General features: G+C 74.0%; 48 protein-coding genes and 2 pseudogenes (1 of these 50 only partly in view). 24 read left to right on the top strand and 26 right to left on the bottom strand.

Annotation, left to right across the window (positions count from 1 at the left end):
* Positions 1-1,193 carry the 3' portion of an amidase gene (locus tag ACZ6ZT_RS00755; RefSeq protein ID WP_469714215.1) on the top strand. It extends 277 nt beyond the left edge of the window, so 1,193 of the gene's 1,470 nt are visible here — the last part of the coding sequence; its start codon lies off the left edge, out of view; the stop codon is at positions 1,191-1,193.
* Positions 1,194-1,279: 86 nt separating this feature from the next.
* Positions 1,280-2,593 (top strand): pyroglutamyl peptidase, encoded by a 1,314-nt coding sequence (locus ACZ6ZT_RS00750; RefSeq protein ID WP_469714213.1) that lies wholly within the window; start codon positions 1,280-1,282, stop codon positions 2,591-2,593.
* Here the strand turns inward: ACZ6ZT_RS00750 and ACZ6ZT_RS00745 are convergent.
* On the bottom strand, positions 2,577-4,058 hold the full coding sequence (locus ACZ6ZT_RS00745; RefSeq protein ID WP_469714212.1) for a glycoside hydrolase family 18 protein: 1,482 nt from the start codon (positions 4,056-4,058) through the stop codon (positions 2,577-2,579). The two genes, ACZ6ZT_RS00750 and ACZ6ZT_RS00745, sit on opposite strands and share 17 nt — an antisense overlap.
* Before the next feature lie 206 nt (positions 4,059-4,264).
* Between ACZ6ZT_RS00745 and ACZ6ZT_RS00740 the strand changes: the two genes are divergently transcribed.
* Positions 4,265-4,729 carry a type II toxin-antitoxin system PemK/MazF family toxin gene (locus ACZ6ZT_RS00740; protein WP_469714209.1) on the top strand — a complete coding sequence of 155 codons (465 nt, stop codon included), beginning with the start codon at positions 4,265-4,267 and terminating at the stop codon, positions 4,727-4,729.
* A 140-nt stretch (positions 4,730-4,869) separates the two neighbouring features.
* Here the strand turns inward: ACZ6ZT_RS00740 and ACZ6ZT_RS00735 are convergent, their stop codons facing one another.
* Positions 4,870-5,682, bottom strand: coding sequence for a TIGR02452 family protein (locus tag ACZ6ZT_RS00735; RefSeq protein WP_469714207.1), 813 nt, complete (start codon positions 5,680-5,682; stop codon positions 4,870-4,872).
* Between the two features lie 108 nt (positions 5,683-5,790).
* Between ACZ6ZT_RS00735 and egtA the strand changes: the two genes are divergently transcribed.
* Genes egtA through egtD form a run of 4 tightly spaced genes read left to right on the top strand, consistent with a single transcriptional unit; the run spans position 5,791 to position 10,182 of the window.
* On the top strand, positions 5,791-7,110 hold the full coding sequence (egtA, locus tag ACZ6ZT_RS00730; RefSeq protein WP_469714205.1) for an ergothioneine biosynthesis glutamate--cysteine ligase EgtA: 1,320 nt from the start codon (positions 5,791-5,793) through the stop codon (positions 7,108-7,110).
* On the top strand, positions 7,107-8,441 hold the full coding sequence (gene egtB, locus ACZ6ZT_RS00725) for an ergothioneine biosynthesis protein EgtB (protein WP_469714203.1): 1,335 nt from the start codon (positions 7,107-7,109) through the stop codon (positions 8,439-8,441). Before egtA ends, egtB begins: the two co-directional genes overlap by 4 nt.
* Positions 8,441-9,199, top strand: a complete 759-nt coding sequence (gene egtC / locus ACZ6ZT_RS00720) for an ergothioneine biosynthesis protein EgtC (protein ID WP_469714200.1) — start codon at positions 8,441-8,443, stop codon at positions 9,197-9,199. Before egtB ends, egtC begins: the two co-directional genes overlap by 1 nt.
* Entirely contained in the window at positions 9,196-10,182 is a 987-nt protein-coding gene (gene egtD, locus ACZ6ZT_RS00715; RefSeq protein ID WP_469714198.1) for an L-histidine N(alpha)-methyltransferase, read from the top strand. Before egtC ends, egtD begins: the two co-directional genes overlap by 4 nt.
* A gap of 329 nt (positions 10,183-10,511) precedes the next feature.
* Here egtD and ACZ6ZT_RS00710 read toward each other — a convergent pair.
* The 3 genes and pseudogenes from ACZ6ZT_RS00710 to ACZ6ZT_RS00700 all read right to left on the bottom strand — a co-directional run.
* Positions 10,512-11,042: pseudogene (locus ACZ6ZT_RS00710) on the bottom strand (lysophospholipid acyltransferase family protein); the annotation flags it as partial.
* Positions 11,039-11,818, bottom strand: coding sequence for a GNAT family N-acetyltransferase (locus ACZ6ZT_RS00705; protein ID WP_469714196.1), 780 nt, complete (start codon positions 11,816-11,818; stop codon positions 11,039-11,041). The gene ACZ6ZT_RS00705 and the pseudogene ACZ6ZT_RS00710, both read right to left, overlap by 4 nt.
* Before the next feature lie 214 nt (positions 11,819-12,032).
* Positions 12,033-13,298, bottom strand: coding sequence for an extracellular solute-binding protein (locus ACZ6ZT_RS00700; RefSeq protein WP_469714991.1), 1,266 nt, complete (start codon positions 13,296-13,298; stop codon positions 12,033-12,035).
* Positions 13,299-13,470: 172 nt separating this feature from the next.
* On the opposite strand from ACZ6ZT_RS00700, the gene ACZ6ZT_RS00695 reads away from it, so the two are divergent.
* Entirely contained in the window at positions 13,471-13,686 is a 216-nt protein-coding gene (locus ACZ6ZT_RS00695; protein ID WP_469714989.1) for a dodecin, read from the top strand.
* 35 nt (positions 13,687-13,721) lie between these two features.
* On the opposite strand, the gene ACZ6ZT_RS00690 is transcribed toward ACZ6ZT_RS00695, so the two are convergent.
* A complete protein-coding gene (locus ACZ6ZT_RS00690; RefSeq protein WP_469714194.1) occupies positions 13,722-14,216 on the bottom strand; it encodes a phosphatase domain-containing protein in 495 nt (164 codons plus the stop codon).
* Between the two features lie 80 nt (positions 14,217-14,296).
* On the opposite strand from ACZ6ZT_RS00690, the gene ACZ6ZT_RS00685 reads away from it, so the two are divergent.
* Positions 14,297-15,286 carry an MsnO8 family LLM class oxidoreductase gene (locus tag ACZ6ZT_RS00685; protein ID WP_469714191.1) on the top strand — a complete coding sequence of 330 codons (990 nt, stop codon included), beginning with the start codon at positions 14,297-14,299 and terminating at the stop codon, positions 15,284-15,286.
* 18 nt (positions 15,287-15,304) lie between these two features.
* Positions 15,305-17,713: an excinuclease ABC subunit UvrA gene (locus ACZ6ZT_RS00680; protein ID WP_469714189.1), complete on the top strand. Its 2,409-nt coding sequence runs from the start codon at positions 15,305-15,307 to the stop codon at positions 17,711-17,713.
* 63 nt (positions 17,714-17,776) lie between these two features.
* Here the strand turns inward: ACZ6ZT_RS00680 and ACZ6ZT_RS00675 are convergent, their stop codons facing one another.
* From ACZ6ZT_RS00675 to ACZ6ZT_RS00655, 5 genes are all read right to left on the bottom strand, one after another.
* The gene (locus ACZ6ZT_RS00675; protein WP_469714187.1) at positions 17,777-18,928 is read right to left on the bottom strand and encodes a serine hydrolase domain-containing protein; all 1,152 of its coding nucleotides are present in this window, start codon (positions 18,926-18,928) and stop codon (positions 17,777-17,779) included.
* A 123-nt stretch (positions 18,929-19,051) separates the two neighbouring features.
* The gene (locus ACZ6ZT_RS00670) at positions 19,052-19,702 is read right to left on the bottom strand and encodes a hypothetical protein (RefSeq protein ID WP_469714185.1); all 651 of its coding nucleotides are present in this window, start codon (positions 19,700-19,702) and stop codon (positions 19,052-19,054) included.
* A gap of 190 nt (positions 19,703-19,892) precedes the next feature.
* Positions 19,893-20,633: a succinate dehydrogenase/fumarate reductase iron-sulfur subunit gene (locus ACZ6ZT_RS00665; RefSeq protein ID WP_469714184.1), complete on the bottom strand. Its 741-nt coding sequence runs from the start codon at positions 20,631-20,633 to the stop codon at positions 19,893-19,895.
* Complete coding sequence (locus ACZ6ZT_RS00660) at positions 20,630-22,579, bottom strand: fumarate reductase/succinate dehydrogenase flavoprotein subunit (RefSeq protein WP_469714182.1); 1,950 nt, start codon at positions 22,577-22,579, stop codon at positions 20,630-20,632. The genes ACZ6ZT_RS00665 and ACZ6ZT_RS00660 overlap by 4 nt, the downstream gene beginning before the upstream one ends.
* Positions 22,580-22,581: 2 nt before the next feature.
* Entirely contained in the window at positions 22,582-23,286 is a 705-nt protein-coding gene (locus ACZ6ZT_RS00655) for a succinate dehydrogenase (RefSeq protein WP_469714180.1), read from the bottom strand.
* A gap of 95 nt (positions 23,287-23,381) precedes the next feature.
* Between ACZ6ZT_RS00655 and ACZ6ZT_RS00650 the strand changes: the two genes are divergently transcribed.
* Positions 23,382-24,260 (top strand): LysR family transcriptional regulator, encoded by an 879-nt coding sequence (locus ACZ6ZT_RS00650; RefSeq protein WP_469714179.1) that lies wholly within the window; start codon positions 23,382-23,384, stop codon positions 24,258-24,260.
* 82 nt (positions 24,261-24,342) lie between these two features.
* On the opposite strand, the gene ACZ6ZT_RS00645 is transcribed toward ACZ6ZT_RS00650, so the two are convergent.
* Positions 24,343-25,014, bottom strand: coding sequence for a TetR/AcrR family transcriptional regulator (locus ACZ6ZT_RS00645; RefSeq protein WP_469714177.1), 672 nt, complete (start codon positions 25,012-25,014; stop codon positions 24,343-24,345).
* A 105-nt stretch (positions 25,015-25,119) separates the two neighbouring features.
* Between ACZ6ZT_RS00645 and ACZ6ZT_RS00640 the strand changes: the two genes are divergently transcribed.
* Entirely contained in the window at positions 25,120-26,187 is a 1,068-nt protein-coding gene (locus ACZ6ZT_RS00640) for an FAD-dependent monooxygenase (protein WP_469714173.1), read from the top strand.
* 89 nt (positions 26,188-26,276) lie between these two features.
* On the opposite strand, the gene ACZ6ZT_RS00635 is transcribed toward ACZ6ZT_RS00640, so the two are convergent.
* A complete protein-coding gene (locus ACZ6ZT_RS00635) occupies positions 26,277-28,433 on the bottom strand; it encodes a putative bifunctional diguanylate cyclase/phosphodiesterase (RefSeq protein WP_469714987.1) in 2,157 nt (718 codons plus the stop codon).
* Positions 28,434-28,567: 134 nt separating this feature from the next.
* Entirely contained in the window at positions 28,568-29,398 is an 831-nt protein-coding gene (locus ACZ6ZT_RS00630; RefSeq protein WP_469714170.1) for an SAM-dependent methyltransferase, read from the bottom strand.
* A gap of 326 nt (positions 29,399-29,724) precedes the next feature.
* On the opposite strand from ACZ6ZT_RS00630, the gene ACZ6ZT_RS00625 reads away from it, so the two are divergent.
* From ACZ6ZT_RS00625 to ACZ6ZT_RS00615, 3 genes are all read left to right on the top strand, one after another.
* Positions 29,725-30,384: a hypothetical protein gene (locus tag ACZ6ZT_RS00625; protein WP_469714167.1), complete on the top strand. Its 660-nt coding sequence runs from the start codon at positions 29,725-29,727 to the stop codon at positions 30,382-30,384.
* Between the two features lie 74 nt (positions 30,385-30,458).
* Complete coding sequence (locus ACZ6ZT_RS00620; protein ID WP_469714165.1) at positions 30,459-31,229, top strand: bestrophin-like domain; 771 nt, start codon at positions 30,459-30,461, stop codon at positions 31,227-31,229.
* Between the two features lie 193 nt (positions 31,230-31,422).
* Positions 31,423-32,154, top strand: coding sequence for a hypothetical protein (locus ACZ6ZT_RS00615; RefSeq protein ID WP_469714163.1), 732 nt, complete (start codon positions 31,423-31,425; stop codon positions 32,152-32,154).
* Positions 32,155-32,200: 46 nt separating this feature from the next.
* Here the strand turns inward: ACZ6ZT_RS00615 and ACZ6ZT_RS00610 are convergent, their stop codons facing one another.
* Positions 32,201-32,701 (bottom strand): hypothetical protein, encoded by a 501-nt coding sequence (locus ACZ6ZT_RS00610; RefSeq protein ID WP_469714161.1) that lies wholly within the window; start codon positions 32,699-32,701, stop codon positions 32,201-32,203.
* Positions 32,702-33,053: 352 nt separating this feature from the next.
* Here ACZ6ZT_RS00610 and ACZ6ZT_RS00605 point away from each other — a divergent pair, with 352 nt between their 5' ends.
* Positions 33,054-33,719: a class F sortase gene (locus ACZ6ZT_RS00605; protein ID WP_469714159.1), complete on the top strand. Its 666-nt coding sequence runs from the start codon at positions 33,054-33,056 to the stop codon at positions 33,717-33,719.
* A gap of 49 nt (positions 33,720-33,768) precedes the next feature.
* Here the strand turns inward: ACZ6ZT_RS00605 and ACZ6ZT_RS00600 are convergent, their stop codons facing one another.
* Together ACZ6ZT_RS00600 and lysX are read right to left on the bottom strand one after the other, a co-directional pair.
* The gene (locus ACZ6ZT_RS00600) at positions 33,769-34,671 is read right to left on the bottom strand and encodes a polysaccharide deacetylase family protein (protein ID WP_469714157.1); all 903 of its coding nucleotides are present in this window, start codon (positions 34,669-34,671) and stop codon (positions 33,769-33,771) included.
* 91 nt (positions 34,672-34,762) lie between these two features.
* A complete protein-coding gene (lysX, locus tag ACZ6ZT_RS00595; RefSeq protein WP_469714155.1) occupies positions 34,763-38,065 on the bottom strand; it encodes a bifunctional lysylphosphatidylglycerol synthetase/lysine--tRNA ligase LysX in 3,303 nt (1,100 codons plus the stop codon).
* 60 nt (positions 38,066-38,125) lie between these two features.
* On the opposite strand from lysX, the gene ACZ6ZT_RS00590 reads away from it, so the two are divergent.
* Positions 38,126-38,587 carry a universal stress protein gene (locus tag ACZ6ZT_RS00590; protein WP_469714153.1) on the top strand — a complete coding sequence of 154 codons (462 nt, stop codon included), beginning with the start codon at positions 38,126-38,128 and terminating at the stop codon, positions 38,585-38,587.
* 67 nt (positions 38,588-38,654) lie between these two features.
* Here the strand turns inward: ACZ6ZT_RS00590 and ACZ6ZT_RS00585 are convergent, their stop codons facing one another.
* Positions 38,655-39,857, bottom strand: coding sequence for a CapA family protein (locus tag ACZ6ZT_RS00585; RefSeq protein WP_469714985.1), 1,203 nt, complete (start codon positions 39,855-39,857; stop codon positions 38,655-38,657).
* Positions 39,858-40,168: 311 nt separating this feature from the next.
* On the opposite strand from ACZ6ZT_RS00585, the gene ACZ6ZT_RS00580 reads away from it, so the two are divergent.
* Together ACZ6ZT_RS00580 and ACZ6ZT_RS00575 are read left to right on the top strand one after the other, a co-directional pair.
* The gene (locus ACZ6ZT_RS00580) at positions 40,169-40,702 is read left to right on the top strand and encodes a sigma-70 family RNA polymerase sigma factor (RefSeq protein ID WP_469714151.1); all 534 of its coding nucleotides are present in this window, start codon (positions 40,169-40,171) and stop codon (positions 40,700-40,702) included.
* 221 nt (positions 40,703-40,923) lie between these two features.
* Positions 40,924-41,424 carry a hypothetical protein gene (locus tag ACZ6ZT_RS00575; protein ID WP_469714148.1) on the top strand — a complete coding sequence of 167 codons (501 nt, stop codon included), beginning with the start codon at positions 40,924-40,926 and terminating at the stop codon, positions 41,422-41,424.
* 14 nt (positions 41,425-41,438) lie between these two features.
* Here the strand turns inward: ACZ6ZT_RS00575 and ACZ6ZT_RS00570 are convergent, their stop codons facing one another.
* The 4 genes from ACZ6ZT_RS00570 to ACZ6ZT_RS00555 all read right to left on the bottom strand — a co-directional run bounded on the left by ACZ6ZT_RS00570 (position 41,439) and on the right by ACZ6ZT_RS00555 (position 46,548).
* Positions 41,439-41,837 carry a hypothetical protein gene (locus ACZ6ZT_RS00570; RefSeq protein ID WP_469714146.1) on the bottom strand — a complete coding sequence of 133 codons (399 nt, stop codon included), beginning with the start codon at positions 41,835-41,837 and terminating at the stop codon, positions 41,439-41,441.
* 27 nt (positions 41,838-41,864) lie between these two features.
* On the bottom strand, positions 41,865-42,725 hold the full coding sequence (locus ACZ6ZT_RS00565) for an Fpg/Nei family DNA glycosylase (protein ID WP_469714144.1): 861 nt from the start codon (positions 42,723-42,725) through the stop codon (positions 41,865-41,867).
* A gap of 68 nt (positions 42,726-42,793) precedes the next feature.
* Complete coding sequence (locus ACZ6ZT_RS00560; protein ID WP_469714984.1) at positions 42,794-44,767, bottom strand: SpoIIE family protein phosphatase; 1,974 nt, start codon at positions 44,765-44,767, stop codon at positions 42,794-42,796.
* Between the two features lie 110 nt (positions 44,768-44,877).
* A complete protein-coding gene (locus ACZ6ZT_RS00555; RefSeq protein WP_469714142.1) occupies positions 44,878-46,548 on the bottom strand; it encodes a DUF6777 domain-containing protein in 1,671 nt (556 codons plus the stop codon).
* A 155-nt stretch (positions 46,549-46,703) separates the two neighbouring features.
* Between ACZ6ZT_RS00555 and ACZ6ZT_RS00550 the strand changes: the two genes are divergently transcribed.
* Genes ACZ6ZT_RS00550 through ACZ6ZT_RS00540 form a run of 3 tightly spaced genes read left to right on the top strand, consistent with a single transcriptional unit; the run spans position 46,704 to position 49,644 of the window.
* Positions 46,704-47,609, top strand: coding sequence for a YndJ family protein (locus tag ACZ6ZT_RS00550; RefSeq protein WP_469714140.1), 906 nt, complete (start codon positions 46,704-46,706; stop codon positions 47,607-47,609).
* Between the two features lie 38 nt (positions 47,610-47,647).
* Complete coding sequence (locus ACZ6ZT_RS00545; protein WP_469714138.1) at positions 47,648-48,193, top strand: DUF1990 family protein; 546 nt, start codon at positions 47,648-47,650, stop codon at positions 48,191-48,193.
* Positions 48,194-48,204: 11 nt separating this feature from the next.
* Entirely contained in the window at positions 48,205-49,644 is a 1,440-nt protein-coding gene (locus tag ACZ6ZT_RS00540; RefSeq protein ID WP_469714136.1) for a lipase maturation factor family protein, read from the top strand.
* Here the strand turns inward: ACZ6ZT_RS00540 and ACZ6ZT_RS00535 are convergent.
* Both ACZ6ZT_RS00535 and ACZ6ZT_RS00530 read right to left on the bottom strand, forming a co-directional pair.
* On the bottom strand, positions 49,630-50,613 hold the full coding sequence (locus tag ACZ6ZT_RS00535) for an NAD-dependent epimerase/dehydratase family protein (protein ID WP_469714134.1): 984 nt from the start codon (positions 50,611-50,613) through the stop codon (positions 49,630-49,632). The genes ACZ6ZT_RS00540 and ACZ6ZT_RS00535 overlap by 15 nt on opposite strands.
* A 172-nt stretch (positions 50,614-50,785) precedes the next feature.
* Positions 50,786-50,956 (bottom strand): hypothetical protein, encoded by a 171-nt coding sequence (locus tag ACZ6ZT_RS00530; protein WP_469715038.1) that lies wholly within the window; start codon positions 50,954-50,956, stop codon positions 50,786-50,788.
* A gap of 331 nt (positions 50,957-51,287) precedes the next feature.
* On the opposite strand from ACZ6ZT_RS00530, the gene ACZ6ZT_RS00525 reads away from it, so the two are divergent.
* On the top strand, positions 51,288-51,680 hold the full coding sequence (locus ACZ6ZT_RS00525) for a hypothetical protein (protein ID WP_469714982.1): 393 nt from the start codon (positions 51,288-51,290) through the stop codon (positions 51,678-51,680).
* Positions 51,681-51,767: 87 nt separating this feature from the next.
* Here ACZ6ZT_RS00525 and ACZ6ZT_RS00520 read toward each other — a convergent pair whose 3' ends face one another.
* Positions 51,768-53,231 (bottom strand): SDR family NAD(P)-dependent oxidoreductase, encoded by a 1,464-nt coding sequence (locus ACZ6ZT_RS00520; RefSeq protein ID WP_469714132.1) that lies wholly within the window; start codon positions 53,229-53,231, stop codon positions 51,768-51,770.
* 232 nt (positions 53,232-53,463) lie between these two features.
* Between ACZ6ZT_RS00520 and ACZ6ZT_RS00515 the strand changes: the two are divergent.
* Positions 53,464-54,201, top strand: a pseudogene (locus tag ACZ6ZT_RS00515) (DMT family transporter); the annotation flags it as partial.
* Positions 54,202-54,300: 99 nt separating this feature from the next.
* On the opposite strand, the gene ACZ6ZT_RS00510 reads toward ACZ6ZT_RS00515, so the two are convergent.
* The gene (locus ACZ6ZT_RS00510; RefSeq protein ID WP_469714130.1) at positions 54,301-55,644 is read right to left on the bottom strand and encodes a transglycosylase family protein; all 1,344 of its coding nucleotides are present in this window, start codon (positions 55,642-55,644) and stop codon (positions 54,301-54,303) included.
* Positions 55,645-55,796: the final 152 nt, after the last annotated feature.

The following is a 55,796-nucleotide window of genomic DNA, read 5'->3' as shown; positions in this document are numbered from 1 at the left end:
TACCGGTCGCCGTCAAGGACGACATGGACGTCGCCGGGGAGCCCACGGCCTTCGGCTGCGCGGGAACGTTCCCGCCGAAGGCCGCCGACAGCGAGGCGGTACGCCGACTGCGCGCGGCCGGGGCCGTCATCGTCGGCAAGACGCAGACGCCCGAGCTGGGCCAGTGGCCCTTCACCGAGGGGCCCGCCTTCGGCACGACCCGCAACCCCTGGAACCCGGCCCACACGCCCGGCGGTTCCTCCGGCGGGTCGGCCGCCGCCGTGGCGGCCGGTCTGGTCCCGGCGGCCCTCGGCTCCGACGGGGCGGGTTCGGTGCGCATCCCCGCCGCCTGGACCCACCTGGTGGGGATCAAGCCGCAGCGCGGGCGGATCTCGACCTGGCCGGAGCCGGAGGCCTTCCACGGGCTCACGGTCAACGGCGTGCTGGCCCGTACGGTGGCGGACGCCGCGCTGCTCCTGGACGCGGCGGCCGGTCCGGCGCCGGGCGACCGGTACCGGCCGGCCCTCCTCTTCGCCGTCGCCGCGGCCGGCCGCTCGCCGGGCCGGCTGCGGATCGCGCTGTCCTTCGGCACGGCGTTCACCGCCTCGGCCACGCCCCCGGACCCGGTGGTCCGTTCGGCGGTGGAGCGGCTGGCCGGGCGGCTGGAGGCGCTGGGCCACGAGGTGGTGCCGGAGGACCCGCGCTACGGCCCGATCGGGCCGCTCTTCGTACCGCGCGCGACGGCCGGGGTGCGGGAGCTGGCGGCGCGGGTCCCGGACGCGGCCCTGCTGGATCCCCGGACGCACGGGGCGGCCCGGACGGGACGGCTGCTGGGCGGGGTGGCGCTGCGGCTCTCGCGGCGGGCGGAGGGGCTGCTGCGGCGCCGGGTCGGGGAGCTGTTCGGCCGCTTCGACGTGGTGCTGACGCCGACGACGGCCACCCCGCCGCTGCGCATCGGCGCGCTGGCCGGGCTGTCGGCGCTGGCCACGGACCGGGCGATGATCGCGGCGTGCCCGTACGCCTGGACCTGGAACGTGCTGGGCTGGCCGGGCGTCGGCGTCCCGGCGGGGTTCACCCCGGACGGGCTGCCGCTGGGCGCCCAGTTGCTCGGTCCGGAGAACGGCGAACCGAGGCTGCTGGCCCTGGCGGCGCAACTGGAGGCGGCGGAGGGCTGGGCGGACCACTGGCCGCCGGGAGCGTTCACCGGGGGGTGAGGTCCGACGGGCAGGGGGCGTAGGGGGCGCGGTCGGCCGGATCTGCTCCTCCGTGACCGCCGACACCGTGTGTAATGTCACATGGCATGTCGCTTCGCACATCACCTCCCCCGTCCCGTCCCGCGTCGTTCTTACGCCGCGCCGCCCTCGCCGCCGCCCTCCTCGGCGTCACCGCCGTCCTCCCGCCCGCCACCGCCCACGCTGACACCGCCCCGGACTGCCGGGGCGCCGTCGCCGCAGAGCCGGTGCCCGCGCCGGATCCGGAGCAGAGCCGCCTCGCGGATCCCCGTACGGCCGAGTTCCCCGAACGGGCCGGACTCGACGGCTTCGTACGCCGCTTCCCGGCCGCCCTGTGCACCGCGCGCGACCCCGCCGAGGCGGGGCGGCTCCTCGACGCGTGGGGCGAGGCGCTGTGGCGGGCCGCCGTGGACCGGGCGCAGGGCCGGCGTCCCGTCGGGGACCTGGCCGCCGGTGACGACCGGCCGCTGTACTGGGCCCGGCTGGCGATGACGGTGCGGCTCGCCCGCTGGCAGCCGGCGTTCCCGGTGGACCGGGCGGCCCTGAAGTCCCGGTTCGAGGACGCCTCGCGCGGCCTGACCTCCAACGAGTTCCGCGCCGCCCCGGGCGTCCGGCGGATCTTCGTCAGCGGGTTCGACCCCTTCGGGCTGGACGCCGAACTGCGCCGGGCCAACCCGTCCGGCTCGGCCGCCCTCCAGCTCAACGGCCGCCGTACGACGCTGGCCGACGGGACCGTGGCCGAGTTCCGGGCGGTCGTCCTGCCCGTGCGCTACGCCGACTTCGACGCCGGGATCGTCGAGCGCGCCTACGGGCCCCGGCTGGCGGCGGGCCCGCGCTCCGCCGACATGATCACCAGCATCAGCCAGGGCTACCCCGGGCTGTTCACCCTGGAGGCCTGGGCGGGCCGGGCCCGTTCGGCGGACCCGTACCCGGACAACGCGAACGCCCTCTCGGGCGGTACGTACGACCACCCCGTCACGGCGCCGGGGATGGGCCCGGGCGCCGAGTTCCTGCGGACGAGCCTGCCGACCGACGCCATGACCGCCGTCCAGGCGCCCTATCCCGTACGCCTGAACACCGCCGTCACCGAGATCCCGGCCGGGCAGTCGACGCCGGTCGACCGGGAGGACGGCCCGACCCCGGGCTCGCGCGCCGTCGAGGGCGGAGGCGGCGGCTACCTCTCCAACGAGGTGGCCTACCGGTCCAACCGGCTGCGGCTGGAGCTCCGTCCGGGCCTGCCGGGCGGACACCTCCACACGCCGGTCCTGACCGGCCTGCCCACCGACCCCGCCCGGCTGACGGGGGCCGACTTCGACCGCAACGAGGCCGATATCACGGGCGAGGTGCTGGCCGTCCTGCGCTCCTCTACCGCAGGGCGCTGAAGGCCTTCGTGAAGGCCAGCGGCTGCTGGAGGACCGAACTACAGGTGGGGTCCGCGTAATTGACCGCGCCGGCCGCGCACTGCTTGTCGCGGGCTCCGGACCACATGGCGAGGCGGCCGACGCCCTTGGCCTGCGCGAACTCCACCAGCCGGGTGGCGTCCGCGACCGTGAAGACCTCGGTCGCCACGTCGTTGACGCCGATCATCGGGGTCACGGCCACGGCCTTCCAGGCGGCCTGCTCGGAGAGTCCGAGCACGCCCTTGAGCTGCGCCTGCGTCGCGGTCGCCGCCTGGACGGCGTACTCCCCCATGTTCCCGGAGTACGCCGGGCCGTAGTCCATCGCCATGATGTTGACGGAGTCGATCCGTACGCCGTTCTTGCGGGCGTCGGCCAGCAGGGCCACGCCCGGCTGGGTCAGCCCCTCGGGCATCACGGGCAGGGTGAAGGCCACGTCCAGGCCGGGACGGGACTTCTGCAACCGGGCTATGGCCTGGGCGCGGCGGCTGTTGGCGGCGGTGTCCGGCAGGGCGGCGCCCTCGATGTCGAAGTCGACCTTGGTGAGCCGGTACTGGTCGATGACCTTCCCGTACGCCGCCGCGAGGTCGTCGGCGCTCGCGCAGTTCAGGGCCAGTTCGCGGCCGGAGGCGCCGCCGAAGGAGACGCGTACGTCGCCGCCCCGGGCGCGCAGCGCGCCGATCTGCGCGGCCACCTTGTCGCCCGCCAGGTCGGTGACGCCGCCCCACAGCGGGGAGCAGCCGCCGCCCGAGGTGACGAAGGCGAGGTGGAACTCCCGTACGCCGGTACGGGTCGCGGTGTCGAGGAGGTCGTAGGCGGGGTAGAGCGAGGTGTCGACGTACGGGGCGAAACGCGTCCCGGTGCCCGGGGCGGGCGCGGGCGCCGGGGCGGTGGCCGTGGCGGTCGCGGTCGGCGTCGGGGCCGTGCTCCGGGTGGGGGCGGCCGTGGGCGCCGTCGGCGTGGGGGCCGGGCTGCCGGCCGGCCGGCCGCCGGGCTGCGGGGTGACACCCTGGTCGACGGAGCACTTCACGCCGTTGATCAGGCACGCGGTGGGAGTGGCAGCGCCGGCGGCGCCGCTCGCGACGAACCCGACGGTGACGGACGCCCCGGGTGCCAGCGTGCGGTTCCAGGCGGCGGGCCGGACGGTGACGTGCCGCCCGTCGACGGTGTGGGTGCCGTTCCAGAGGGAGTCGATCTTGACCCCGGCGGGCAGGTCGAAGCGGAGCGTCCAGTCCGGCTGGGCCTCGGCGGTGTTGTTGGTGAGGACGTACTGGCCCGTGTAGCCGCCGGTCCAGGAGCTGGCGGTGGTGTACACGGCACCGACCGAGGTGGCCTGGGCGATCCCGGTGAACGCGAACGCCGCGCCGCCGATCACCGCCGCCGCCACGATCGCTCCCGTGGCCTTCGCCCTGCCGCTGGTCCTGCGGCGGTGACCGACTGTGCTGCCCATCGCGTGCCTGCCTCTGCTGTTCTTCGGGGAGTTGGGGTGCGGCAGACGCTAGCCGCAGCCCATCGGACATTCGTCCGTTCCCGGGTCACCTCGGCGAACCTTAGGTTCCGCTTAAGGAAGCGATCGGAAGGCGTTAAGCCTCGGCGCGGAGAACCCCCGGCCCGCCGGGGCGACTAGGCCGCGCGCGGCCTAGTAATCTGCGTGCGATGACGGCACTTTCGCAGTACGGGAACGGTCACGTCGAGCAGCCCGGACGGGACGGTTCCACCGCCACCGCCGAGGCCGATCCGCGCGCCATCGGCCCCGTGCGCACCGAGTACGCGCCCGATCCGGACGGGGATCCCGACCCCGGGGAGATCGTCTGGACCTGGGTCCCCTTCGAGGAGAACGACGGGCGGGGCAAGGACCGCCCGGTGCTGGTGGTGGCGCGGGAGGCGGGCGGGCACACGCTGCTCGCCGTGCAGCTCTCCAGCAAGCGCCACGACGCCGACCGGGAGTGGGTGGCGATCGGTTCCGGGCCCTGGGACGGCGCCGGGCGGGAGTCCTGGGTGGACCTGGACCGGGTGCTGCGGGTGCACGAGTCGGGCATGCGCCGCGAGGCGTGCGCGCTGGACCGGGTCCGGTTCCGGCTGGTGACCGACCGCCTGCGCGCACGCTACGGCTGGCAGTAGCCGCATACGACGCGCTCCGGGGCCGCCGCCTGTCACACCGTACGGTGGGCGGTAGTGGGTACGACGCGATCCCGGCCCGCCGCCCGCTACGGCCGGCGGTAGCCGCGTACGGCCGCGCTCCCGGCCCGGCCGGCCCCCGGTCAGGCCGGGAAGGCCCGGGCGAAGGCCTCGCGGGGGGCCGGGTCGCGGTCCAGGACGCCGAACGCGACCTCCTCGAACGTGCCCGCGAAACGGCCGGTCAGCAGCCCGCGGAAGGCCTCCGCCACCTGCGCCGGGTCGTTGCGGAACACCCCGCACCCCCACGCCCCGAGCACGAGCCGCCCGTAACCGTGCAGGGCGGCCACCTCCAGCACCCGTTCGGCCCGCCGGGCGAGGGCGCCGGGGATCTCGTGGGCGCGGCCGGGCTCCTGGCGGCGGATCGTGCCTGCGTTCGGAGCCGGGGAGGTGAGGAAACCGGCCCGGAACGGGGTCTCCAGCAGCTCGCCCCGGTCGTCGCGGAAGACCGGTACCCCGGGCGAGTGAATCACCCGGTCGGTGTAGAAGGTGCTCTTCCCCGCGCGGTGCGTCTCGTAGTACTCCGGGGCCTCCAGGAGGGTCTCGTACAGGGCCGAGGCCCGGCACAGCGCCTCCTCCTGCGCCTTGGCCCCCCGCACGTACCCGCCCCCGGGATTGCGGGCCGAGGCGTAGTTCAGGACGGCGACCGGGCCGCGGGCGGCGAGGCGGCGCGCGGCGACCGTGCTGCTCTCCCCGGTGACCTCGAAAACGGTCCGGTGCGTTCCACCGACGGCCGCTCCGTCTGGAATGACCGGGTTGGGCCCATATAGTCTGGTTCCGGCCTTGGCTTCCGCCAGGTCGGCGGCGAGGGAGATCCGCCGTCCCGTCCGCGTCCGGTACCCACCGGTCGCCAGGATCGCCGCGTTCTCCCGCGCGACCTCACGCAATCTGCTGCTCACCGCGCCATCTTGGGGCGCGCGCAGCATCGGCGGCAAAGGAATTGTTGCTCCGGGCACGGGTAGGCACGGGTGACATCACGGCCGACGACAGGAGACGAGGTTCCGGTCATGACCGAGGACGTACCCGCTCCACCCGCGCGGGATTCCGCCCATCCGCCGCTGACCGAGGGCGGCGCCGAGGACCTGGTCCACGGCATCTGCTTCAAGACCGGCCCGCCCCGGCTGCTCGGCGCCGAACTGGAGTGGCTGGTGCTCGACGCCGAGCGGCCGTGGCTGCCGCTCGCGCCCGAGCGGCTGACCGCGGCGCACGAGGCGGCCCGGGCACTGCCTCTGCGCTCCTGCGTCACGGTGGAGCCGGGCGGCCAGCTGGAGCTCAGTTCCGCCCCTGCCGCCTCCCTCACCGACTGCGTCGACTGGCTCCAGGCCGACCTGGACGCGGTCCGCGGCGCCCTGGGCGAGCGCGGCCTGGTGCTGCGCGGCCTCGGCCGGGATCCGCGCCGGCCGCTGCGCCGGCTGCTGGCGAGTCCCCGCTACGACGCCATGGAGCGCTACTTCGACCGGACCGGCCCCGCCGGGCGCGCCATGATGCGTTCCTCCGCCTCCGTGCAGGTCTGCGTGGACGCCGGGCAGGAGGAGCCCGGCCCGCTCGGGTACGGCCGCCGCTGGCGGATGGCGCACCTGCTGGGCGCCGTCCTGGTGGCCGCCTTCGCCAACTCCCCCGGGGACGAGGGCTCGCACCGGGGCTGGCGGTGCGCGCGGCAGGGCATCTGGAACGACCTTGACCCGCACCGCTCCCTCGCGCCGCCGCTGGACGGCGACCCCCGGGCCGCCTGGACCCGGCACGCGCTGGACACCGAGGTGATGTGCGTACGGGCGCCCGGCAACGGGTGCTGGGAGGTGCCGCGCGGGCTGACCTTCCGCGACTGGGTGCGCACCGGCGGTGCCCGCCACGGTCTGCGCCCGCCCACCGCCGACGACCTGGACTACCACCTCACCACGCTCTTCCCGCCCGTCCGGCCGCGCGGCCACCTGGAGCTGCGGATGATCGACGCGCAGCCCGGCGAGGACGGCTGGCTGGTCCCGACGGCCGTCACGCACGCCCTCTTCGACGACCCGGAGGCCGCCGAGACCGCCTACCGGGCGGTCAAGGCCCTGGGTGACGCGTACGGGACCGCGCGCGCCCCGCGCAACGCCCTGTGGCGGACCGCGGCCCGGGCCGGACTGGCCGATCCGGAGCTGCGCACGGCCGCCACCGCCTGTTTCCGGGCGGCGGCCGAGGCGTTGCCCCGGCTCGGCGCGAGCACGCGCGTGCAGGAGAGCGTGGACGGCTTCACCGATCGCTACGTACGGCGCGGCCGCTGTCCGGCCGACGACGCCGGGGAACACGAACCGCTCCGGCGCCCCGCCGGGAAGGGACAGCGCCCGTGACCACCGAGACCCACCCCGAGACCCCCGCCGAGACCGGCACCGAGCGGCTGCGCGAGCGGGCCGCCGCCGCCCTGACCGCCGCCCGGGCGCGCACGGCCGCGCTGACCGACGCCGTGGACGACCGGGACCTGACCGCGCAGCACTCCCCGCTGATGTCGCCGCTGGTCTGGGACCTGGCGCACATCGGCAACATGGAGGAGCTCTGGCTGCTGCGGAACGTGGCCGGCCGGCCGTCGATGCGTCCCGAGATCGACCCGCTGTACGACGCCTTCGAGCACCCCCGCGCCGAACGGCCGAAGCTGCCCCTGCTGGGCCCGGCCGAGGCGCGCGGTTACACGGCCGAGGTCCGCGGACGCGTCTTCGACCTGCTGGAGCGCACCCCGCTGGAGGGCACGGCCCTGCTCGACGGGGGCTACGTCTTCGGCATGATCGCCCAGCACGAACAGCAGCACGACGAAACGATGCTGATCACCCACCAGCTCCGGGCGGGCGCCCCGGTGCTGACCGCGCCGGACCCCGATCCGCCGCAGGGCCCACCCCCGGCCGCGGCCGAAGTCCTGGTGCCCGGCGGCCCGTTCACCATGGGCACCTCCGTCGAGCCCTGGTCGCTGGACAACGAGCGGCCGGCGCACTCGCGCGAGGTCCCGGCCTTCCTGATCGACACGGCTCCGGTGACCAACGGCGCGTACCAGGCCTTCATGGCCGACGGCGGCTACCGCGAGCGCCGCTGGTGGGCCGCCGAGGGCTGGGACCAGATCCGCGGGCACGACATCACGGCCCCGCTGTTCTGGCACCACGAGGCCGGCCAGTGGCTGCGCCGCCGTTTCGGGGTGACCGAGCCGGTGCCCGCCGACGAGCCGGTGCTCCACGTCAGCTGGTACGAGGCGGACGCGTACGCCCGCTGGGCCGGCCGGCGGCTGCCCACGGAGGCGGAGTGGGAGAAGGCCGCCCGCCACGACCCGGCGACCGGCCGCTCCCGCCGCTACCCCTGGGGCGACGCCGACCCCACGCCCGCGCACGCCAACCTGGGCCAGCGCCACCTGCGCCCCGCCCCCGCGGGCGCCTACCCGGCCGGAGCCTCCCCGCTCGGGGTGCGCCAGTTGATCGGCGACGTGTGGGAGTGGACGGCCTCGGACTTCCTGCCCTACCCGGGGTTCCGCGCCTTCCCGTACCGCGAGTACTCGGAGGTGTTCTTCGGGCCGGAGCACAAGGTGCTGCGCGGCGGCTCGTTCGCGGTGGACCAGGTGGCCTGCCGGGGCACCTTCCGCAACTGGGACCTGCCGGTGCGGCGGCAGATCTTCTCCGGCTTCCGCACCGCGAGGGACGCCTGATGTGCCGTCACCTCGCCTACGTGGGGCCGCCGATACCCCTGGGGCGGCTGCTCGCCGACCCCGAGCACGGCCTCGTGCGGCAGTCCTGGGCACCGCGCCGCCAGCGGCACGGCACCGTCAACGCGGACGGCTTCGGCGTCGGCTGGTACGCCGAGGGCGATCCGGTCCCGGCGCGCTACCGGCGGGCCCGCCCGCTCTGGGGCGACCCGGGCTTCACGGACCTCGCCCGCGTGGTGCGCAGCGGGGCGTTCCTGGCCGCCGTGCGCGACGCCACCCTCGCCGGGCCCGACGGGGAGGCGGCCGCGGCGCCGTTCGCCTCCGGGCCCTGGCTGTTCAGCCACAACGGCGCCCTGCGGGACTGGCCGGACGCGGTGGCGGAACTCGCCGCCGGCCTGCCGCCCCGGGAACTGCTCCAGGCCGTCGCGAGCACGGATTCGGCGTTCGTCTGGGCGCTGGTGCAGCATCGGCTGCGGCAGGGCGACGACCTGGGCACCGCCCTGGCGGAGCCGGTGCGCGAGCTGGCCGGGGCCGCTCCCGGATCCCGGCTGAACCTGCTGCTCACCGACGGCACGGCCATCGCCGCGACCGCCTGGGGGGACTCGCTTTGGTACCTCGCCGATCCGTCCGCGCAGCGGGTGGTGGTGGCCTCGGAGCCCTACGACGACGATCCACGCTGGTGCGAAGTGCCCGACCGGACCCTGCTGACCGCCACGCCCGCCCGGGTCGCCCTGACCCCCCTCAAGGAGACCGCTCCGTGAACGACTTCCAGTTGACCCGGACCCTCGACGAGCACGCCGCCGAGGCGGCGCTGCGCACCGACGTGCTGAGCGGGCTGACCCGCTTCCCGAAGGAGCTGCCGCCGAAGTGGTTCTACGACGCCCGGGGCAGTGAACTCTTCGAGGAGATCACCCGGTTGCCCGAGTACTACCCGACGCGCGCCGAGCGGGAGATCCTGCTGGAACGGGCCCAGGAGATCGCGGCGGTGACCGGGGCGCGCACCCTCGTGGAGCTCGGCTCGGGCTCCTCGGAGAAGACCCGGCACCTGATCGAGGCGCTGCCCGCGCTGGAGACGTACGTACCGGTGGACGTGAGCGAGAGCGCGCTGAGCGGTGCGGCCCAGTCCCTGCTGGCCGATCATCCGGGGCTGCGGGTGCACGCGCTGCTCGCGGACTTCACGCGGCCGCTGCGGCTGCCGGAGTCGGCCGGGCCGCGCCTGGTGGTGTTCCTGGGCGGCACGGTCGGGAACCTGCTGCCGCCCGAGCGGGCCGCCTTCCTGGCGTCCGTACGGGCCATGCTGTCGCCGGGGGACGCCCTGCTGATGGGGACGGACCTGGTCAAGGACGAGGCCGTGCTGGTGGCGGCGTACGACGACGCCCAGGGCGTGACGGCGGAGTTCAACCGGAACGTGCTCGCGGTGATCGACCGGGAGCTGGGGGCGGACTTCCACACCGCCGACTTCGCGCACGTGGCGGTGTGGAACCGGGAGCACGAGTGGATCGAGATGCGGCTGCGGGCCCGGCGGGCGGTGACGGTGAAGGTCCGGGCGCTGGACCTGGCCGTCCCGTTCGAGGAGGGCGAGGAGATCCTGACGGAGGTCTCGGCGAAGTTCCGTCAGGAGGGGGTCCGCAGGGAACTGGCCGAGGCGGGGCTGGAGTTGTCCCACTGGTGGACGGACGCGGCGGGACGCTTCGCGCTGTCCCTGTCGGTGGCGGACGGCGTGACGGGGCCCGGCGCCGGCTGACGCGCCGGGGCCGAGGGGCGCTGCTGCGCGGGCAGGCCCGCCAGCGGGTGCCACTCGCGCCCGCCGGGTGCCGCTCCTAGGACGGCCCGCTGGGCGGCCGCCGCGAGTTCCCGCCGGTCCGGGTGCCGGCCCGGCGGGATCCTCGGCAGCAGCCACACCTCGGCGCGCACCCCGCGCGCCCGGGCGATCCGCCACAGGGAGGCGGTCAGCGGGTCGTCCCCGACGAAGGCGGGCGCCCCGGCGGCCTCCCCGTCCGCCAGCCGGTAGCGCAGCCGCACCGGCTGTACGGGGACCCGCGCGTCCAGCGCCGACTGGAAGGCGGCCCGCCGGAAGGGCCCCTGGGCGCGCCCGCACCAGGTGGAACCCTCGGGGAAGACGGTGATCCGGTCCCCGGCGAGCAGCGCCCGGGTGAGAGTGGCGACGGTGGCGGGCAGGGCCCGGATCCGGTCGCGTTCGATGAACAGGGTGCCCGCGCGGGCGGCGAGCCCGCCGAGCACCGGCCAGCCGCCGATCTCGCTCTTGGCCAGCATCCGGCAGGGCAGCACGGCCGTGACGAGGGGGATGTCCAGCCACGAGATGTGGTTGGCGACGATCAGCCGGGCCCCGTCCCCGCCGTGGGTTCCGTACACGGTGATCCGTATCCCCAGGGCCCGCAGGAGCGCCGCCGACCAGGCCCGGACGACGGCGTGGCGGGGCCGGGCGGGCAGCAGCCGGACCGGGGCGGCGCCGGGGACGGCGAGCAGGAACAGGGCGAGGGCGGTGGCGAGCCGGAGTACGGCACGCGGGACGCCCGCGGCCCGGCCGGGATGCCCGGCGCACTGCTGCGGGGTGCAGGGCGCGGTGGGCAGCCAGACGCTCATGCGCCCGGGGCGAGCGAGAGGAAGTGGTTCAGGTAGCGCGGGTTGGTCCGGCGCAGGGAGAGCAGCACGTACAGGTCCGCGCAGCCGAACCCGGCGTCCAGGGCGGGCTCCCCGCACACCCAGGCGCCGAGGCGCAGGTAGCCGCGCAGCAGGGGCGGCAGCTCCATGCGGCCGGGGACGGTGACGCCCTCGGGGCTCCACGGGAGGTGCGGGGTGACGCGGTACTCCTGCGGGGCGAGGTTGCGGGCCAGGACGGTCTCACGGGTGGCGGCGGCCAGCACCCCGCCGTCGGCCAGCGGGATCGAGCAGCAGCCGGCGAGCCAGTTGTGGCCGGAGCGCTCCATGTAGCGGGCGAGGCCGGCCCAGATCAGGGCGATGACGGCGCCGTTGCGGTGGTCGGGGTGCACGCAGGAGCGGCCGACCTCGACCAGGTCCGGGCGGATCGGGTCGAGGGCGGAGAGGTCGAACTCGCCCTCGGAGTAGAGGCGCCCGGCGACGGCGGCGCGCTCGGGGGGCAGCAGCCGGTAGGTGCCGACGACCTGCTCGGTCTCCTCGTCGAGGACGAGGAGGTGGTCGCAGTAGGCGTCGAAGGAGTCGATGTCGAGGCCCGGCTCGGGGCCGTCGAGGCGGGCGCCGAGCTCACCGGCGAAGACCTGGTGGCGCAGGCGCTGGGCAGCCCGCACCTCGTTCTCGTCCCGGGCGAGGCGGACGGTGTACCGGGGGGTGGCGGGGGCGGGGGGTGCGAGGGGGGACGGGGACAGGGGTGCGATGGTCATGGCTGCTCCTGATCCGGGCACGTGGGGCCGGGCCGCAGGTGGCGGGCCCGGCTCCTTTACTTCTTCCGTGACCGGCTGGATTCGACATGACCGCGCAGCGGCACTTGGATGTGCGGACGCTGAACTCAGCGGACCGGTGTCCCCCTCCCGGGCGAACCGGTGCCTTCTCGGCGCCTCGGCGCCCCGGCGGGCCGGTGCCCCGCCGGGCCGGGCCTCAGCGGTCCGAGCTGAGGACCTTGCTCACCGTGTCCGAGGCCGTCTTCGCGGCCTGCGCGGGGTCCTGCCCGTTCAGCACCGCCGTCATGTACGGCTTGATGGGATTCTTCGCCTCGACCTCGGCCCAGCGCGCGGACTTGGGGGTGGCCCGGCCCTGGGCGGCGCCGGCGGCCATGGCGGCGGCCCCGTCGTTGCCGTCGACCAGGTGCGCGAGGGTGGTCTTGTTGGGGACGTAGCTCATGGTGCGGGCGAGTTCCGTCTGCCACTTCTCGCTGACCAGGGCGGTGATCAGGTCGACGGCACGGTCACGCTGCCCGGTCTTCTCCGGGATGATCAGGTCGGAACCGCCGGTGAAGACGGCACCGGGCTTCTCGGAGGTCTTGCCGGGGATGGGGAAGAAGCCGAGCTTGCCCTTGAGCGCGGGGTTGGCCGCCTCGATCTGCGCGGCCTGGCCGGGCGGGGCGATGATCTGGGCGACCTGGCCGCGGGCGAAGACCTCGGACTGCGGGGGCGTCTCCTCGTCGGCGCCCCGGGGGCCGTCGCCGAGGCCCTGGAGCTGCTTGTAGAAGTCCATCCCGGCCAGCGCCTTCGGGTCGTCGAGGGCGCCGACCCACTGGCCGCTCGTCTCGACGGCCAGCTCGCCGCCCTCGTCCCAGATGAACCCGGCGAGGACGTACCAGTTCTGGCCGGGCAGGTAGATGCCCTGCTGGTCGCCCTTGTCGAGCTTCTGGGTGTCGGCGATCCATTCCTGACGGGTCTTGGGCGGAGTCTTGATCCCGGCGGTCGCGAAGAGGTCCTTGTTGTAGATGACCACCCGGTTGGCGGCGTACCAGGGGACCCCGTACTGGGCCCCGTTGACGCTGCCCGGGTCGGAAAGGCCCCGGAGCCAGTCCTTGCTGCCCCACGAGCGCAGGCCTTCGAGGGTGAGCTCGGAGAGGCCGCCGGCCTCGACGTACTGGGCGACCTGGGTGTTGCCGACCTCGATGACGTCGGCGCCCTCCTTGGCCGTGCCGTCCAGGACGGCGTTGACCTTGTCGCCGATGCCCTTCCACTCCTGCATCCGTACGTCGAGGTCGACGCCGGGGTGCTGCTTCTCGAAATCGGCCGTGAACTTCGAGATGAAGTCGTCCGAGGCGCTGCCCTTCATCAGCCAGAGGGTCACCTTCCCGGAGCCCGCGCCGGAACCGGCCGACTGGCCGCCACAGCCGGTCAGGGCGGCGGTCGCCGCGAGGGCCGTGCACAGGGCGAGGAAGCGCATCTTCACGGGGGTCACCGGGTCACCTTCTGGGGATGGATCTCAGATGGCTTGAAATTGGCATAGACCAATGAGCGGGTCAACCCCCTTCTCCCCGGGATTGTTCACGCAAAGTTCGCGGACCAGGCCGTACTGGGGCACCGTGGAACAAGGCAACAGCGACGACTGGCGGGAGACCCCCATGTCCAACCACACCTACCGGGTGACCGAGATCGTCGGCACCTCTCCCGAGGGCATCGATCAGGCCATCCGGAACGGGATCACCCGTGCGGGCCAGACCCTCCACCACCTGGACTGGTTCGAGGTCACGCAGGTACGCGGACACATCGAGAACGGCCAGGTCGCGCACTACCAGGTAGGACTGAAGGTGGGCTTCCGCCTCGACGGCGAGGAGTGACGGCCGGGGAGGACGGACCGGGCGCGCCGGCTCCCTCAGGTGCGCCCCTCGCCCTCCTGGGCGGACTTGAGCTCCGGCGCCTCGGCCGCCCAGTTGGCCAGAACCACGCGGAAACCGGCGGCGCGGGCGGCCTGGCAGACGAGTTCGTCGTCGTCGACGAGCATCCGGACCTCGCGGCCCCGCGCGAGGCGCTTCAGCACGTCCAGCTTGGTCAGCCGGGCCGGCCGCCGGTCCTGGTTCCCCCGCATCCACACCCGACCCTCGGGCAGACCGTGCCGGGCCAGCCAGTCGGCGGTGTCCGCCCGGCAGCGCTCCGGGCGGCCGGTCAGGTACACGACCTCGCAGTCGGCCGCGCTCTCCACCGCCAGCGCGATGCCCCGGGCCAGCGGCGGATCGGCCGGGGCCGCGCCGAAGAAGCCGTCCCAGTCCCGGGGGCGGCGCTCCAGGAAGTGCTGCCGGTGGGCGGTGTCGGCGAGGGTGTTGTCGATGTCGAAGACGGCCAGGGGTCTGCGGGGTGCGCTCTCTGTCATGACCGCAGCGTAAACGCCACTCAGCCCCGCCCGGCGGGGGGCGGGAATCATCCCGCGCGGCGGGCGTTGACAGCAGTGTGATGCAGAAGATCTCGATCCTCGACCGGTCCCGCACGCGTGAGGGGCAGCCCGCCGCGCGGGCGCTGCGCGACACCGTGGAGCTGGCCCGGGTGGCGGAGGAGCTCGGCTACCACCGCTTCTGGGTCTCGGAGCACCACAGCGTCCCCGGCGTCGCGGGCTCCGCGCCGACCGTCCTGGCCGCCGCCGTGGCCGCCGCCACCCGCCGCATCCGGGTCGGCACGGGCGGGGTGATGCTGCCCAACCACCAGCCGCTGGTGGTGGCGGAGCAGTTCGGCGTCCTGGAGTCGCTGTTCCCCGGCCGGATCGACATGGGCCTCGGCCGCTCGGTCGGCTTCACCGGCGGCATCCGCCGCGCCCTGGGCCGGGACACCGAGGACGCCGACCGCTTCGAGGAGCAGCTGACCGAGCTGCTTGGCTGGCTCGACGGCACCCAGCGCGCCCACCCGCAGGTGCACGCCCGCCCGGCGGAGGGGCTGCGGATCCCGCCGTTCGTCCTGGCCACCGGGGAGGGCGCGGGGATCGCCGCCCGCGCCGGGCTGCCGCTGGTGGTGGGCGACCTGCGGGCGCGCGACCGGGTCGTGGAGGTCATCGGCCGCTACCGCGAGCAGTTCCGCCCCTCCTCCTGGTGCGCGCGGCCCCACGTGCTGGTCTCCGGCACCGTCGCGGTCGCCGCCACCGAGGAGGCCGCCCGGCGGATCCTCGTCCCGGAGGCCTGGGCGCTGGCCCACTCCCGCACCCGGGGCAGCTTCCCGCCCCTGCGCCCGGCCGAGGAGGTCGAGGCGCTGGAGATGACCCCCAAGGAGCGCGAACTGTACGAGGGCGCCCTGACCGGGCACGTCGCCGGCACCCCGGAGCGGGTCGCGGCGGAACTCGCCCGGATCGCGCAGGACACCGGCGCCGACGAGCTGCTCGTCACCACCTCCACGTACGACCGTACGGCGCTGCTGGAGAGCTTCGCCGCGCTGGCCCGGCTCGCCAGACTGGGGTAGGGGCCTAAACTGGGGCGAATGCGCCACTCCCCCGACGCCCACTCCCCCGCCGCCGCCGGACGCGATGCCGTCGATCCCTACGTACGGGTGCGCGGCGCCCGGGAGCACAACCTGCGCGGGGTCGACGTGGACATCCCGCGCGACACGCTGACCGTCTTCACCGGCGTTTCCGGTTCCGGGAAGAGCTCCCTGGCCTTCGGCACCCTGTACGCGGAGGCCCAGCGCCGCTACTTCGAGTCGGTGGCCCCCTACGCCCGGCGGCTCATCCACCAGATCGGCGCCCCGAAGGTGGACTCGGTGACCGGGCTGCCGCCCGCCGTCTCCCTGGAGCAGCGCCGCTCCTCGCCGGGCTCGCGCTCCTCGGTGGGTACGGTCACCCTGCTCTCCAACTCCCTGCGGATGCTGTTCTCCCGGGCCGGTACGTACCCGCCCGGCGCGCCGCGCCTGGACTCGGACTCCTTCTCCCCCAACACCGCCGCCGGGGCCTGCCCCTCCTGCTCCGGGCTCGGCCGGATCCACCGCACCAGCGAGGAACTGCTCGTCCCCGATCCGTCCCTGTCGATCCGTCAGGGTGCCATCACCGCCTGGCCGGGGGCCTGGCAGGGCAAGAACCTGCGGGACGTGCTGGAGGCGCTCGGCCACGACGTGGACCGGCCCTGGCGGGAACTGCCGGCGGCGGAGCGGGAGTGGATCCTGTTCACCGAGGAGCAGCCGGTGGTCACCGTGCACCCGGTGCGCGATGCCGACCGGATCCAACGGCCGTACCAGGGCACCTACATGAGCGCGCACCGCTATGTGATGCGGACCTTCTCGGACACCAAGAGCGCCACCCTGCGGGCGCGCGCCGAGAGGTTCCTCACCGATGCGCCGTGCCCGGTGTGCGGGGGGCGCCGGCTGCGGCCGGAGGCCCTGGCCGTGACCTTTGCGGGCCGTACGATCGCGGAGCTCGCGGGGGTGGCGCTGACCGAGCTGGACGACGTACTCTCCGGCGCCCTGCCGCAGGGGGAGGCCGCCCGGGTGCTCGCGGAGGACCTGCGGGCGCGGATCGGGCCGGTCGTGGAGCTCGGGCTCGGTTACCTCAGCCTGGACCGGACCGCCCCGACGCTGTCGGCGGGCGAGCTCCAGCGGCTGCGGCTGGCCACGCAGCTGCGGTCGGGGCTGTTCGGGGTGGTGTACGTACTGGACGAGCCGTCGGCGGGGCTGCACCCGGCCGACACCGAGGCGCTGCTCGGCGTACTGGACCGGCTCAAGGCGGCCGGAAACACCGTCTTCGTGGTGGAGCACGACCTGGACGTGGTGCGGTACGCGGACTGGCTGGTGGACGTCGGCCCGCTGGCCGGGGAACACGGCGGCCGGGTGCTGTACAGCGGGCCGCCCGGGGAGCTGGCGGGCGTGGCGGAGTCGGCGACGGCCCGCCACCTGTTCGCGGGGACACCCGCGCAGGCCCCGCGGCCGGTGCGGACGGCCACCGGATCGGTCCGGCTGACGGACGTCGACCGGAACAACCTGCGGGGGGTGACGGCGGAGTTCCCCCTCGGGGTGTTCACGGCGGTGACCGGCGTGTCCGGTTCGGGGAAGTCCACGCTGGTGGAGGTGCTGGCGCGGGAGGCCGAAGGGCGGCTGGCGGAGCCGGACTTCCCGGTGCGGCGGCTGGTGGAGGTCGACCAGAAGCCGATCGGGCGCACGCCCCGCTCCAACCTGGCCACCTACACGGGGCTGTTCGACGTCGTGCGCAGGCTGTTCACCGCCCTCCCGGAGTCGAAGGCGCGCGGCTGGAAGGCCGGCCGGTTCTCCTTCAACGTGCCGGGCGGCCGCTGCGAGACCTGCCAGGGCGAGGGTTTCGTCTCGGTCGAGCTGCTCTTCCTGCCCAGTACGTACGCCCCTTGCCCCGCCTGCGGGGGTGCCCGGTACAACCCCGAGACGCTGGAGGTGCGTTACTGCGGGCTGGACATCGCGGAGGTGCTCGCTCTGACGGTGGAGGCGGCCGCGGAGTTCTTCTCGGGGGTTCCGGCGGCCGAGCGCAGCCTGCGGGCCCTGGCGGACATCGGGCTGGGGTACCTGCGGCTGGGACAGCCCGCCACGGAGCTCTCGGGCGGCGAGGCGCAGCGCATCAAGCTGGCGACGGAACTGCAGCGGCTGCGCCGGGACCACACCCTGTACCTGCTGGACGAACCGACGACGGGTCTGCACCCGGCCGATGTGCGGGTGCTGCTGGGACAGCTGCACGGGCTGGTGGACGCGGGGCATTCGGTGGTGGTCGTGGAGCACGACATGGAGGTGGTCGCGGGCGCGGACTGGGTCATCGACCTGGGTCCGGGCGGCGGTACGGAGGGCGGCCGCGTGACGGCCTGCGGCCCGCCCTCCGAGGTCGCCTCCTCGGCGGCCGCCCTGACGGCCCCGTACCTGGCGAGGGCGCTGGGCCGTTAGGGCGCTGGGCCGTTAGGGCGCTGGGCCGTCAGGGGGTCACGCGGCGGGCGGCGGCGGTCGGGGTCAGCCGCCGCACAGGGCCGTGTCCACGACGTCCTCCAGGTGCTCGGTGGCCTTGCCGTCCGGCGGGACGCTGGTCACCGCGATGTTGACGGCGCGATGGTCCTTGTCGGTGACTCCGCCGCGGGTCTCGAAACCGGGGATGTCACCGCCGTGGCCCCAGTAGACGCCGCCGCACGACAGCGGCCTGCTCATGATCCCCAGGCCGTAGCCGGCGCCGGTGTTCCCGATGGGGACGGTGGTGCGCATCTGGGTGAGCTGGGGCTCCTTGAGGAGCCGGCCCTCCAGGAGGGCGGTGTAGAACCGGTTCATGTCGGCGTTGGTGGAGATCATCTGACCCGCCGCCCAGCCCACGGAGGGGTCGATCGCCGTGACGTCGCGCAGCGGCGCGCCCGGGGCGTCGCGCTGGTAGCCGTGCGGGTGGGGTTCGCGGATGGTCATGTCGCCGGCGGCGGGGAAGTAGGTGTGGCGCAGGCCGATCGGCTTGATGACGCGCCGGTCGATCTCCTCGCCCAGCGGCCGGCCGGTGATCTTCTGCGCGATCAGCCCGGCAACCACGTAGTTCGTGTTGCTGTAGGACCACTTCTCGCCGGGGGCGAAGAGGGCTTCGCGCCCGAGGGCACGGTCGAGGAGGTCACGGGGTTCGAGGTAGCGGCCGTGCAGGACGTCCTCGTCGATGAGGTCCTCGTAGTCGGGGAGTCCGCTGGTGTGCTGGAGCAGCTGCCGGACATTGATCTTGTTCCCGTCGATGCCCTTGCCGCGGACCAGGCCCGGCAGGTACGTGTCGACCGTCGCGTCGAGGTCGACCTTCCCCTCGGCGACCAGCTGGAGCACGACCACCGCGGTGAACGTCTTGGTGCTGCTGCCTATGCGCACCTGGCCGTCGCCGGGCACCTTCGCGCCGGTGGCTATGTCCCCGACGCCCGCGGTGTAGGTGCGGGCGTGGCCCTTGGCATCCGTGACGGTCGCGAGGGCGGCGGGCTGGCCGTCGGAGCGTACGAGGGCGGTCAGTCCGCGCTGGACGGCGTCGGGCCCGGCGCCCGGCCCGGCGGCGAACGCCGCGGTGGGTGCCAGGACGCTCAGTACGACGGCGCCCACGGCCACCGCCGCCGTCGTGGAACGGAACCGGAACCTCTGCTTGGTCTGCTCGCGCACGGGCCAACTCCTTGGGGAATCATCGGGAAAGCCACGGTGTGTGGTGGGCCCAACGATTCCCGACGGGGGCGCGGCGGACGATCCCGCTACCGCCCGGCCCGTGGGTGGGGATAGCCCCCGGTCTCAGGCATCCCCGGGCAGAAGGTGCTGCGCCAGTTCCCGGAAGCTCCATTGCCCCTGGGTACGGGTGAAGGTCCAGACGAGGTCGTAGCGATCGGGCCAGTACGGGGGCAGGCCCAGGATCCGGTCCGCGCCGAGGGCGCGCAGCAGACGGGGGACGCCGCTGTCCTCCCAGCAGACGAGGACGGGCATCCGGGACCCCAGCACGGCCCGCGCCAGGTCCGCCTCGCCGCCGAGGGCGAACTCACCGCGTACGGGCATCCGCAGGGCGTGGGCCATCGGCTCCAGGGTCTGCTTGCACCGGACGGGGGCACCGGCCGGCCCGCCGGTCGCGAACAGCGCGGCGGGCCGGGGCAGGCGGGCGTGCTCGGACGGCGCGAACAGCTGGTGCAGCTCCTCGGCGCGGCGCACGCCCCGGCCGGCGAGGGAGCCGGGGTGCGGGACGCCGTCGTCGTCCTCGGCGGTGTCCCCGGGATACGGCTTCTCGGCGTGTCGGATCACCATGACGAGGGCGTCCTTCACGGACGGCTGCGGGCCCGGGGCCGGCCCGCGGCGCGCCTCCCCGGCGGTGCACCCGGCCGCCGCCAGGGGTGCGAGGGCGGCGGCCAGCACGCTGCGTCGGCGCGGTCCGGACCCGGCGGGGGCTTGTGGCATGGGGCCACTGAACCGCACGGGCCGCGCCCGCCCGGGGCGCGGCGCGGCGTACGCGCCGGTACGGGCGCCCGGTCGGCCGATCGGATCAGCCGATCGGCGGACGGCACCGGCCGTGGACGGCGCCGGCCGTGAACGGCTCTGGCCCCGGCTCTGACCCCGGCCCCGGCCGGCTCCCGGCGCGCCCGGCCGGTCAGCGCTTGCGGAGGGCGCGTAGCCACTCCTTGTTCATCGCGGCGATCGACGGCAGCGGGATGCCCTTGGGGCAGGCCGTGGCGCACTCGCCGGTCAGGGTGCAGCCGCCGAAGCCCTCGTCGTCCATCCGGGCCACCATGTCCAGCACCCGGGTCTCGCGCTCGGGCGAGCCCTGCGGAAGCACGCCGAGGTGGTTGACCTTGGCGGAGGTGAACAGCATCGCGGAGCCGTTGGGGCAGGCCGCCACGCAGGCGCCGCAGCCGATGCACTCGGCGTGCTCGAAGGCGGAGTCGGCGGCGGGCTTGGGCACGGCGGTGGCGTGGGCCTCGGGCGCGGATCCGGTCGGCGCGGTGATGTAGCCGCCGGCCTGGATGATCCGGTCGAAGGCGCTGCGGTCCACGACCAGGTCCTTGACCACGGGGAAGGCCGAGGCCCGCCAGGGTTCGACGTCGATGGTGTCGCCGTCGGCGAAGGAGCGCATGTGGAGCTGGCAGGTGGTGGTGCGTTCGGGGCCGTGCGCGTCGCCGTTGATGACGAGGCTGCACGCGCCGCAGATGCCCTCGCGGCAGTCGTGGTCGAAGGCGACCGGATCCTCGCCGCGCAGGATGAGGTCCTCGTTGAGGGTGTCGAGCATCTCCAGGAAGGACATGTCCTTCGAGATGCCGTCGACCTCGTAGGAGGCCATGGCGCCGGGGGCGTCGGCGTTCTGCTGGCGCCAGACGCGCAGGGTGAGCTTCATGCGTAGCTCCGCTGGGTGGGGTGGACGTACTCGAAGACGAGGTCTTCCTTGTGCAGGACGGGTGCGGCTCCGGTGCCGCGGTACTCCCAGGCGGCCGCGTAGCCGAACTCCTCGTCGCGGCGGGCGGCTTCGCCGTCCGGGGTCTGGGACTCCTCGCGGAAGTGGCCGCCGCAGGACTCGGCGCGGTGGAGGGCGTCGAGGCACATCAGCTCGGCGAGTTCGAGGTAGTCGACGACGCGGTTGGCCTTCTCCAGGGACTGGTTGAACTCCTGGCCGCCGCCGGGGACCTTGATCCGTCGCCAGAACTCCGCGCGGATCTCCGGGATGCGGGCGAGCGCCTTGCGCAGGCCCTCCTCGGTGCGGGCCATTCCGCAGTACTCCCACATCAGTTCACCGATCTCCCGGTGGAAGGAGTCGGGGGTGCGGTCGCCGTCGACGGCGAGCAGCGTGGCGAGGCAGTCGCGGGTCTCGCGCACGGCGGCCGCGGCCTCGGGGTGGCTGTCGTCGACCTGCTCGTGGTGCGGGTGGCGGGCCAGGTAGTCGTTGATGGTGGAGGGGAGGACGAAGTAGCCGTCGCCGAGGCCCTGCATGAGGGCGGAGGCGCCGAGGCGGTTGGCGCCGTGGTCGGAGAAGTTGGCCTCGCCGATCGCGAAGAGGCCGGGGACGGTGGTCTGGAGGTCGTAGTCGACCCACAAGCCGCCCATCGTGTAGTGCACGGCGGGGTAGATCCGCATGGGGACCTCGTACGGGTCCTCGGCGGTGATCCGCTCGTACATCTCGAAGAGGTTTCCGTACTTCTCGGCGACCTTGTCCCGGCCCATGCGGCGGATGGCGTCGGCGAAGTCGAGGTAGACGCCCTGGCCGCCGGGGCCCACGCCGCGGCCCTCGTCGCAGACGTTCTTCGCGGCGCGGGAGGCGATGTCGCGGGGCACGAGGTTGCCGAAGGAGGGGTAGATGCGCTCCAGGTAGTAGTCGCGCTCGTGCTCGGGGATCTCCGCGGCGGGGCGGGTGTCGCCCTTGGCCTGGGGGACCCAGATCCGGCCGTCGTTGCGCAGCGACTCGCTCATCAGGGTGAGCTTGGACTGGTGCTCGCCGGTGCGCGGGATGCAGGTGGGGTGGATCTGGGTGAAGCAGGGGTTGGCGAAGTGGGCACCGCGCCGGTGCGCCCGCCAGATGGCGGTCGCGTTGGAGTTCATGGCGTTGGTGGAGAGGTAGAAGACGTTGCCGTAGCCGCCGCTCGCGAGGACGACGGCGTCGGCGTAGTACGTGGAGATCCGGCCGGTGACCAGGTCGCGGGCGACGATGCCGCGGGCCACGCCGTCGACGGTGATCAGGTCGAGCATCTCGGTGCGGGCGTGCATCTCGACGTTGCCGGCGGCGATCTGGCGGGACAGCGCCTGGTAGGCGCCGAGCAGCAGCTGCTGTCCGGTCTGGCCGCGGGCGTAGAAGGTGCGCGAGACCTGGACGCCGCCGAAGGAGCGGGTGTCGAGGAGGCCGCCGTACTCGCGGGCGAAGGGGACGCCCTGGGCGACGCACTGGTCGATGATCTCGACGGAGATCTGGGCGAGGCGGTGGACGTTGGACTCGCGGGCGCGGAAGTCGCCGCCCTTGACGGTGTCGTAGAACAGGCGGTGGACGGAGTCCCCGTCGTTGCGGTAGTTCTTCGCGGCGTTGATGCCGCCCTGCGCGGCGATGGAGTGCGCGCGGCGGGGCGAATCGGAGAAGCAGAACTGGACGACCTGATAGCCCTGCTCGGCGAGGGTGGCGCCGGCCGCGCCGCCCGCCAGGCCGGTGCCGACGACGATGACGCGGTGCTTGCGGCGGTTGGCGGGGTTGACGAGCCGGGCCTCGAAGCGGCGGCGGTCCCAGCGTTCGGCGATCGGGCCGCCGGGGGCCTTGGTGTCGGCGATCGGTTCGCCGGTGGTGTAGTGGGTGTACTCGGTCATGGTCAGCTCACCACTCCGGTCATGACGGCGACGGGGACGGACACGAAGCCCGCGAAGAGGACGAGGGCCAGGGCGTTGGCCAGGAACTTCAGCGTCCGCTCGCGCCGGGCGCGGCCCGCGCCGAGGGTCTGGGCGGCGCTCCAGAAGCCGTGGCGGACGTGCAGGCCGAGGGCGGCCATCGCCACGAGGTAGATCGTGTTGCCGTACCAGGTGGAGAAGGTGGCCAGGACGTTCTCGTACGGGTGACCGGCCCAGGCGCGCTCGTTGACGGTGAGGGTGGTCAGGTCGAGGAGGTGCCACACGATGAAGAGGGCGAGGATGACGCCGCCCCAGCGCATGGTGCGGGTGGCGTAGCTCGCCCGGCGGCGCCGGTGGGCGTACTTCACCGGGCGGGCCTTGATGTCGCGGCGGCTGAGCTGGTAGGCGCAGACGGCGTGGGCGACGACGGCGGCGACCAGCGCCACGCGGACGGTCCACAGGGCCCACTCGCGGTGCAGGAAGGGGGAGCCGAGGGTGCGCAGCCAGTGGGCGTAGCCGTTGAACTCCTCCGGCCCGAAGAAGATCTTGAGGTTGCCGAGCATGTGCACGACGAGGTAGCCGAGCATGATCAGGCCGGAGACGGCCATCACGGACTTCTTGCCGAGAGTGGAGTCCCAGACGGTGCGCGGGGTGGACGGCCGTCGGGCCGTCCGCGTTGCCAGAGCCATGCCCTAGACCGTAGGGACCAAAGTCCCGAAAGGTCCAAGACATGGAAGAGCTGATCTCGATAGCCGCTCCCTATCGTGGGCGCTAACCTGGGCGGATGCAGTTCCAGCAGCTCCTCTATTTCGTGGCCGTCGCCGAGACCCGGCACTTCACCCGCGCCGCCGAGCGCGAGCACGTGGCACAGCCCTCGCTGTCCCAGCAGATCAAGGCCCTGGAACGGGAACTGGGGGCCGAGCTCTTCAGCCGCGCCCGGGGGAACATCACGCTCACCGACGCGGGCGAGGCGCTGCTGCCGCTGGCCCGCCGGATCCTGGCCGACGCGGATACCGCGCGGCTGGAGGTGCAGGAGCTGGCGCAGTTGCGGCGCGGGCGGGTGCGGCTGGGGGCGACGCCGAGTGTGTGCACGGGGCTGCTGCCCGCCGTCCTGCGGGCCTTCCACACGGCGCATCCGGGGATCGAGCTGCTGATCGAGGAGAGCGGTTCGCTCGACCTCGTACGGGAACTCGCGCGCGGGGTCCTGGACCTGGCGCTGATCGCGCTGCCGCTGCCGCCCTCCGCGCCCGCCCTGACGACGGTGGAGCTGCTGACGGAGGACCTGGTGGTGGTCTCGTCGGCCGCCCTCCCGCCCCCGGCGGGCGGCCGGGAGCTGTCTCTCGCCGATCTGCGCGACGAGCCCATGGTGATGTTCCGGCACGGCTACGACCTGCGGGACCTGACGGTGACGGCCTGCCGGGCGGCGGGCTTCGAGCCGGTGTTCACGGTGGAGGGCGGCGAGATGGACGCGGTCCTGGGCTTCGTGCGGGCGGGGCTGGGCATCGCGGTGGTCCCGGCCATGGTCGTCGACCAGGCCGACCCGGGGCTGCGCGCCACCCGCCTCGCGGGCTCCCCGCTGCGCCGCACGATCGCCCTGGCCCACCGCACGGACGTGGCGCCCCCGCGCGCCGCCCGCGAACTCAAGCGCATGCTGGTCGGCTGAGCCCCCACGGCGGGCCGGACGGGGCGGGGTACTCGCCGGCGCGGGCGCCGGCGAGGGTGCCGGGGCCCCGACCCGGGCCTTCCTACACCGCCGCATGGGGCTCGGCCGCCGGTTCCGGGCGGGGCGGCAGGGCTCTGTCGAGGCCGTCCGCCAGGAGGGCGAAGGCGGCATCGGCGTCGGTGAGGGCCGCCGGGTAGGCCTCGTCGGCGCTCTGACCGGCGGCCATGCGGCGCCAGTTCTCCCGGCCCAGCTCCTGGCGGACCGACACCAGCTGGAGCGCCGCCAGGCGGGCGGTGAGCGGGAGGACCGACTCCGCCTCCAGGACGGCGGCGAGCAGCTCCACCTCGCGCGCCGTGTAGTGCGCCATCCGCGACTCCAGGCTGGGGGTGGTGTACAGCAGGCCCTGGAAGGCGAGCACGTCTGGATGGTCGCAGAGGCCGGTGATGGGATCGCGCTCCGCGAGGGCCGCCAGGAAGTGCTCGCGCACCGCCCGCACCGGCGTTCTGCCGGGCTCCCGGGCGCGCACGATGCGGGCCGCCTCGTCCTGGTGGTCGGCGAACCGGTCGAGCAGCAGGTCCTCCTTGCTCGGGAAGTACCGGAACAGGGTGGGCTTGGACACCTCCGCCGCCGCGGCCACATCGGCCACGGACACGGCGTCGAAGCCCCGTTCCAGGAAGAGTTCCAGCGCCGTGGCCGCCAGCTGGCGGCGCGTACGCAGTTTCTTGCTCTCGCGCAGACCCGTCGTCTTGTCCATGCTCACAAGGTACCCCATTTTCATTACCGAGTCAATTTCATTACCGGGTTGCTTTTTCTCACGCGAGGCGCTTGCCTTGAGTCAACGACGACGAGAGGACATCCGATGACCGACGTGGTGATCGTGGGCTCCGGCCCCACCGGCTTGACCCTGGCGTGCGACCTCGCCCTCCGGGGCGTCCGCGTCCGCCTCCTCGACGAACGGCCGGGCCCGCACCGCGAGTCGCGCGGCAAGGGCCTCACCCCGGACAGCCTGGATGTCTTCGGCCGGCTGGGCACCGCGGAGCGGCTCTTCGCCCTGGGCACCACGGACCTGGTCCTGCGCAAGTACTTCGACGGCGTCCACGTCGCCGATACACCGGCGGGCAGCGGGCTTCTCATCCCCCAGTGGCAGGTCGAGGAGGTACTGCGCGAGCGGCTCGCCGGCTTCGGCGTACGGACCGAGTACGGGGCCCGGGTCGTCGGCATCACGCAGGACACCGAGGGGATCACCGCCCGGCTGTCCGACGGCCGTTCGGTCCACGCTGGCTACCTCGCCGGGTGCGACGGCGGCCGCGGCGCCACCCGGGGGCTGCTCGGGATCCCCTTCGAAGGGGACTCCGAGGACGCGACGACGATGGTGCTCGGGGACGTGCGGGCCCCCGGCCTGAGCCGCGCGTACTGGCACCAGTGGTTCACCTCCGACGGCGGCGGCATCCTGCTCTGCCCGATGCCGGGGACGGACTCCTTCCAGCTCCAGGCCTCGCCCGAACTCGACGAGGACGGCCGGACCCTGCCCCCGACGCTGGAGGGCTTCCAGCGGCTCTTCGACCGGCACGCCCGGATGCCGGGAATACGGCTGACGGAGCCCACCTGGATATCGCAGTGGCGGGTCAACGTCCGGATGGCTCCCCGGATGCGCGCGGGCCGGGCCTTCCTCGCCGGGGACGCGGCGCATGTGCACCCGATAGCCGGCGGGCTGGGCATGAAGACCGGCATCCAGGACGCGGTGGCCCTCGGGCGGACCCTCGCGACAGCCCTGGCCGGTCCTGGCGGAGAGGAGGGGCTCGACGCCTACGAAGCCGAACGGCTGCCCGCGGCGTCGGACGTCCTGCGCGACACCACGGCCCGGCACCACCGCGTGCTGGCCGCCGTCCGCGAACCCGGCCGGGGCACCGAAGCCGGACTCGACTGACCGCGGGGCCGGGCTGGGTCAGCTGGGAGCCGGACAATCGGGCCGGGTCGGGTCGGGCCGGGCCGTGCGGCCGGGTCGGGACGGCCGGGTCAGGGGGTCGTGATCGCGTCCGAGAGGGAGAGGGTGTGGATGCGGTCGGGGGCGCCGGGGCGGGCGTAGTACCAGCCCTGGGCGGTGTCGCAGCCCAGGGCGCGCAGCTGGGCCGCCTGAACGCCGGTCTCCACCCCCTCGACCGTCACGGCGAGTTCGAGGCTGTGGGCCAGGGCGACGATGCCCTCCACGATCTTGACGTCGACGGGGTTGGCCGGCTGCTGCTGCATCCCCTGGGTGAAGGAGCGGTCCAGCTTGAGGACGCTGACGGGCAGGCGGCGCAGGTTGGCCAGGTTCGAGTAGCCGGTGCCGAAGTCGTCGAGCGCGATGTCGACGCCGAGGGCCGCGAGCCGGCGAAGGGGTTCCAGGAGTTCGTCGTCGGCCCCGATCAGCGCCGACTCGGTGACCTCCAGGCACAGCGCGCCCGGGGCCAGGCCCGAGCTCTCCAGGACCCGTACGGTGTCGGCGACCAGGCCCGGGTGGTGGAGCTGCGTCGGCGAGAGGTTGACGTTGACGCGCAGGGCCGAGCCGCCGTGCTCGCGCTGCCAGGCGCGGGCCTGGCGGACGGACTCCTCCAGGACCCAGCGGCCGAGCGGCACGATGAGCCCGGTGCGTTCCGCGAGCGGGATGAAGCGGTCCGGGCCGAGCACCCCGTGCTGCGGGTGCGACCAGCGCACCAGTGCCTCGGCGCCGTGCACGCTGCCGTCGTGCATGTGCACCAGCGGCTGGTACTCGATGAAGAACTCGCCGCGTTCCAGGGCCGCGGGCAGGGCGTTGGTCAGCCCGTGCCGGGTGATGGCGCGGGCGTCGGCCTCCGCGTCGGCGAACTCGAAGCGGTTGCCGCCGGCCGCCTTGGCCCGGTACATGGTGATGTCGGCGCTGCGCAGCACCTCCGCCGGGGTGCGTTCGCCCGACCGGCCCTCGACGATGCCGATGCTGCCGCGGACCGTCAGCTCCCGGCCCTCCAGCCGGATGGGGGTGGACAGGGCGGAGAGGATGCGGACCGCGAGGTCGGTCACCTTCTCCTCGCTGTCGGCGGCGGGGCCGGTGGTGAGGGCGACGAACTCGTCGCCGCCGAGGCGGGCGATCACCTCGCCCGGTCCGGTCGCGCAGCTCTGCAGGCGGTCGGCCACCTCGACCAGCAGCCGGTCCCCCGCCGAGTGGCCGAGGCTGTCGTTGACCGCCTTGAAGCCGTCGAGGTCCAGGTAGCACAGGCCGAAGCGGGAGCCGGGGGCCCCGGCCAGGGCCTTCTCCAGCCGCTCGAAGAACAGCGTCCGGTTGGGCAGGCCGGTCAGCGCGTCGTGGGTGGCCTCGTAGCGCAGGCGCAGGTTGAGCAGCCGGCGTTCGGTGGTGTCCTCCATGAGGGCCAGCTGGTACTGGGGGACGCCGTCGGCGTCCCGCAACAGGGAGACCGTCAGGTTCGTCCAGAGGACGGTGCCGTCGTGCCGGTAGTAGGGCTTCTCCACCCGGTAGTGCTCGCGCTCCCCACGCACGAGCTCCCCGTACATCCGCCAGACGTGCGGGGTGTCGTCGGGGTGGCCCCACTCGCTGACGTTGCGGCCCCGGACGTGTCCCTCCAGGCCGCCGAACATCTTCAGCAGGGCGTCGTTGACCTCCAGGACGTTGCCCGCCAGGTCGGCGATGCCGATCCCGACGGCGGCGCCCTCGAAGACGGCCCGGAAGCGTTCCTCGCTGGCGTGCAGGGCCTGCTGGGCGTCGATGCGGGCCGTCAGGGCGGAGCGGGCGATGGCCTCCTGCTCCTTCAGGGTCCGCTCGCGCAGGGCGCGCGCGAATCCGGCCGCGATGCCGTGCTGGAGCCGGGCACAGCGGGAGCGGTACTCCTCGGTGCTCTCGCTCCCGGCCCCGTCCGGACCGCAGTAGAGCACCAGGTACGACTCGACCACCCCGAGGGTGCCGGCGAGGGCCTCGGGGTCGGTGCAGTGCACGGCGACGAGTTCGGCGCCGACCCGCTGGGCGACGCCCGCGTCGAAGGGCCGGGCGTGCAGGGCCTCGGTCAGGGTCCGGGTGAGCGGGACGAGGTGCTGTTCGAACTCGGGGCGGGTCAGGGAGGTGGCCGTGACGGGGAAGATCGCCCGCCCCCAGATGGTCGCGAAGCGCGCGATCCGGTCCTCCAGACCGCTCCGCGGCTCGCGCAGCGGCGCCCGGCCCTGGTGCGGGCCGGGCGGTGCGGGATGCGCGGGCGGGCGCGGAGCCGGGGTCGCCGGGTCCTGCGGTGCCGTCGTGCGGTCGGCCGCCGGGGTGGCGGGCGGCGGGGTCGGAGCGGGCAGTCTCACGGCTTGCGTCCCACGCCGCCGTAGCCCGAGAAGGCGTACGGGTCTTCCGGCTCCTCCCCCTCGGCGAGGGGCCCGGTGCGGTCCGGCCGCCAGTCCGGCATGGACACCAGACCCGGCTCCAGCAGCTCGAACCCGTCGAAGAAGCCGGAGATCCGCTCGTGGCTGCGCATGACGAGCGGGTTGCGGATGTCCCGGTAGACGTCGACCATCCCGCCCGCGACCTCCTCGGTGAGCGGAATGCCCTCGTACGAGGCGTGGGTGAGGATCAGCATGCTGCCGGGCGCCAGCGCGTCGCGCAGCCGCGCCACGGCCTCGTACGGCTCGTCCGCGTCCTCCAGGAAGTGCAGCACGGCGACGAGCAGCAGGGCGACGGGCCGCTCCGGGTCCAGCAGCCGGACGACCTCGTCGGCGGTCAGGATGTCCTGGGGCTTGCGCAGGTCGGCGGCGACCACGCCGGTGCGGTCGTGGCCGGCGAGGACGGCCTGGCTGTGGGCAACGGCCACCGGGTCGTGGTCGACGTAGACCACGCGGGCCTCGGGACTCGCGGCGTGGGCGACCTCGTGCACGTTGCCGAAGGTGGGGATGCCGGAGCCGATGTCGAGGAACTGCGTGATGCCCTCGGCCACGGCGTGCCGGACGGCGCGGCGCATGAATGCCCGGTTGGCCTGCATGACCTTGGGAAGCCCCGGCATGAATTCCATGGCCCGGCGGGCGGCCTGGCGGTCGACCTCGAAATTGTGGGAGCCGCCCAGGTAGTAATCGTAGATACGGGACACGCTCGGCACCGATATGTCGATGCCTGGCGGGGCCCAGGCGGGGCGTTCCATCGGGGTCTCCAAGCCGTAGTCGTGCCGGTCCGTCCGGGGGGTGGGACGTGCCTCGGACTCCTGTCCGAGCCGAATGTACTGATCATTGCCCAACGGAGCGAGTAAAAGCGGAAATTGGCGGTCCGTTCTTGGTCACACACCAAAGGCACGTGCAGGTCCGGTCGACCTCGGCGAAGAAACCGACAAATACCTTTTGAGAATGGAACGGTGGGCGGCCGGACGCCTTCCGAAGCTGGCTCAAACCTCTACGGTCCGAACTACGCACGTTCAGGCGAATCGGCTCCGTGACCCCCGCGCGCGGGCGCGCGCGGCCCCATGCTCCCCCAGTGAACAGAGCCTGTGCCCGGCGCCTGCTGGCGGTCCCGGTCCTGCTGTGGGCGGCGCTGTCCGCCACGCCGGCCGTGGCCGATAGCTGCGCCTACGTGTCGATCGACGCCGGCGACGGCGGCGGCGCCCTTGAGGTGTCCGTGGCCGTCGGCGGCGGCGCGGGCGGAACCGGCGGGGGTGGCGGACATCACGGCGGACATCACGGCGGCCACGGCGGCCACGGGGGCGGCCACGGCGGCCACCACTGCCCGCCGCCGCCTCCCCCGCCCTGCCCGCCGGAGCCCACCCCGACGCCCACGCCCCCGCCGACCCCCACTCCCACGCCCACCCCGCCGAAGCCGGCCCCGACACCCACCCCCAAGCCCCCGCCGCCCCCACCACCCCCGCCGAAGCCGGCGCCGCCCAGGCCGCCCGCACCGGCCCCCGTACCGCCCCCGCCGCCCCGGGTGCCCACGCCACCGCCACCGCCACCGGAGCCCGCCCCGGCCCCCACACCCCCGGCGCCGCCCCCGTCCGCCCCGCCGAAGCACGTGGCCCGCCCCGCGTACCACTCCCCCACCGTCCGCAAGCCCGTCGAGCACCACATCTCGCCGGTCACCTTCACCCTCATGACCGCGGCCCCCGCCGTGCTCGCGATCGTCGCGCTGCGCCCGCGCTAGGCCTTCCCCCTCCGGACTACGCCCGGCCCCCGCGCCGGCGCCGCGGTCCGCCGATCCACCGAATGGGAGTCATCGTGTCGGAATGGCTCGTCCTGTCCCTCGCGATGGCCGCGGCCTGTGCCGTGGTCCTGGCCATCGTCTTCTTCAAGCACCGCAGGATCGGCGAGGACGACGATCCGAACGAGACCCCGGACGTCATCGAGTACATGACGATGATGATCGGGGTGATCTACGCGATCGTGCTCGGCCTGGCGATCGCGGGCGTCTGGGAGGGCCGCGGCGCCGCCCAGGAGTACGTGCGCCAGGAAGCCCAGGCGCTGCACGAGATCAGCGTCCGCTCCGAGGTCTACCCGCCCGACGTGCGCCAGCGGATCCGCGCCGACGTCGACGCGTACGTGACGTACGTGGTCGACACGGAATGGCGGGAAATGGCGGACAGCGGCAACCTCAACGACCACAGCGCGCAACTGCTGGAGCGGATCCGCCGCGACGTGACCGACTACGAACCGCGGACCGACCACGAGGGGCAGGCGTACCAGCCCCTGGTGGACCAGGTCGGAGCGGTGGACGACGCCCGCAACGCCCGCGGCCAGAGCGCCGGGGCCACCATGCCCGGCGTGGTGTGGTTCGGACTGATCACCGGGGCGCTGGTGACGGTCGGGCTGATCTTCGCCCTCCAGATCCGCCGCTCGTTCCGGGAGCTGCTGCTGGCGGGCCTGTTCAGCGCGCTGATCGCCTTCCTGCTGTTCCTCATCTGGGATTTCGACGCCCCCTTCGGCCGGGGCATCGCGGCCACCGCCGAGCCCTTCTTCGCCCAGTTCCCGCACCTGGGGCTGAAGGACTGACCCGGCGACGGGAGTTCCGGCCAAACCGGGGGCGGGCCGTCCGTCCCCGGTTCGGCCTACCGCTGTGCCCCATTCGCCCGTTCCTGATCGCGGGTCCCCGGCGCCGCGCCTAGCGTGGCGGACATCGAGGTGCACGACCCCTCACGTGCGCAAACGCTGCGCGACTGCTCCTCGGGGATCCGGAGAACCGACCATGGGTGCGATACGCAGCTCCGCCACAGCCCTGCTGAGCGCCGGTGCCACGTGCGCCGGACTCGCGCTCGGCCTGTCCGGCGCGTCCGCCGCCCGGGCGGCCGAGGGGGCGCCCGTCACCTCGTTCGGCTTCACCATCACCCCCTCGACGGTCGCACCCGGCGGTCAGGCGGTGCTCTCCGTCAGCGGCTGCGGTGCCGCGTACGCCACCGCCTCCTCCGGGATCTTCGACACCGTGCGCATCGCGCGCGGGGGGACCGCCCGGATCACGGTGGACCGGGACGCCCGGCGCGGAGCCCAGTACTCCGTCTCCTTCACCTGCAACGGCGAGACCGGTTCCACGAACCTCACCATCGCCGGCGGCGCCACGTCGAAGCCCACCACCAGCTCCACCGCGGGCCCCAGGACCCCGGTTCGTCCGTCGGCGCCCACATCCGTCCCGGCCCCCGCCACCACCCGCCCGACGCCCGCACCCGTCCGCTCGGTACCGGCCGGTATCGCGCCCGTCCGCCCCAGCCCCGTACGCCCCACACCCGTACGCACCGCCACGGCGCGCGGCGCGACGACCCCGGCGGCCCCCGCGGCCTCCCTCGGCGTACGCGGCGGCCTCGGCGGCAGCGTGACCGGCGCCGATCGGCTGGAACTCCGCGCGGGAACGGCCCTGTTCCTCGCCGCGTCGGCCGGTACGGCGTACGCGCTGCGCCGACGCGCGACGGCGGCCCGCCGCCACTGAGCCGCCGGCCCGGGGGCGGCGGGGTGGCGGCGGGACCCGTCAGCCGTCAGACCCGCGAGCCGACCGGGCGGCGGCGCCGGACCACGTGCGCGCCGGCGCCCAGCGCCGCGGCGCCGACGAGGCTCGCGCCGATGGCCGTCTCGGCGGTGGACGGGCCGAAGGAGCCGCCGATGCCGCCCTGTGCGCCGTTGCCCGCCAGGATCGTGAAGCGGTGCGTGGCGACGAGGTTGTTGTCGTGGCACTTGACGGAGAGGGTGTGGTGGCCCGGCGAGGCGTGGTTGAAGATCCGGACGGTCGCGAAGCCGATGGAGCCGGCCGACAGGTTGGTCTGTGGAAAGTTGCCGTGCGACCAGACCGTGCCGCCGCGGTTGCAGCCGGCGGCGCTGACCTGCATCGAGGCGCCCTGGTGCACCGAGTACGGGTTGACCGTGACGTTGCTGGGCCCGTTCCCGCCGCCCTGCGGGGGGTTCGCGGAGGCGAACGTGGCACTGAGCCCGATCGCGGCGCAGGCGGCCGCGGTCACGGTGAGAGCGCGGAAAACACGCATGGTGGAACCTCCAGCGGGAAGCGCCCCGGAGCGGTGGCCCGGGCAGATCGACGAGAACGCCTCCCATCACGAACCCTCGGTCCGGTCCGCAACCAGCGCATTTCCGCCTTTGGGCCGCCCGGTTGAGCGACACGCCGACACATGGTCCGATCATCTGACGGATCCGCAGGTCACGAGCCGTCAGGCGTTTATGTGACGATTACCTGGATGGGCGCACCCCTTACGGACGCACCACCCGTTCGCCCCTCCCCGATCGCCGTCCCGTCGACGCGGCCTTAGCGTGCGGGAAGAAGGGCGTACCGGGGTGGGACTGGAACGCGGGTCGGGACCCCCGCGTCGGGAAGGGAGAGCCATGCTCTTGGACGAGAGCGAGCTGCCGAAGAGGAGACGCTCCCCCTGGGGGGCGCTCGCCTTGGTCATGCTCAGCGGCCTCGCCATGATGAGGAACGGGGCGAACGTCGAGGACGGACCGCCGCAGCCGACGGCGGCGGCGGCGGTCGCCGTGCGCGCCGACCAGCTGCCGGCGCATCCGCCCACGCCGCCGCCGGGCATGGAGGTGCTGGATCACTCGTCGGTGCAGCGCATCCGGATTCCGGCCATCAGCGTGGACGCGCCGGTGATGACCGTCGGGCTGGACGCGCAGGGCTGGATCGACGCGCCGCCGCCCCAGGACCGCAACCTGGCCGGCTGGTACCTCAACGGCATCTCGCCGGGCCAGCAGGGGTCGGCGGTGATCGTGGGCCACGTGGACAACGCGCAGGGCCCGGCCGTCTTCTACGGGCTGGGCTCGCTCCGGCAGGGCAGCCGCATCGAGGTGGAGCGCTACGACGGCCGGACGGCCGTCTTCGAGGTGTACGGCGTCGAGGTGTTCGCCAAGGACGCCTTCCCCGGTGCCCGGGTGTACGGGGACACCGGGCACCCGGAACTGAGGGTGATCACCTGCGGGGGCGGTTACTCGAAGGCGAAGGGCTACGACGGGAACGTCGTCGTGTTCGCCCGCATGGTGGAGGCCCGCTGAGGACGCTGCTCCTCGGCGGGCCCCGGCCCACCCTGCCGCCCCGCCGCCGTCAGCGGGGCGGCAGGGTGGGCAGCGTCATCCGGTAGCCGCGCGCCAGCAGCTGGGGCAGGTACGTCGCGACCGCCTGGACGCTCTGCGACCGGTTGCCGCCGGCGTCGTGGTTCAGCACGATCGCCCCGGGAGCGGCCCCCTCCAGGGCCCGGGAGACGATGGTGGTGGTGCCGGGTTCCGTCCAGTCCAGGGTGTCCACGGTCCAGGCCATCGGCTCCATGCCGAGGTCGGCGCCGATCTCGAAGGCCGCCCGGTTCCAGGCCCCGTAGGGCGCCCGGAACCACACCGGGGCCTCCCCCACGCACTGCTGGACGACGTCGCTCGTGCGCCCGATCTCCGCTTCGAGGGCCTCCCGGCCGAGCGAGGGGATCAGCGGGTGCGTCCAGGTGTGGTTGCCGATGACGTGGCCTTCGGAGACCATCCGGCGCAGCAGGTCGCGGTTGTCGGTGGCCATCTCTCCGCAGACGAAGAACATCGCGCGGACCCCGTACCGGGCGAGGGTGTCCAGGATCGCGGGGGTGTAGCGGGGGTCGGGTCCGTCGTCGAAGGTGAGGACCATCGCCTGGCCGGTGCGGGCGCCGGCGGGCAGTTCCAGGATGGGCCGGGTACGGACGGCGGGCTTGGCGGCGGGCGGCCGGGCGGGGGACTCGGCGGTCATCGGCCGCAGCCGGTAGGACTTCTCGGGCAGGCCCGCGGCGCTCAGTCCGGGCGGTCCGGCGGCGTTCGCGGCGCCGGGGCCCGCGGCCGGGGCGGCCCCGCCGGGGCCGGGGCTGCCGGGGCTGCCCGGCGCCGGTGTGCCGGCTTCGCCTCCGCTGAGCATGCCGGAAGCGGCGGCGATTCCGAGGAAGACGGCGGTACGCAGGAGCACGCGTCGCCCTACTGTCAGCTCGTCATTTGTCATTCTTACTACGTATCAACGACTGTGCCGAAGTGGCCGGGGGGCGCGGACGCGCCCCGTCCCCCTCACCCGCTCGGACCAGCCGGGGGCGCGGTCAGCTCCGGCGCACCAGGGGGAACGGCAGCGTCTCGCGGATGGTGAGGCCGGTGAGGAACATGACCAGCCGGTCGACGCCGATGCCGAGGCCGCCGGTGGGCGGCATCGCGTACTCCAGGGCGTCGAGGAAGTCGTTGTCGAGTTCCATCGCCTCCGGGTCGCCGCCCGCCGCCAGCAGCGACTGGGCGGTCAGGCGCCGCCGCTGCTCGACGGGGTCGGTCAGCTCCGAGTAGGCGGTGCCCAGTTCGGTGCCGAAGGCCACCAGGTCCCAGCGCTCCGCCAGCCGGGGGTCCTTGCGGTGCTGGCGGGTGAGCGGGGAGACGTCGGTGGGGAAGTCCTTGTAGAAGGTGGGGAGTTTCGTACGTTCCTCCACCAGCCGCTCGTACATCTCCAGGACCACGTCGCCCCGGGTGTCCTCCGGCGCGTGCGGGACCCCGGCCGCGTCGCAGAGCCGGCGCAGGACCGGCTCCTCGGTGTCGGCGTCGACCTCCTCGCCGAGGGCCTCGCTGATCGCCCCGTACATCGTCTTGACCGGCCAGCTGCCGGAGATGTCGTGGACGACGAGCTTGCCGTCGGGGCCCGCCTTGTGCGCGATCGGGGAGCCGAAGGCGGCGGTGGCGGCGCCCTGGATGAGTTCGCGCGTCAGGTCGAGCATGACGTCGTAGTCGGCGAAGGCCTGGTAGGCCTCCAGCATCGTGAACTCGGGGTTGTGCTTGTAGGAGACGCCCTCGTTGCGGAAGGTGCGGCCCATCTCGAAGACCTTCTCCATGCCGCCGACGCACAGCCGCTTGAGGTAGAGCTCGGGTGCGATGCGCAGGTAGAGGTCCAGGTCGTAGGCGTTGATGTGGGTGCGGAAGGGGCGGGCGTTGGCCCCGCCGTGGATCTGCTGGAGCATCGGGGTCTCGACCTCCAGGTAGCCGCGGTCGAGGAGGCCCTGGCGCAGTGCCTGCACCGCGCTGGAGCGGGCGCGTACGACGTCCCGCGCGCCGGGGCTGACGACGAGGTCGAGGTAGCGCCGGCGGACCTTGGCCTCGGGATCGGCCAGGCCCTTGCGCTTGTCGGGCAGGGGGCGCAGGCACTTGCCGGTGAGCTGCCAGGAGGCGACGACCACCGACAGCTCGCCGCGGCGGCTGGTTCCGACCTCCCCGCTCGCCACGACGTGGTCGCCGAAGTCGGCCTGGGAGGTGAAGGCGTCCAGGACGTCGGGGCCGCTCTCGTCGCGGGTGAACATCAGCTGCGTGTCGCCGGTCCAGTCGCGCAGTACGGCGAAGACGACGCCGCCGAGGTCGCGGACGACCATGACCCGTCCGGCGAGGGTGACCTCTTCGCCGGTGCGGGCGCCGGGCGGGTAGCCGGGATGGGCGGCCCTCAGCTGGGCGACGGTATGGGTGCGCTGCCGGATCCCGACCGGGTAGGGGTCGGTGCCCGAGGCGCGGATGCGGTCCAGTTTGGCGTGCCGCACGCGCACCTGGTCGGGCAGGCGCTCCTGCCGCGCCCGCGTCCCGTCCTCCCCCACGAGGTCCAGAACGAGGGAGTCCAGGGAGGGCAGCTCGGCGGTGTTGGCGGGGGCGGTGAGGCCCTTGGGGTGGCCCCGGCCCCAGAGGGTGCGCATGCTCGGTACGGAGACGAAGCCCTCGGCGATGCCGGAGGCGAGGCTGACGCGGGCGAGCGAGCCGGCGTCCTGGTAGCAGAGGAAGCGGGGGTACCACTCGGGCCCGTACTTCACGTTGGAGCGGTACAGGGCCTCCAGCTGCCACCAGCGGGAGAAGAAGAGCAGCAGCCGGCGCCACAGCTTCAGGACGGGGCCGGCGCCGATCCGGCCGCCCTCCTCGAAGGCGGAGCGGAACACGGCGAAGTTGAGCGAGATCCGGCGCACGCCGAGACCGGGGGCGGCGGCGCACAGCTCCGCGACCATGAACTCCATGACGCCGTTGGGGGCGGAGCGGTCACGGCGCATCAGGTCGAGGGAGATGCCGTCGCGGCCCCAGGGGACGAAGGAGAGCAGGGCGATCAGCTCGCCGGCGGCGTCGTAGGCCTCCACGAGCAGGCAGTCTCCGTCGGCGGCGTCGCCGAGCCGGTCGAGGGCCATGGAGAAGCCGCGTTCGGTCTCGGTGTCGCGCCAGCGGTCGGCCCGGTCCACGATGATCCGCATCTCGTCCTCGGAGAGGGCGCAGTGGCGGCGGATGCGGGTGGTGGCCCCGGTGCGCCGGACCCGGTTGACGGCCTGGCGGGTGACGCGCATGTCGCGGCCGTCGAGGTCGAAGCGGGCGACGTGCAGGATGGCCTCGTCGCCGAGCTGGAGGGCGCTGAGCCCGGAGCGGGCGTACGCGGTCGCCCCGTCCTCGGAGGCGCCCATCACGGCCGGCTGCCAGCCGTAGCGGCGGGCCACGGCCAGCCAGGCGTCGATGGCGGGGGTCCAGGCGGCGGGGTCGCCGACGGGGTCGCCGCTGGCGAGGCAGACCCCGGCCTCGACCCGGTAGGTGACGGCGGCCTTGCCGTTCGGGGCGAAGACGACGGCCTTGTCGCGCCGGGTGGCGAAGTAGCCGAGGGAGTCGGCCCGCCCGTAGGCGCCGAGCAGGGCGCGGATGCGGGGTTCCTCGTCGCCGTGCAGGGCGGCGGTGAGCCGCTGCGAGCGGAAGAGCGTGGCGGCGGCGTTCAGCAGGGCGAGGGCGCCGAAGAGGCCGAGGAGGAAGTAGATCGGTCGGGGCGGGCGGCCGTCGAACTGGCGGGCGGAGAAGAGGCCGCCGAAGACCTGTTTGGCGGCCCAGTCCAGCCACTGGCCCTTGGGCAGGGTGCCGGGGAAGAGGGCCACCAGGCCCCAGCCGAGGAGGACGGCGGCGAGCAGTCCGAGGCCGAGCACGAGCATCGCCCGCCAGACGGCTCCGGGGCGGGAGGCGGCGTAGAACTCGCTGCGGGCGGCGATCAGGACGGCGAGGGCGGCGACGGCGATGGCCATGGAGGGGCCGCCGACCCAGAGGTCCCCGTCCGCGATGATCAGTACGTCGACCAGGAGCAGCAGGGCCAGGTAGGTGACGACGATCCACCAGGCGATCTTCTTGCGCGCGCCGAGCGCGGCGGCGAGCAGGAAGAGGAAGACGGCGTACGCGAGGTTGGCGCTGACCGGCACCACGAACGCGTCGAGGACTTCCACCGCGGGCCGCAGCAGCCTGCGCAGGACCGGGGAGAGCGAGAGCAGCGCGCAGAGCAGGCCGAGTGCCCCGAAGAACGCCCCGAAGGCGTCCGGGACCCGTTTCAGGAAGCGGTTTCGGGTTCCCCGGGTCTCCTCCAGCGTGGCACTCATGCTTGGCACTGTAGGGAGGGCGGCGCGGGTCCGCGCGGCGAACCGCCTAACCTCGGGAGGGTGACAGAGCATGTGAACACGGAGTTCGAACGCGGTACCGACGGCCCGAAGGTCATCCTCGCCGGAGTCGACGGGTCCGATTCCTCCCTCCGGGCGGCCGCCTACGCGGCGGGGCTGGCCCGGCGGCAGAACGCGCTGCTGGCGCTGGTCTACGTCCAGCCGGTGATGGCGGCCGGGGCCTCGCTGGGGGTGCCGGTCGGGGACGCCACCGGGGAGATCGCGGAGGGGATCGTGGCGGAGATCCGGGCCTCCGCGGAGCGCCTCAAGGGCATCTTCGAGGTGCGCTGGCAGTTCCACACCTTCCGCGGGGACCCGTACGCGGGGCTGGTGACGGCGGCGGAGGAGCTGACGGCGGACGCGGTGGTGGTCGGCGCCTCCGAGCAGGCCGGGCACCGCATCATCGGCTCGGTGGCGGTCCGCCTGGTCAAGGCGGGCCGATGGCCGGTCACCGTCGTGCCGTAGAGCCTGTCGCCAAATTGACGCCTGGCCCTAGCGGTCGGCCCCGCGGCACGGCCTGTGCGGCGCGGCCCTATTGCGCGGCCTTGAGCCCGTCCTTGGCCGCGCCGCGGCTGAGGACGGCATCCGTGATGGCCTCCCGCGCGGTCTCGTAGCCCTCGTGGTCCGGGTCCTTGGCGAGGGCGGCCGGGAGGTTGACGATCCTGCCGGTGGTGAGGTCCATCATCTGGGGGATGAACTCCGCCTTCGTCACCCGCCAGCGCTGTCCGGGGGCGGCGGGCGGAGCGAAGGTGAAGCGGCCGATGGAGCCGTAGTTGCCGCGCATGTCCCGGGCTCCGGAGTAGTTGAACATCTCCCCCGCCACCTGGTCGCCCATCCCGTAGACGACCCAGGTCCCGTTGACCTTCTCGTACGCCTGCGGAATGTGCGCGTGCGTGCCGAGGATCATGTCCACGTCGGGCCGGCCGTCGCTCTGCGAGGCGGTCAGCGCCCGGCCGAGCGAGAGCTGGGTCTCGTCCGGTTCCGTCTCCCACTCCGTGCCCCAGTGCAGGCTGACCAGCACGACGTCCGCCCCCGCCCTCCGGGCGGCCCGCGCGTCGGCGATGATCTGGTCCTGGCGCATCAGGTTGACCGCCCACGGCTGGCCGTCGGGGAGCGGGTAGCCATTGGTGTCGTAGGTGTACGCGAGGTGCGCGACCTTCGCGGAGCCCGCCGTGTAGAGGGTGGGTTTCGCCGCCTCCGCCTCGGTCCGGGCGGAGCCCGCGTGGCCGAGGCCCACCTTGTCGAAGCGGTCCAGGGTCCGTTTCAGGCCCTCGCTCCCGTCGTCCAGGGTGTGGTTGGAGGCGGTGGAGCAGCCGTCGTAGCCGGCGTCCTTGAGCGCGTCGGCGACCGAGGGCGGGGAGACGAAGGCGGGGTAGCCGCTGAACGGTCCCGCGTCCTCGCCGTAGATGGTCTCCATGTGGCACAGGGCGAGGTCGGCCGCCGAGACCACGGGCTTGACGGCGGAGAACATGGGCCGGAAGTCGTGGCCGTCGCCGTCCGCGTCGTCCGCCGCGCGCTTGATGATCGAGGTGTGCGGCAGTACGTCGCCGCTCGCGACCAGGGTGAAACCGCGGGCGCCGGTGGGGGTGGCGGCGCCCTTGGGGCCCGCGGGGGCCCCGGCGGAGCCGAGATGGGCGGGAGCGGACTGCTGCCCGGGGGCGGAACAGGCCGCGGCCGCCAGGGGCAGGAGGAGGGCCGACAGCAGCGCGAGAGCCTGCCGGGTGCGCTTGGTCATCTGTCCCGCCTTGTTCATCGGACTATCGGACAAGCCGAAATCCACAAGAGACGGCGTCGCAAGTCAAGGACCCGGCGCCGCCCGCGCGACCGGCCCCACCCGCACGGCCTACGCCCGCCGCCCGGCTCCGCCGCGCCCTCACCCGTACGGCGTACGTCCGTTCACCGTGCCGTTCGACCGTTCACCGCCGGGCACGGCCGCCCACCGGACGGCCCGGTGCGCTTGGGCGCAACAGCGCCGCAGGACGGTTCCCGGGCGGCTCCGCGCAGGTGAGGGTGGGTGCGACCGCAGCGCCCCGGAAGGAGCCACCCGTGCCGTCCTCCCCCACTCTCCCGCGCACCCGGCCCGAGGCGCTCGCCGCGCTCCAGCGCGAACACGGGCGGGCCCTGTTCGGTTTCCTGCTCGGCCTCACGGCGGGGGACGCGCAGCGCGCCGAGGACCTGGTCCAGGAGACCCTCGTACGGGTCTGGCAGCACCCGGAAGTGCTCGACACGGGACACGAGTCCATGCGCCCCTGGCTGTTCACCGTCGCGCGCCGGCTCGCGATCGACGCCCGCCGCGCCCGCCTCTCCCGGCCGCAGGAGGTCGACCCCGACGGCCTGGAGCAGGCGCCCGCGCCCGAGGACGCGGTGGCGGGCTCGGTCACCGCGATCGACGTCCGGCGGGCGGTGGGCAGCCTGGGCCCGGAGCACCGGGACGTGCTGATGCAGGTGTACTTCCGCGACCGCTCGGTGGCCGAAGCGGCGGCGGAGCTCGGCATTCCGGCCGGAACGGTCAAATCCCGTACGTATTACGCCCTGCGCGCCCTGCGCAAAGGGCTCCAGGGGTACGGGCTCGGTGCCTGAACCGGCTCCGCGGCCCGCCCGGCACGGTCGGGCGGGAGTGGAGAAGCACTCAAGGAGCGCCCGCCATGCGCAGGAACCGGACACGGACCGCATCGATATCGGCACCAGTCCGTTCAAGTTGAGTAAACATCCCCCGTTCCACGAGTCGGCCGGTGAAGGCTCGGGGACGACGGCGGGACGCTCGACGCGCGGGAGAAGGTGGAACGGTGCAGCCCGAGGGTATGAACGGCACCAGTGACGGCGGACTGGCGGTGCCGATGGCATGGCTGTACGCGGAGTACATCGCGGACGAGCTGCTGCGCACGGGGCGGCTGATCCCGGTGAGCACGCTGGAGTTCCGGGCCGGGCGGGACACGCTCGCGCTGACGATCTACCTCTCGGACGCGGCCGGTGAGCTCTCCGGGATCCGGGTGGTCTCCCAGCTGGAGGAGTGGCTCTCGCTGACGGCGTACGGGCACCCCTGGCGGGACTGGGTCGACACCCGGTTCTTGGCGCTGGGCGAGGAGGCCCGCGAGCGCGGCGACGGCGAGGACCCCGATCTGGAGCTGGCCCGGGCGGCCTGGTGCTGGCTGGACCGCACCGAGCTGTTCGCCACCAATCTCGACCCCGGCCGCCACGGGCACGCCGACACCCCCGCGGGGCTGGACGAGAACGCCCGCGTGTGGACCCCGGCCTGGCAGCTCGGCCTCCCCCTCGGCCACCTGGCGATGCACCTCTTCTGAGGGCCGGTGCGGGCTCACCCGGCGGGCGGGGGTTCGGCCGGGTCCGTCACCAGGCCGGTGAAGTCGGCCTCGTTGCGTTCGCAGCGGCCCACGTACCAGCGGGCGATGAGCCACATCACCGGGTACGCCACCAGGCCGAGGGCCACCCACACCACCGGCCCGGCCGGAGCCCTCGGCAGCAGGAAGGCCAGCGGCAGCAGCCCGAGCAGCAGGGCGAGGAGGGCCAGCGCGGCCAGCGCGGCCCGCAGCTGGCTGCGCATCAGGGCCCGTACGTAAGTGGCGCCCAGGGTGGTCTGCTCGGAGATCTCCGAGCGGGCCGGGGTGTGCGCGGGCGGCCGGCGGCGCGTGCCCCGGGGCACACCGGTGACGACCTCCCGGCGGGGCTGCGGCCGTTGCTGGTCCTGCTGCGACATGCCGCCGGATTCTATGCGGCCCCCGGGCTACTTGAGGAGACGGGAGAGCCTGCGGTCGGCGAGCGGCTTGCCCCCGGTCTGGCAGGTCGGGCAGTACTGGAGCGAGGAGTCGGCGAAGGACACCGACCGGACGGTGTCCCCGCACACCGGGCACGCCTCCCCCGCCCGGCCGTGCACCCGCAGCCCGCTCTTCTTCTCCGCCTTGAGCCGGCCGGCGGCCACCCCGCGGGCCCGGTCGACGGCCGCGCGCAGGGTCTCCTCGACCGCCTCGTACAGGTGGGTGACCTGCTCCTCGTCGAAGCTGGAGGCCAGTTTGAAGGGGGAGACCCGGGCCGCGTGCAGGATCTCGTCGCTGTAGGCGTTGCCGATGCCCGCGATCACGCTCTGGTCGCGCAGCACGCCCTTGATCTGCCGGCGTTCGCCCGCCAGCAGCGCGGCGAAGGCGTCCCGGTCGAAGCCCTCGGCCAGCGGGTCGGGGCCGAGCCGGGCGATGCCGGGGACCTCCGCGGGGTCACGCACCACGTAGACGGCGAGGCGTTTCTGGGTGCCCGCCTCGGTGAGGTCGAAGCCCGCGCCGTCCTCCAGTACGAGGCGCAGCGCGAGCGGCCCCTTGCCCGGCCGGGGCGGCTGCTCGGGCATGACGTCCTGCCAGCGCAGCCAGCCGGCCCGGGCCAGGTGCGTGACGAGGTGGAGGTCGCCGAAGCCGAGGGAGAGGAACTTCCCGTACCGGGCGACGGGGCCGGCCCGCTGCCCTTCGAGGGCGGTGAGCGGAGGGTCGTACGTCTTGAGCACGCTGACCGCGAGCGGGAGGACGCGAGCGACCACCCGCCCGGTGAGGTGCTCGTCGAGGAACCCCCGCAGGGCCTCGACCTCCGGCAGCTCGGGCATCCTCCCAGCCTGCCGTGACCGCCGCCGGAACGCGACCCGGCCCCGCCGCGCCGGCGGTCTTCAGCCCATCAGCCCATCACGAACTCGCACCACACGCACTTGCCGCTGCCCCGCGGCTCCACGCCCCAGCCGTCCGCCAGCCGGTCCACCAGCATCAGGCCGCGCCCCGACACCCCCGAGTCCCCGGCCTCCCGGCGGCGCGGCAGGGCGGAGGAGCGGTCCTCCACCTCCACCCGGAGCCGCCGCTCCGGGCCGGTCAGTACCCGCAGGGTCACGATGGCCGGGCCGTCGGTGTGCATCAGGGCGTTCACGATCAGCTCGTCGGCGGCCAGCTCGATCTCGTCGGCCCGGCCCCGGGCGCCCCACGCCCGGACGGCCGCGCCGATCATGTGCCGGGCGGCGACCAGGGCCTCGGGGTCCCCCGGCGCCACGTGCTGCTGGAAGCGGCCGCCGCCCTGCGGGGCGTCCTGGCCCCGGCGGCGCAGCAGGAGCAGCGCCATGTCGTCGTCGCCCCGGTCGTCCACGACCTCGCACAGCCGGTCCGCGAGCCGCTGGAGGTCGCCGGGCCCGCTGCGGACCAGGGCGGCGAGGAAGCGGATGCCGTCGTCCAGGTCCGCGCCGGGCTGTTCGACCAGTCCGTCGGTACACAGCAGGAGCGTTTCCCCGGGGTCCAGTTCGACGGTGGCCACCGGGTAGTCCAGCCGCCCGAACTCGGCGGACAGCCCCAGCGGCATCCCGCCCTCCACCGGCAGCCGGCGGCAGTCCCCGTCGCGGGTGCGCAGCAGCGGGTCGAGGTGGCCGGCGCGGACGATCTGGAGCACTCCGGTGGCGAGGTCGGCCTCCGCGTAGGTGCAGGTGGCGAAGCGGTCGGTGTCCAGTTCGTGGAGGAACACGGAGGCGCGGGCCATCACCGTGGCGGGCGCGTGCCCCTCGGCGGCGTAGGCGCGCAGCACGATGCGCAGCTGGCCCATGACCGCCGCCGCGTGGGTGTCGTGCCCCTGGACGTCGCCGATGACCGCGCCGACGCGGCCTCCCGGCAGGAGGATGATGTCGTACCAGTCTCCGCCGATCTCCTGGCCCATCCGTGCGGACCGGTAGCGGACGGCGATCTCCGCGCCGGGGACGTCCGGGATGCGGCGGGGCAGCATCGCCTGCTGGAGGCCTTCGGCGAGGTCGTGTTCCTGTTCGAGCAGCATGGCCCGCTGGAGGCTCTGGGCGATGCTGCTGCCGAGGGCGACCAGCAGGTTCCGCTCGTCCTGGGTGAAGCCGTCCTTGTCCTGGTAGAGGAGTCCGATGGCGCCGATGGGGCGGGCCTGGGCGATCAGCGGCAGGTAGGCGGCGGCCGAGATCTTCATCGAGGAGATCCTCGCCCACAGGTCGGGGTAGCCCTCGGCGAACTCCTCGGCCGAGTCGAGGAAGCGGGGCTGAAGGGAGCGCACGACTTCGCTCATCGGGTACTGCTCGTCGACGCGGGTGTAGCGGGTGCCGGGGACGAAACTGCCCTCGGGGCCTTCGGCCACCAGGTGGATCCGGCCGGCCTCGACGAGCCCCATGACCATGCCCATCGAGCCGAGCCGTTCCAGGCCGTGGGCGTCGCCGAGGGCGTCGATGACGTCCTTGACGGTCCGGGCGTGGGCGAGGGCGGCGGTGGTGCTCTCGACCACGGAGGTCTGGCGGCGCCGCTCGTCGTCCAGACCGAGTCGCTCGGCCGAGTGGCTGAGCTCCTCGGTCGCGTCGCGGACGATGCCGATGATCCGGTACGGGCGTCCGTCCGGGTCCCGCATGACACGGCCCTGGGTGTGGGTCCAGCGGAGCCGGCCGTCCCGGCAGCGGATGCGGAAGTAGGCGCCGTAGCTGTCGACGCCGCTCTTGAGGGCGCTGGAGACCAGGGCGTCCAGCCGGGTCGCCTCGGCGGGCGGGACGCGGTCGCCGAGCGACTCGGGCCGCCCGTCGTACGCGTCGGGGGGCGTGTCGAAGACGCCGAGGGCGGCCGCGTCCATGTGCATGAGCCCGGTGACCAGGTCCCAGTCGAAACTGCCCATCCGGTTCAGGGACAGCGACCGGTCCGGGTGCGCGGGCCAGTCCTCCGGCGGAGATGCGGTGCTCGGCACCGGTCCACCATGACACAGGGCCCGGTCGGGCGCTCTCCGGCTCAGGCGCTGTCGACGGAGGCGGGCTGGTCGGTGGGCAACGGGGCTGTGGGGGGCTGGTCGGCGGGGGGCTGGTCGGCGGGGGGCTGGTCCGCAGGGGGCTGGTCGGCGGGGGGCTGCTGCTGGTCGGGGGACGGCTGCTGGTGGTCGGGGGAGCCGAAGGGGTCGTACGGCTGCCCGTCCGGGGTGCGCGGCAGCGGCGGGTCGGCCTGGGCGTCGGGCGGGAGCGCGCCGCCGGGGAGGTCGGAGGCGCCGCCGGAGGGGGGCTGCTGGGGGGCGGAGGGGGTGGTGTCGGTACCCGTACCCGTACTCGGGGCGCAGGGGGTGGTGGCCGACGGCCCGGGGGCGCCGGGCGCGCCGGGCCCGGCCGGGGCGGGTGGGGCCTGCGCGCCCGGGGTGGCGAGCGGCGGGGCCTGCTCGTCCAGCGGCACCCCGTTCGCGTCGACGGGCGGCGCCTGCCCGTCCGGGGCGGCGAGGGGCGGGGCCTGCTCGTTCAGCGGCACCCCGTTGGCGTCGACGGGCGGGGCCTGCTCCCCCGGGGTGGCGAGCGGCGGGGCCTGCTCGTCCAGCGGGACCCCGTTCGCGTCGAGCGGTGGGGCCTGCTCGTCGAGCGGGCCGGTCTGCGGGGCCATGGGCGCGGCCGGCTCTCCGGGCGGTCCGGCGGGCGGTCCGGCGGGCGGGAGCTCGGCGCCGGCTCCGGCGGGGGGCGCCCCGGACGACGCGCCGGGCGGGGGCGCCGCCGGAGGCGTGGCCGGGGACCTCGGCGGGGTGGCCCCGGCCGGGCTGTTCGCGTCCGGACCGGCGCAGGGGTCGGCGGGGTCGGGGGGCATCGGCGGCCCGTCGGGGATGCCGGCGGCCGGGTCGTAGGGGGGCGCCACCTTGGGCGTCCGGTCCTGGGCGCCGTCGTCGCCGGTCTTGCGCTCGATCCAGGTGTTGTCCGCGGTGTTCACGATGAACAGCCGGTTGACCGGCTGGGCGGTCGGCTCGATGACGATGACCTGCTGGGGCTGGTAGCCGTTCCACTGGTCGCCCTTGACCACCGGGCTGCCCTTCGTCCCGAGCGGAGGGGCCAGCGGGTTGCCGCAGGCGCACCGGACCCGGGGCATGCCGTGGTCGTCGACGAGGACGGCCGTCCCGGCCTGGAGGACGGCCTGGTAGCCGGCGGCCCGGCCGTCCTGGAAGCCGTGGGCGGTGATGCGGGTGTCGGCGCGCAGGGTCACCGGGGTGAGTCCGCGCAGGAACTCGGGGATCTTGTCCTGTCCCACTCCGGTGGCCTCCGCGAAAGCGCGTGACTTGCCGTCATCGGCCGTCAGGAGGGTCACCTGGCGTTCGACGTCACAGCTGCCGAGCCGGTTGGTCCCGCCGTACAGGCCGGGGGTGGCGGCGCCCACCGTACGGATCCCGCGGCCGCTCGCGTTGGGGCGCGGGGGCTGGACCGGGGCCGACTCGGCGGTGGCGGAGGAGGGGGTGAAGGGGTCGGGTCCGGGGGCGCCGACGGGCTGGAGGGCGAGCTCCTGGGCTTCGGCGGCGGGTCCCCTGGTCTGTTCGGTCTCCGCGCCCGCGCAGCCCGAGGCGAGGAGGCCGACGACCGCCAAGAGGGCCGCGCAGGCCGGTACGTGACGGCGCGGCGCCTGACGGGGTGTCGGTTCGGGCACGTCTTTCACGTGTTTCACGCTGCTCTCTCCCTGTTTGCCCCGGTGTGCACTCCTCTTGTCTGCCCCATCTCCTCCGGCACCGCAACCGGAGCGCCGCGAAGGGCGGATTGAACATGTTCAACGAAGGGCGTAGGGTCGCGAGCAAGAATTGAACGCGTTCAAAGGAGTGGACCGTGGCGGTGCTCGTCAACCTGATCGTCGCCCTCGGGATGTTCTACGTGGTCCCCCTGGGCCTGCGCCTGATCGATCCCGCCGGGCTGCGGCGAGCGGCCCGGCTCTGGCCGCTGGCAGCCGTACCGGGCGCGGTGTGTCCGTGGCTCCCGCGCGGAACGGCCGCCACCGCGCTCGCCGCACTGTACGCCGGGGCCGCCCTGGCCCTGGTGGCGGCCGCCGGGGCCCGGTTCGTACGCGTCGTACGCGCCCGCTCCGGCGGGTCCGGGGGCGGCTGCTCCGCTCCGGCCGAGGCGGCAGTCCTCACGGCGCTCGTCTCGCCCTCGGTCGCCGCGACCGCCCTGGTCGCGGAGCGGGCCGGGTACCGCCTCTTCGGCTTCGACCTGGACGTCCTGGCGTTGACCGTCCCGCACTTCCACTTCGCCGGGTTCACGGCCGCCCTCGTCGCCGGTCTGGTGTGCCGGTCGGCGCCGGGGCGGCGCGGAGCGCGCTGGGCCGCGTACAGCGTCCCGGCCGGGACCCTGCTCGTCCTGCTCGGCTACTTCGTCGACGACTGGGCGGAGCTGGTGGGCGCGGTGGTGCTGACCGCCGGGATGTGGGCGGTGGCGCTGACGACCTGGCGCGAGATCCGGCCCGCCGCGCGCGACCGCACCACCCGGGCGCTGCTGGGCGTCTCGGCGGCGGTCCTGCTGCTCACCATGCTGCTCGCCCTGTGGTGGGCGGCGGGCGAGGCGACCGGGATCGTCCACCCCACACTGACCTGGATGGCCGCCACGCACGGCCTGGGCAACGCGCTCGGCTTCGCGCTCTGCTCGCTGCTGGCGTGGCGCCGGCTGGCCGCCGCGCCCCCGCCGCACCGGCCCGCACACCCCGTGGCCACCGCCCCCGTCGCCCCCGCCGCGCTGTGACCGCTCACCGTACGAGTCCCACGAACGGAGAACCCCCCATGACCCGCCTCACCGGCACCGACCGCAAGACCCTCAGCTACCCCGACCGGGGCGCCACGGCCCGCCTGCCGCTGCCCGCCGGGTACCACCACCTGCGCCACCGCACGCGCGTCGGCGAAGGACGGGCCGCCTTCGAAGCCGCCGGGAGCGCGGTGACCACCTTCCGCGCCCACCGCACCTCGGGCATGCGGGTGCGCACCAGCGCCGCCGATCCGGCGGCCCCCGTCCGGCCGGGCCTGCGGGTCGAGGTGGGGATCGGTCTCGGGCCGGCGCGGATCACCGCTCCCTGCGAGGTGATCTGGACCGCGTACGAGCCCACCCGTACGGGCTTCGCGTACGGGACCCTGACGGGACACCCCGAATGCGGCGAGGAGTCCTTCGTCCTGGACCTCGACGACGACGGCGCCGTCTGGTTCACGGTGACCGCCTTCAGCCGCCCGGACCGCTGGTACACCCGCCTCGCGGGCCCGGTCGTCCCCCTCCTCCAGCACGCCTACGCCAGCCACCTCGGCCGCCACGTGCGCGCCCTGGCCGCCCGCGCCTGATACTGGAGGGGATGGACTGGTTCACGGCGCCCGGTTACTGGCTCGGCCGGCTGGTCTTCCAGCGGGCCCTGGCCGGCGTGTACGTCTTCGCGTTCCTCTCGGCGGCCCTACAGTTCCGGGCGCTGATCGGGACGCGCGGCATGCTGCCCGTCCCCCGCTACCTGCGCTACGTCCCCTTCCGCCAGGCCCCGGGCCTGTTCCAACTGCGCTACTCGGACGGGCTCTTCGCCGGCTGCGCCTGGGCCGGGGCGGCCCTCGCGGCGGCGCTGGCGGCGGGTGCCGGGGACCTGGTGCCGCTGGGGGTGGCCATGGGCATGTGGGCGGTGCTGTGGCTGCTCTACCTGTCGATCGTCAACGTGGGACAGACCTGGTACTCCTTCGGCTGGGAGTCCCTGCTCCTGGAGACCGGTTTCCTGGCCGTCTTCCTGGGCAATGCCCGGGTCGGGCCGCCGGTGCTGGTGCTGTGGCTGCTGCGGTGGCTGGTGTTCCGGGTGGAGTTCGGCGCGGGGCTGATCAAGATGCGGGGCGACGCCTGCTGGCGCAAGCTCACCTGCCTCTACCACCACCACGAGACGCAGCCCATGCCGGGACCGCTGAGCTGGTTCTTCCACCACCTGCCCCGGCCCGTGCACCGGGTGGAGTGCGCGGCGAACCACGTGACCCAACTGGGCGTGCCGGTGCTGCTGTTCACCCCGCAGCCGGTGGCCTCGTACGCCGCCGGGCTGATCGTGGCCACGCAGCTGTGGCTGGTGCTCTCGGGGAACTTCGCCTGGCTGAACTGGGTGACGATCACGATCGCGCTGCCGGCCGTCGACTTCACCGGCCTCGCGGGAGCGCCGCCCGCCGCCGCCTCGCGTGCGGCGCCGGTGTGGTTCGTGGTGCTGGTGTGCGCGGTGACGGTGCTGGTGCTGGTGCTGAGTTGGCATCCGGTGGCCAACATGATCTCGCCGCGCCAGGTGATGAACCGCTCCTTCGACCCGCTGCACCTGGTCAACACCTACGGGGCGTTCGGCACGGTCGGCCGGATCCGCGACGAGGTGGTGGTCGAGGGCACGGCGGAGCGGGTTCCCCGCGAGGACGGGGACTGGCGCGAGTACGGCTTCAAGGGCAAGCCCGGCGATCCACACCGGATGCCGCGCCAGTTCGCCCCGTACCACTTGCGCCTCGATTGGCTGATGTGGTTCGCGGCCCTCTCCCCCGGCTACGCCCGGGACTGGTTCGGGCCGTTCGTGGAGCGGCTGCTGGCGGGCGACCGGGACACGCTGCGGCTGATCCGCCACAACCCGTTCCCGGACGCCCCGCCGCGGTACGTACGGGCCCGGCTGTACCGGTACCGCTTCACCACCTGGCGCGAACTGCGCGAGACGGGCGCCTGGTGGCACCGCACGCTGCTGCGCGAGTACCTGCCGCCGACCCGGCTCGCGGGGTCGCGCCGCTCAGAGCCCGAGTAGGGCGGCCTCCCGCTCGGCCGATATGCCCTTGGCGGGGCGGTCGGGGCGCTGGGGGGCGACGCCGCCCAGCGAGCGGAGCCAGGTCCAGGTGTCGGCGACCGTCTCCTCGATGGGGCGGCACGTCAGACCGGCCTCCAGCGCCTTGGTGACGTCGGCGCCGAACAGGTGGTCGTGGGATTCGCCCTCCGGGATCCAGATCGGCAGTTCGGTCCAGGGCTCGACCCCGGCCGCTTCGATCACGGCGTCGGCGGTCCAGCGGGGGTCGACCGTGGCCCCGGTGGCGGCGGCGCAGGCGTCGATGAGGCTGCCCATGGTGGCGTGGCCGGGCGGCGAGGCCAGGTCGTAGGCCCCGCCGAGACCGGCCTCGGCGGCGTCCAGGGTCCAGCGCGCGAGGTCGCGTACGTCGATGTACTGGATCGGGAGTCCGGGGCGGCCGGGGGCCAGGAGGGGACCGCCGCGCGCGATCCGGTTCAGCCACCAGGGCAGCCGGCCGACGTTCTCGTACGGGCCGAGGATCAGGCCGGCGCGCACGAACAGGGCGCGCTCGCCGAAGGCGGCTCCGGCGGCCAGTTCGGCGCCGCGCTTGTCCTCGGCGTAGCCGGTGGAGTCCGCGTCGGGATCGCCCTCGACCAGCGGGGCGTCCTCGCGCGCTCCGGCCGGGGCGGGGTAGGCGTACACCGAGCAGGTGGAGACGTACGCGTACCGGCCGACGCGGCCGGCCAGCAGGCGGGCGCTGTCGCGCACCGCGGTGGGGGCGCCGCCCCAGGTGTCCACGACCAGGTCCCACTCCCCCTCGGCGAGGGCGGCCAGCCCGCTCGGGGCGGTGCGGTCGCCGTGGAGTGCGGCGGTGCCCGGCGGGGGCGCGTGGTGGCCGCGGTGGAAGACGGTCACCTCCCAGCCCCGGTCCAAGGCGCCTTCGGTGATCGCGCGCCCGACGAATTCGGTCCCACCCAGCATCAGGAGTCTCATGGGTCGAGCGTGCCCGGGCGGGGCGGTCCGGGGAAGGCGTGATCGCCGACAGCGATGACGCTCACGGCGTAGCGGGGAGGGGAACCGGGGGTCCGGGCATGCCGTGCCCCCGTCACCCTGGGGTGCGGGGGCACGCGTGCCGGGCCGGGCCGCGGGGGCCCGGCCGGGGCTGCTAGTCGATGCCGCGCAGGATGTGCGGCTCCGCCAGGTCGTCCTCGTAGCCGGCCAGCCGGATGGGGGCGGAGCGGGCCCAGACTTCGAGGCTGCCGAGTTCGTCGGACCGGGTGCTCGCCCTCCAGCCCGTGCGCTCCATGGTCGGGTCGGTCGTGGTCATCTCAGTCACCGCGCACTCCCTTGTGTCGCGTAACCCGGCGGGCTCTTCCGCGCGCCGGATAGGGAAATCGAAGGTCTTCCGGACGCGGTGGCGCCATGGTGGAGCGGGGCCCGGGTGGGGCTCCTTGCCGTTCAGGTTACACATATGAGCGGGGGTCCGCTCGATGGAACGGTAAAATCCGCGCTGGACCGCTTGTTTTCTCCCCGAGTTCAGGAAGTCGTCCACCGGCGTGTCCACCAGTGCTGGTCTGCTCGGGGCGGTGGCGCGCGAGCGGGGACGACGGAGGGGAGCCGAAGTGGCCAGGACAGGGGTACCCGCGTTCGGCAGTGTCGACGAGCTGATGGTCCTTCTGCACGCCGGTCACGAGGTCCCGGACGCGGCTTCCCGCGACCTCGGACTACAGACTGCGGCGCTGCTGCGCCGTTCGCATCCGTACGACAAGAAGCTCCAGGTCGCCGGACTGGTCCACGGCCCGGGGCCGTTGCTGGTCGGAGAGGGCGCCGGGGAGGCCGCGGGGGCGGGCTCCGATCCGGCCGAGCGCGCGGCGGAGGCCGTCCGTCCGCTGCTGGGCGACCGGGTCGCCCGGCTGCTGCGGCCGTGGGCCCCGGGCGCGGAGGCGGAGGCGCTGCGGCAGGCGGTCGGCGCGGGCCGGGCGGCGGGGCTGGACGCGGGGGTGGTGGAGGACTGGCGCCCGGTGCTGGAACTCGTCGCCGCAGGAGCCTACCGGCGCTGAGGCGCAATACACCCGAACGAGTGAGGGGCGGACGGCTCGCGCCGTCCGCCCCTCCTCTTCCGTGCGTTGCTCCGGCGCCCGCCGGGCCTACCAGTTGGCGGGGGCGTAATCCTTCAGGAAGACTCCGAAGAGGTCCTCGCCCGCTTCGCCCCGGACGATCGGGTCGTAGACGCGGGCCGCGCCGTCCACCAGGTCGAGGGGGGCGTGGAAGCCCTCCTCGGCGAGGCGCATCTTGTCGGGGTGCGGACGCTCGTCGGTGATCCAGCCGGTGTCGACGGCGGTCATCAGGATCTGGTCCTTCTGGAACATCTCCTGCGCGCTGGTGCGGGTCAGCATGTTCAGCGCGGCCTTGGCCATGTTGGTGTGCGGGTGGCCCGCCCCCTTGTAGCCGCGGCTGAAGACGCCCTCCATGGCGGAGACGTTGACCACGTAGCGGCGGCCGGCCTCGGCCGCGGCCATCGCCGGGCGGAGCCTGCTGATCAGGATGAACGGCGCGGTGGAGTTGCACAGCTGTACTTCGAGCAGCTCGATCGGGTCCACCTCGGACACCGTCTGGATCCAGCTGTTGGTGTCGTGCAGGTCGGGGACCAGTCCGCCGGCGTCGATGGCGGTGCCGGCCGCGATCCGGGCCGGGGTGGCGGAGCCGGAGAGTAGCGCGAGGTCGGTGATGTCCTGGGCGCTGAGCTTCTCGCCCTTGCCGCTGGGCAGGGCGGCGACCCGGTCGACCGTGCCGCTGCCGAAGGTGCCGATGACCTCGGAGGCGGGCAGCTCGCCCGCCGGCAGCGGGGCGCTCTCGGCGGCGACGAGCTCGCTGTAGGCGCCCGGGGAGCGGCGTACGGTCTGGGCCGCGTTGTTGATCAGGATGTCGAGCGGGCCCTCGGCGGCCACCGAGTCGGCCAGCGCGACGACCTGGGCCGGGTCGCGCAGGTCGATGCCGACGATCTTCAGCCGGTGCAGCCACTCGGAGCTGTCGGGCATCGCCTTGAAGCGGCGGATCGCGTCGCTCGGGAAGCGGGTGGTGATCGTGGTGTGCGCACCGTCGCGCAGCAGCCGCAGCGCGATGTACATGCCGATCTTGGCGCGGCCGCCGGTGAGCAGGGCGCGGCGGCCGCTCAGGTCGGTGCGGGCGTCGCGGCGCGCCCGGTTGAAGGCGGCGCAGTCCTGGCAGAGCTGGTGGTAGAACGCGTCGACCTCGACGTAACGGGTCTTGCAGATGTAGCAGGAGCGCGGGCGCTGGAGTATCCCGGCGATCGGGCCCTTGACGGCGCTGCTCAGGGCGTTGCCCTGGGTCTCGTCGTCGATGCGCTCGGCGGAGCCGGTCGCGGTCGCCTCGGTGACGGCCTTGTCGTTGGCGGTCTTGGAGGCGCGGCGCTCCTGGCGGCGGCGCTGCTTGACCGTGCGGTAGAGGCCGGCGGTGGCACGGCGTACGGTGATGGCGTCGGGGTGGTCGACGTCGATCTTGTCGAGTTCGTCGAGCACGCTGAGGCAGAGGGCCAGCCGCTCGGGGTCGATGCCCGGCCCGTATGCGTGGTTGTCTTCGGTCACCGTCATGGCCGCTGCCGTTCCCTGTTCGCTCGTCCGCGTCCGCCTGCTGCGGAACTCCCCAAAACCGCCACTGTACGGAGCCGACACGCCCGGGACCAAACCCGTTCACGGTGGGGAGGGGTTCGTCACGTTCCGTAGCGGGTACCCCTTCTGGTGTATGCCGTGAGGATGACTCGACGGTGGATCAAGGGGCCTCGGGGCGGATGTGGCGCGCCCCCGGGTGGGGCATGGTGAATTCATGAGCACCTTGGCCCTCTCGGTCCTCCTCTGCCTGGTGTCCGCCGTCGCGTACGCGGGCGGTGCGATCGTCCAGGAGCACGTCGCGGCGAGCTCCCCCGACGGCTCGTACGCGCCGCTGCGCCGGGCCGGCTGGTGGGCGGCGGTCGCCCTCAACGGCCTCGGCGCGCTGCTGCACGTGCTGGCGCTGGCGTACGGGCCACTGAGCCTGGTCCAGCCGCTCGGGGCGCTGACCATCGTCTTCGCCCCGCCGATGGCGGCGGTGTTCGTCGGGCGCCGGGCGGGTGCGGCGGCCTGGCGCGGGGCGGTGCTGGCCACCGTGGGCCTGGCCGGGCTGCTCGCGCTGACCGGCGGGGACGGTACGGACCGGGCGGTTCTGGCCGGCGCCGAGCGGACCCTCCTGTTGTCGGTGACGGCCGGCGGGGCGGCGCTGCTGCTCCTGGCGGCCGGGCGGGTGCACCGGGCGGTGCTGCGCGGCGTGCTGGTGGCGACGGCGGCCGGTACGGCCTTCGGGATGGCCTCCGTCTTCACCAAGTCGGTGGCCGACACCTTCGAGACGGGCGCCCTGGCCGGGCTGTGGCCGGATCTGGCGGCGATCGCCGTCCTGGCGTCCGGCGGGCTGCTGCTGTCGCAGGCCGCCTACCGGGGTGCCGGGCTGACCGCGCCGCTGGCGACGGTGACCGTGGTCAACCCGGCGGTGGCGGCGGCGGTCGGGATCTCCCTGTTCGACGAGGGCTTCCGGTACGGGACCGCGGGCGCCGTGGCCGCGGCGGCGAGCGCGGTCGTGGCGGCGGCCGGCCTGGTGCTGCTCACGGCCGTGCCGCCGCACGTGCGGGGGTCAGATGCGGACGCCCTTGCCCCGGAGGTACTTGAGCGGGTCGATGTCGGAGCCGTAGCCGGGTGCTGTCCGCATCTCGAAGTGCAGGTGCGGTCCGGTGGTGTTGCCGGTCGAGCCGGAGCGGCCGAGGCGCTGGCCGCCGGAGACCTGCTGGCCGGCCTTGACGCCGAGCGCGGAGAGGTGGGCGTACTGCGAGTACCGGCCGTCGGCGTGCCGGATGACGACCTGGTACCCGTACGCTCCGGCCCAGCCGGCCGACTCGACCGTGCCGGGGCCGACGGCCTTGATGGTGGTGCCGGTGGGCACCGGGAAGTCGACGCCCGTGTGGTAGCCGCTCGACCAGGAGGAGCCCGCGACGTGGTAGGCGGTGCCGAGGGCTGCGTCGACCGGAGCCGTGAAGCCGCCCGAGGCGGGCTTCTGCTCCGCTGAGGGGGGCTTGGCCTGCTCGGCGGGCTTCGGCTGCGGCGCGGGCTTGGCCGCCTGCTCGGCCGGCTTCGGCGCCGGTTTGGCCGACTGCTCGGTCTTCGCGGCGGGTTCCACGGGCTTGACCGGCTCGGCGGTGCGCGGCGGCTTCTCGGGGTTCTGCGCGGGCGGGGCCACCGGGGCGGTGGTGACGCGCAGGGTGAGCCGCTGTCCCGGGAAGATCAGGTCGGGGTTGCCGCCGACCGTGGCCCGGTTCGTCTCGTACAGCGCCTGCCAGCCGCCCTCGACGTGCTGCCGGCCGGCGATCGTGGACAGGGAGTCGCCGGGCGCGACGACGTACGGGTTCGGCAGGACGGTCGTGCCGGTCGGGGTGGGCGTGGACACCGGCGTGGCCGGGGTGCCGGATGCCGTGGGGGCGCCGGTGGTGGCCTTGGTCGCCTGGAGCCGGTCCATGGGCGCCTGCTGCTTCGGCAGCTTCGGGGTGGTGCCCGTGCTGCCTGCGTTGGCTGTGGTGCCCGTGGTGCCCGTCGCGGGCGCCGGACCGCTGCGGCTGAGTCCGGACTGCGGGCCGCAGACGGGCCAGGCCTGGGGACCCTGCCCCTTGAGGACCTTCTCCGCGACCGCGATCTGCTGGGCCTTGGTCGCCAGGTCGGCGCGCGCGGCGAAGGCGGTGCCGCCGAAATCGCGCCAGGTGCTCTGGCTGAACTGCAGCCCGCCGAAGTAGCCGTTGCCGGTGTTGATCTTCCAGTTGCCGGTCGCCTCGCACTCGGCGACCTTGTTCCAGGTGTCCACGGAGGCGGCGTGCGCCACTCCCCCGGCGACGAGCGGGAGCGCGATCCCCGCACCACCCGCGGTGACGGCGAGCGAGGCCCGGTTGATGCTGCTCGGCTGATACCGGCGATGCCGGCCCCGTACACCCATGGGAGCCCCCTTGAAGACATGCAGGAACCGCACAACCTAACGGCGCCCCTCGCCGCTGGCAAGTGCCACAACCAGCCGCACTCGGACTGGAGTTGGGGCCGCCGAACGAAGGAGCGAGGTCACGCGGGCCGAGGTGCCGGGGGTACGGGATT

It is taken from the genome of Streptomyces sp. NPDC102258, assembly GCF_055584685.1.
The sequence above is the reverse complement of the archived record's forward strand: the minus strand, read 5'-3'. Positions and strand labels throughout refer to the sequence as shown.

Bases quoted from the DNA above. Each gene is read 5' to 3' on its own strand.
- ACZ6ZT_RS00560 (WP_469714984.1), bottom strand. From the start codon at position 44,767: ATGGGCAGTTTCGACTGGGACCTGGTCACCGGGCTCATGCACATGGAC.
- ACZ6ZT_RS00615 (WP_469714163.1), top strand. From the start codon at position 31,423: ATGGGTGCGATACGCAGCTCCGCCACAGCCCTGCTGAGCGCCGGTGCC.
- ACZ6ZT_RS00695 (WP_469714989.1), top strand. From the start codon at position 13,471: ATGTCCAACCACACCTACCGGGTGACCGAGATCGTCGGCACCTCTCCC.
- ACZ6ZT_RS00575 (WP_469714148.1), top strand. From the start codon at position 40,924: ATGAACGGCACCAGTGACGGCGGACTGGCGGTGCCGATGGCATGGCTG.
- ACZ6ZT_RS00520 (WP_469714132.1), bottom strand. From the start codon at position 53,231: ATGACGGTGACCGAAGACAACCACGCATACGGGCCGGGCATCGACCCC.
- ACZ6ZT_RS00630 (WP_469714170.1), bottom strand. From the start codon at position 29,398: ATGGAACGCCCCGCCTGGGCCCCGCCAGGCATCGACATATCGGTGCCG.
- ACZ6ZT_RS00745 (WP_469714212.1), bottom strand. From the start codon at position 4,058: ATGGGCAGCACAGTCGGTCACCGCCGCAGGACCAGCGGCAGGGCGAAG.
- ACZ6ZT_RS00535 (WP_469714134.1), bottom strand. From the start codon at position 50,613: ATGAGACTCCTGATGCTGGGTGGGACCGAATTCGTCGGGCGCGCGATC.
- ACZ6ZT_RS00660 (WP_469714182.1), bottom strand. From the start codon at position 22,579: ATGACCGAGTACACCCACTACACCACCGGCGAACCGATCGCCGACACC.
- ACZ6ZT_RS00655 (WP_469714180.1), bottom strand. From the start codon at position 23,286: ATGGCTCTGGCAACGCGGACGGCCCGACGGCCGTCCACCCCGCGCACC.
- ACZ6ZT_RS00690 (WP_469714194.1), bottom strand. From the start codon at position 14,216: ATGACAGAGAGCGCACCCCGCAGACCCCTGGCCGTCTTCGACATCGAC.
- ACZ6ZT_RS00605 (WP_469714159.1), top strand. From the start codon at position 33,054: ATGCTCTTGGACGAGAGCGAGCTGCCGAAGAGGAGACGCTCCCCCTGG.
- ACZ6ZT_RS00685 (WP_469714191.1), top strand. From the start codon at position 14,297: ATGCAGAAGATCTCGATCCTCGACCGGTCCCGCACGCGTGAGGGGCAG.
- ACZ6ZT_RS00680 (WP_469714189.1), top strand. From the start codon at position 15,305: ATGCGCCACTCCCCCGACGCCCACTCCCCCGCCGCCGCCGGACGCGAT.
- ACZ6ZT_RS00750 (WP_469714213.1), top strand. From the start codon at position 1,280: ATGTCGCTTCGCACATCACCTCCCCCGTCCCGTCCCGCGTCGTTCTTA.
- ACZ6ZT_RS00610 (WP_469714161.1), bottom strand. From the start codon at position 32,701: ATGCGTGTTTTCCGCGCTCTCACCGTGACCGCGGCCGCCTGCGCCGCG.
- lysX (WP_469714155.1), bottom strand. From the start codon at position 38,065: ATGAGTGCCACGCTGGAGGAGACCCGGGGAACCCGAAACCGCTTCCTG.
- ACZ6ZT_RS00650 (WP_469714179.1), top strand. From the start codon at position 23,382: ATGCAGTTCCAGCAGCTCCTCTATTTCGTGGCCGTCGCCGAGACCCGG.
- ACZ6ZT_RS00740 (WP_469714209.1), top strand. From the start codon at position 4,265: ATGACGGCACTTTCGCAGTACGGGAACGGTCACGTCGAGCAGCCCGGA.
- ACZ6ZT_RS00670 (WP_469714185.1), bottom strand. From the start codon at position 19,702: ATGCCACAAGCCCCCGCCGGGTCCGGACCGCGCCGACGCAGCGTGCTG.
- ACZ6ZT_RS00705 (WP_469714196.1), bottom strand. From the start codon at position 11,818: ATGACCATCGCACCCCTGTCCCCGTCCCCCCTCGCACCCCCCGCCCCC.
- ACZ6ZT_RS00570 (WP_469714146.1), bottom strand. From the start codon at position 41,837: ATGTCGCAGCAGGACCAGCAACGGCCGCAGCCCCGCCGGGAGGTCGTC.
- ACZ6ZT_RS00645 (WP_469714177.1), bottom strand. From the start codon at position 25,014: ATGGACAAGACGACGGGTCTGCGCGAGAGCAAGAAACTGCGTACGCGC.
- ACZ6ZT_RS00545 (WP_469714138.1), top strand. From the start codon at position 47,648: ATGACCCGCCTCACCGGCACCGACCGCAAGACCCTCAGCTACCCCGAC.
- ACZ6ZT_RS00600 (WP_469714157.1), bottom strand. From the start codon at position 34,671: ATGACAAATGACGAGCTGACAGTAGGGCGACGCGTGCTCCTGCGTACC.
- ACZ6ZT_RS00525 (WP_469714982.1), top strand. From the start codon at position 51,288: ATGGTCCTTCTGCACGCCGGTCACGAGGTCCCGGACGCGGCTTCCCGC.
- ACZ6ZT_RS00585 (WP_469714985.1), bottom strand. From the start codon at position 39,857: ATGACCAAGCGCACCCGGCAGGCTCTCGCGCTGCTGTCGGCCCTCCTC.
- ACZ6ZT_RS00510 (WP_469714130.1), bottom strand. From the start codon at position 55,644: ATGGGTGTACGGGGCCGGCATCGCCGGTATCAGCCGAGCAGCATCAAC.
- ACZ6ZT_RS00665 (WP_469714184.1), bottom strand. From the start codon at position 20,633: ATGAAGCTCACCCTGCGCGTCTGGCGCCAGCAGAACGCCGACGCCCCC.
- ACZ6ZT_RS00540 (WP_469714136.1), top strand. From the start codon at position 48,205: ATGGACTGGTTCACGGCGCCCGGTTACTGGCTCGGCCGGCTGGTCTTC.
- ACZ6ZT_RS00565 (WP_469714144.1), bottom strand. From the start codon at position 42,725: ATGCCCGAGCTGCCGGAGGTCGAGGCCCTGCGGGGGTTCCTCGACGAG.
- ACZ6ZT_RS00640 (WP_469714173.1), top strand. From the start codon at position 25,120: ATGACCGACGTGGTGATCGTGGGCTCCGGCCCCACCGGCTTGACCCTG.
- egtA (WP_469714205.1), top strand. From the start codon at position 5,791: ATGACCGAGGACGTACCCGCTCCACCCGCGCGGGATTCCGCCCATCCG.
- egtC (WP_469714200.1), top strand. From the start codon at position 8,441: ATGTGCCGTCACCTCGCCTACGTGGGGCCGCCGATACCCCTGGGGCGG.